This window comes from Microbacterium sp. AG790, from assembly GCF_003634765.1.
Lineage (GTDB): Bacteria > Actinomycetota > Actinomycetes > Actinomycetales > Microbacteriaceae > Microbacterium.
Map to the genome: position 1 here is coordinate 1 of NZ_RBWZ01000009.1, position 56094 is coordinate 56094.

General features: G+C 70.0%; 56 protein-coding genes (1 of these 56 only partly in view). 12 read left to right on the forward strand and 44 right to left on the reverse strand.

The window, feature by feature from the left end; translation table 11 throughout:
- Positions 1–228: 228 nt before the first annotated feature.
- Positions 229–1497, forward strand: coding sequence for a CoA transferase (locus tag DEU37_RS09580; RefSeq protein ID WP_121190500.1), 1269 nt, complete (start codon positions 229–231; stop codon positions 1495–1497).
- 55 nt (positions 1498–1552) lie between these two features.
- Here DEU37_RS09580 and DEU37_RS09585 read toward each other — a convergent pair whose 3' ends face one another.
- The 6 genes from DEU37_RS09585 to tyrS all read right to left on the reverse strand — a co-directional run bounded on the left by DEU37_RS09585 (position 1553) and on the right by tyrS (position 8973).
- Positions 1553–2674, reverse strand: coding sequence for a sugar-binding protein (locus DEU37_RS09585; protein ID WP_005048981.1), 1122 nt, complete (start codon positions 2672–2674; stop codon positions 1553–1555).
- Between the two features lie 47 nt (positions 2675–2721).
- Entirely contained in the window at positions 2722–4065 is a 1344-nt protein-coding gene (gene mmsB / locus DEU37_RS09590) for a multiple monosaccharide ABC transporter permease (protein WP_005048979.1), read from the reverse strand.
- Positions 4062–5609 (reverse strand): multiple monosaccharide ABC transporter ATP-binding protein, encoded by a 1548-nt coding sequence (mmsA, locus tag DEU37_RS09595; protein ID WP_005048976.1) that lies wholly within the window; start codon positions 5607–5609, stop codon positions 4062–4064. The genes mmsB and mmsA overlap by 4 nt, the downstream gene beginning before the upstream one ends.
- A 141-nt stretch (positions 5610–5750) precedes the next feature.
- A complete protein-coding gene (locus DEU37_RS09600; RefSeq protein WP_121190501.1) occupies positions 5751–6818 on the reverse strand; it encodes a LacI family DNA-binding transcriptional regulator in 1068 nt (355 codons plus the stop codon).
- Between the two features lie 24 nt (positions 6819–6842).
- Positions 6843–7613, reverse strand: coding sequence for a DUF4184 family protein (locus DEU37_RS09605; protein WP_121190502.1), 771 nt, complete (start codon positions 7611–7613; stop codon positions 6843–6845).
- A gap of 28 nt (positions 7614–7641) precedes the next feature.
- Positions 7642–8973, reverse strand: coding sequence for a tyrosine--tRNA ligase (gene tyrS, locus DEU37_RS09610; RefSeq protein WP_121190503.1), 1332 nt, complete (start codon positions 8971–8973; stop codon positions 7642–7644).
- 103 nt (positions 8974–9076) lie between these two features.
- On the opposite strand from tyrS, the gene DEU37_RS09615 reads away from it, so the two are divergent.
- Positions 9077–9670 carry a hypothetical protein gene (locus DEU37_RS09615; protein ID WP_036287126.1) on the forward strand — a complete coding sequence of 198 codons (594 nt, stop codon included), beginning with the start codon at positions 9077–9079 and terminating at the stop codon, positions 9668–9670.
- A gap of 14 nt (positions 9671–9684) precedes the next feature.
- Here the strand turns inward: DEU37_RS09615 and DEU37_RS09620 are convergent, their stop codons facing one another.
- Positions 9685–10332, reverse strand: coding sequence for a SatD family protein (locus tag DEU37_RS09620; protein ID WP_121190725.1), 648 nt, complete (start codon positions 10330–10332; stop codon positions 9685–9687).
- Positions 10333–10379: 47 nt separating this feature from the next.
- On the reverse strand, positions 10380–11816 hold the full coding sequence (gene argH, locus DEU37_RS09625) for an argininosuccinate lyase (protein WP_121190504.1): 1437 nt from the start codon (positions 11814–11816) through the stop codon (positions 10380–10382).
- Positions 11817–12049: 233 nt separating this feature from the next.
- On the opposite strand from argH, the gene DEU37_RS09630 reads away from it, so the two are divergent.
- Positions 12050–13114, forward strand: coding sequence for a hypothetical protein (locus DEU37_RS09630; RefSeq protein WP_259457239.1), 1065 nt, complete (start codon positions 12050–12052; stop codon positions 13112–13114).
- A 5-nt stretch (positions 13115–13119) separates the two neighbouring features.
- On the opposite strand, the gene DEU37_RS09635 is transcribed toward DEU37_RS09630, so the two are convergent.
- From DEU37_RS09635 to DEU37_RS09675, 9 genes are all read right to left on the reverse strand, one after another.
- On the reverse strand, positions 13120–14208 hold the full coding sequence (locus tag DEU37_RS09635) for a DUF418 domain-containing protein (protein WP_121190506.1): 1089 nt from the start codon (positions 14206–14208) through the stop codon (positions 13120–13122).
- A gap of 25 nt (positions 14209–14233) precedes the next feature.
- Positions 14234–15157 carry an ornithine carbamoyltransferase gene (gene argF / locus DEU37_RS09640; protein ID WP_121190507.1) on the reverse strand — a complete coding sequence of 308 codons (924 nt, stop codon included), beginning with the start codon at positions 15155–15157 and terminating at the stop codon, positions 14234–14236.
- Complete coding sequence (locus DEU37_RS09645) at positions 15154–16413, reverse strand: acetylornithine transaminase (protein WP_121190726.1); 1260 nt, start codon at positions 16411–16413, stop codon at positions 15154–15156. The genes argF and DEU37_RS09645 overlap by 4 nt, the downstream gene beginning before the upstream one ends.
- A 35-nt stretch (positions 16414–16448) precedes the next feature.
- Entirely contained in the window at positions 16449–17351 is a 903-nt protein-coding gene (gene argB, locus DEU37_RS09650; protein ID WP_005048948.1) for an acetylglutamate kinase, read from the reverse strand.
- Positions 17348–18505 (reverse strand): bifunctional glutamate N-acetyltransferase/amino-acid acetyltransferase ArgJ, encoded by a 1158-nt coding sequence (argJ, locus tag DEU37_RS09655; RefSeq protein WP_121190508.1) that lies wholly within the window; start codon positions 18503–18505, stop codon positions 17348–17350. Before argJ ends, argB begins: the two co-directional genes overlap by 4 nt.
- A complete protein-coding gene (argC, locus tag DEU37_RS09660) occupies positions 18502–19551 on the reverse strand; it encodes an N-acetyl-gamma-glutamyl-phosphate reductase (RefSeq protein WP_121190509.1) in 1050 nt (349 codons plus the stop codon). Before argC ends, argJ begins: the two co-directional genes overlap by 4 nt.
- A 220-nt stretch (positions 19552–19771) precedes the next feature.
- The gene (locus DEU37_RS09665) at positions 19772–20752 is read right to left on the reverse strand and encodes an NAD-dependent epimerase/dehydratase family protein (RefSeq protein ID WP_121190510.1); all 981 of its coding nucleotides are present in this window, start codon (positions 20750–20752) and stop codon (positions 19772–19774) included.
- Positions 20749–22329 (reverse strand): hypothetical protein, encoded by a 1581-nt coding sequence (locus tag DEU37_RS09670; RefSeq protein ID WP_121190511.1) that lies wholly within the window; start codon positions 22327–22329, stop codon positions 20749–20751. The genes DEU37_RS09665 and DEU37_RS09670 overlap by 4 nt, the downstream gene beginning before the upstream one ends.
- Positions 22311–23081, reverse strand: coding sequence for an ABC transporter ATP-binding protein (locus DEU37_RS09675; RefSeq protein WP_121190512.1), 771 nt, complete (start codon positions 23079–23081; stop codon positions 22311–22313). Before DEU37_RS09675 ends, DEU37_RS09670 begins: the two co-directional genes overlap by 19 nt.
- A gap of 97 nt (positions 23082–23178) precedes the next feature.
- Between DEU37_RS09675 and DEU37_RS09680 the strand changes: the two genes are divergently transcribed.
- Entirely contained in the window at positions 23179–24309 is a 1131-nt protein-coding gene (locus DEU37_RS09680) for an AAA family ATPase (RefSeq protein WP_121190513.1), read from the forward strand.
- 18 nt (positions 24310–24327) lie between these two features.
- Here the strand turns inward: DEU37_RS09680 and pheT are convergent, their stop codons facing one another.
- From pheT to infC, 10 genes are all read right to left on the reverse strand, one after another.
- Positions 24328–26853, reverse strand: coding sequence for a phenylalanine--tRNA ligase subunit beta (gene pheT / locus DEU37_RS09685; protein ID WP_121190514.1), 2526 nt, complete (start codon positions 26851–26853; stop codon positions 24328–24330).
- Complete coding sequence (gene pheS / locus DEU37_RS09690) at positions 26853–27893, reverse strand: phenylalanine--tRNA ligase subunit alpha (RefSeq protein WP_121190515.1); 1041 nt, start codon at positions 27891–27893, stop codon at positions 26853–26855. Before pheS ends, pheT begins: the two co-directional genes overlap by 1 nt.
- 57 nt (positions 27894–27950) lie before the next feature.
- A complete protein-coding gene (locus tag DEU37_RS09695) occupies positions 27951–28901 on the reverse strand; it encodes an amino acid ABC transporter permease (RefSeq protein ID WP_259457240.1) in 951 nt (316 codons plus the stop codon).
- Positions 28898–29545, reverse strand: coding sequence for an amino acid ABC transporter permease (locus tag DEU37_RS09700; protein WP_121190517.1), 648 nt, complete (start codon positions 29543–29545; stop codon positions 28898–28900). Before DEU37_RS09700 ends, DEU37_RS09695 begins: the two co-directional genes overlap by 4 nt.
- Positions 29546–29629: 84 nt before the next feature.
- Positions 29630–30544, reverse strand: coding sequence for a glutamate ABC transporter substrate-binding protein (locus tag DEU37_RS09705; protein WP_121190727.1), 915 nt, complete (start codon positions 30542–30544; stop codon positions 29630–29632).
- A gap of 64 nt (positions 30545–30608) precedes the next feature.
- A complete protein-coding gene (locus DEU37_RS09710) occupies positions 30609–31337 on the reverse strand; it encodes an amino acid ABC transporter ATP-binding protein (protein WP_183043660.1) in 729 nt (242 codons plus the stop codon).
- Between the two features lie 148 nt (positions 31338–31485).
- Positions 31486–32286, reverse strand: coding sequence for an RNA methyltransferase (locus DEU37_RS09715; protein WP_061682103.1), 801 nt, complete (start codon positions 32284–32286; stop codon positions 31486–31488).
- 75 nt (positions 32287–32361) lie between these two features.
- Positions 32362–32742, reverse strand: coding sequence for a 50S ribosomal protein L20 (gene rplT / locus DEU37_RS09720; protein WP_005048911.1), 381 nt, complete (start codon positions 32740–32742; stop codon positions 32362–32364).
- A gap of 30 nt (positions 32743–32772) precedes the next feature.
- A complete protein-coding gene (gene rpmI / locus DEU37_RS09725) occupies positions 32773–32967 on the reverse strand; it encodes a 50S ribosomal protein L35 (protein ID WP_005048908.1) in 195 nt (64 codons plus the stop codon).
- Between the two features lie 75 nt (positions 32968–33042).
- Positions 33043–33711 (reverse strand): translation initiation factor IF-3, encoded by a 669-nt coding sequence (gene infC / locus DEU37_RS09730; protein WP_005048905.1) that lies wholly within the window; start codon positions 33709–33711, stop codon positions 33043–33045.
- A gap of 234 nt (positions 33712–33945) precedes the next feature.
- On the opposite strand from infC, the gene DEU37_RS09735 reads away from it, so the two are divergent.
- On the forward strand, positions 33946–34344 hold the full coding sequence (locus tag DEU37_RS09735; RefSeq protein WP_061682104.1) for a DUF1844 domain-containing protein: 399 nt from the start codon (positions 33946–33948) through the stop codon (positions 34342–34344).
- 15 nt (positions 34345–34359) lie between these two features.
- Here the strand turns inward: DEU37_RS09735 and DEU37_RS09740 are convergent, their stop codons facing one another.
- From DEU37_RS09740 to DEU37_RS09765, 6 genes are all read right to left on the reverse strand, one after another.
- Positions 34360–35154, reverse strand: a complete 795-nt coding sequence (locus DEU37_RS09740) for an SseB family protein (protein WP_121190518.1) — start codon at positions 35152–35154, stop codon at positions 34360–34362.
- Positions 35138–35884: a bifunctional 1-(5-phosphoribosyl)-5-((5-phosphoribosylamino)methylideneamino)imidazole-4-carboxamide isomerase/phosphoribosylanthranilate isomerase PriA gene (gene priA, locus DEU37_RS09745; protein WP_121190519.1), complete on the reverse strand. Its 747-nt coding sequence runs from the start codon at positions 35882–35884 to the stop codon at positions 35138–35140. The genes DEU37_RS09740 and priA overlap by 17 nt, the downstream gene beginning before the upstream one ends.
- A 63-nt stretch (positions 35885–35947) precedes the next feature.
- Positions 35948–36646 (reverse strand): imidazole glycerol phosphate synthase subunit HisH, encoded by a 699-nt coding sequence (hisH, locus tag DEU37_RS09750; protein WP_121190520.1) that lies wholly within the window; start codon positions 36644–36646, stop codon positions 35948–35950.
- Positions 36643–37254 (reverse strand): imidazoleglycerol-phosphate dehydratase HisB, encoded by a 612-nt coding sequence (hisB, locus tag DEU37_RS09755; RefSeq protein WP_121190521.1) that lies wholly within the window; start codon positions 37252–37254, stop codon positions 36643–36645. The genes hisH and hisB overlap by 4 nt, the downstream gene beginning before the upstream one ends.
- 58 nt (positions 37255–37312) lie before the next feature.
- Positions 37313–38419: a histidinol-phosphate transaminase gene (locus tag DEU37_RS09760; protein WP_121190522.1), complete on the reverse strand. Its 1107-nt coding sequence runs from the start codon at positions 38417–38419 to the stop codon at positions 37313–37315.
- A gap of 34 nt (positions 38420–38453) precedes the next feature.
- On the reverse strand, positions 38454–38834 hold the full coding sequence (locus tag DEU37_RS09765) for a LysM peptidoglycan-binding domain-containing protein (RefSeq protein WP_016463242.1): 381 nt from the start codon (positions 38832–38834) through the stop codon (positions 38454–38456).
- Positions 38835–39144: 310 nt separating this feature from the next.
- Here DEU37_RS09765 and lexA point away from each other — a divergent pair, with 310 nt between their 5' ends.
- Both lexA and DEU37_RS09775 read left to right on the forward strand, forming a co-directional pair.
- Positions 39145–39810: a transcriptional repressor LexA gene (gene lexA, locus DEU37_RS09770; protein WP_005048887.1), complete on the forward strand. Its 666-nt coding sequence runs from the start codon at positions 39145–39147 to the stop codon at positions 39808–39810.
- Positions 39811–39812: 2 nt separating this feature from the next.
- Positions 39813–40820 (forward strand): hypothetical protein, encoded by a 1008-nt coding sequence (locus tag DEU37_RS09775; protein WP_121190523.1) that lies wholly within the window; start codon positions 39813–39815, stop codon positions 40818–40820.
- A gap of 10 nt (positions 40821–40830) precedes the next feature.
- Here the strand turns inward: DEU37_RS09775 and DEU37_RS09780 are convergent, their stop codons facing one another.
- On the reverse strand, positions 40831–41805 hold the full coding sequence (locus tag DEU37_RS09780) for a methylenetetrahydrofolate reductase (RefSeq protein WP_259457241.1): 975 nt from the start codon (positions 41803–41805) through the stop codon (positions 40831–40833).
- 149 nt (positions 41806–41954) lie between these two features.
- Between DEU37_RS09780 and DEU37_RS09785 the strand changes: the two genes are divergently transcribed.
- Complete coding sequence (locus tag DEU37_RS09785; protein WP_121190524.1) at positions 41955–43871, forward strand: prolyl oligopeptidase family serine peptidase; 1917 nt, start codon at positions 41955–41957, stop codon at positions 43869–43871.
- A 7-nt stretch (positions 43872–43878) separates the two neighbouring features.
- On the opposite strand, the gene hflX is transcribed toward DEU37_RS09785, so the two are convergent.
- Complete coding sequence (hflX, locus tag DEU37_RS09790; RefSeq protein ID WP_121190525.1) at positions 43879–45402, reverse strand: GTPase HflX; 1524 nt, start codon at positions 45400–45402, stop codon at positions 43879–43881.
- A gap of 69 nt (positions 45403–45471) precedes the next feature.
- Here hflX and DEU37_RS09795 point away from each other — a divergent pair, with 69 nt between their 5' ends.
- Entirely contained in the window at positions 45472–46113 is a 642-nt protein-coding gene (locus DEU37_RS09795; RefSeq protein ID WP_005048876.1) for a class I SAM-dependent methyltransferase, read from the forward strand.
- A 22-nt stretch (positions 46114–46135) separates the two neighbouring features.
- Here DEU37_RS09795 and dapF read toward each other — a convergent pair whose 3' ends face one another.
- The 4 genes from dapF to miaB are packed head-to-tail and all read right to left on the reverse strand — an operon-like array spanning position 46136 to position 49951.
- Positions 46136–46999, reverse strand: coding sequence for a diaminopimelate epimerase (gene dapF / locus DEU37_RS09800; protein ID WP_121190526.1), 864 nt, complete (start codon positions 46997–46999; stop codon positions 46136–46138).
- 56 nt (positions 47000–47055) lie between these two features.
- Positions 47056–47481, reverse strand: coding sequence for a GNAT family acetyltransferase (locus DEU37_RS09805; RefSeq protein ID WP_183043646.1), 426 nt, complete (start codon positions 47479–47481; stop codon positions 47056–47058).
- Positions 47478–48392 (reverse strand): tRNA (adenosine(37)-N6)-dimethylallyltransferase MiaA, encoded by a 915-nt coding sequence (miaA, locus tag DEU37_RS09810; protein WP_121190527.1) that lies wholly within the window; start codon positions 48390–48392, stop codon positions 47478–47480. The genes DEU37_RS09805 and miaA overlap by 4 nt, the downstream gene beginning before the upstream one ends.
- An 8-nt stretch (positions 48393–48400) precedes the next feature.
- The gene (gene miaB / locus DEU37_RS09815; protein ID WP_121190528.1) at positions 48401–49951 is read right to left on the reverse strand and encodes a tRNA (N6-isopentenyl adenosine(37)-C2)-methylthiotransferase MiaB; all 1551 of its coding nucleotides are present in this window, start codon (positions 49949–49951) and stop codon (positions 48401–48403) included.
- 154 nt (positions 49952–50105) lie between these two features.
- Between miaB and DEU37_RS09820 the strand changes: the two genes are divergently transcribed.
- The 3 genes from DEU37_RS09820 to DEU37_RS09830 are packed head-to-tail and all read left to right on the forward strand — an operon-like array spanning position 50106 to position 52989.
- The gene (locus DEU37_RS09820) at positions 50106–51170 is read left to right on the forward strand and encodes an ABC transporter substrate-binding protein (RefSeq protein WP_121190529.1); all 1065 of its coding nucleotides are present in this window, start codon (positions 50106–50108) and stop codon (positions 51168–51170) included.
- Positions 51167–52213 (forward strand): iron ABC transporter permease, encoded by a 1047-nt coding sequence (locus DEU37_RS09825; protein ID WP_121190530.1) that lies wholly within the window; start codon positions 51167–51169, stop codon positions 52211–52213. The genes DEU37_RS09820 and DEU37_RS09825 overlap by 4 nt, the downstream gene beginning before the upstream one ends.
- Positions 52210–52989 carry an ABC transporter ATP-binding protein gene (locus tag DEU37_RS09830; RefSeq protein WP_121190531.1) on the forward strand — a complete coding sequence of 260 codons (780 nt, stop codon included), beginning with the start codon at positions 52210–52212 and terminating at the stop codon, positions 52987–52989. Before DEU37_RS09825 ends, DEU37_RS09830 begins: the two co-directional genes overlap by 4 nt.
- Before the next feature lie 5 nt (positions 52990–52994).
- Here the strand turns inward: DEU37_RS09830 and DEU37_RS09835 are convergent, their stop codons facing one another.
- The 5 genes from DEU37_RS09835 to DEU37_RS09855 all read right to left on the reverse strand — a co-directional run.
- A complete protein-coding gene (locus DEU37_RS09835; protein ID WP_121190532.1) occupies positions 52995–53711 on the reverse strand; it encodes a regulatory protein RecX in 717 nt (238 codons plus the stop codon).
- A complete protein-coding gene (gene recA / locus DEU37_RS09840; RefSeq protein ID WP_005048860.1) occupies positions 53711–54766 on the reverse strand; it encodes a recombinase RecA in 1056 nt (351 codons plus the stop codon). Before recA ends, DEU37_RS09835 begins: the two co-directional genes overlap by 1 nt.
- Before the next feature lie 264 nt (positions 54767–55030).
- The gene (locus DEU37_RS09845; protein WP_036282560.1) at positions 55031–55255 is read right to left on the reverse strand and encodes a DUF3046 domain-containing protein; all 225 of its coding nucleotides are present in this window, start codon (positions 55253–55255) and stop codon (positions 55031–55033) included.
- 1 nt (position 55256) lies between these two features.
- Entirely contained in the window at positions 55257–55577 is a 321-nt protein-coding gene (locus tag DEU37_RS09850) for a helix-turn-helix domain-containing protein (RefSeq protein ID WP_005048854.1), read from the reverse strand.
- 168 nt (positions 55578–55745) lie between these two features.
- Positions 55746–56094, reverse strand: the 3' portion of a protein-coding gene (locus DEU37_RS09855) for a CinA family protein (RefSeq protein ID WP_121190533.1). It continues 221 nt past the right edge of the window; only the last 349 of its 570 coding nucleotides appear in the window; its start codon lies off the right edge, out of view; it ends in the stop codon at positions 55746–55748.

Below are 56094 nucleotides of genomic sequence, written 5' to 3' on the forward strand. Positions count from 1 at the left end.
GCGACAACAGCTACGAGAGAATACCCATCCTAGACCAGAAGTCCTCTTCTCTCTACCGAGAGGTTCGGGACGGGATTTCGTTCTCCACTTGAGGGCGGCAGACCTTCCGGCCCTTCGCTCTTCCCTGTGGGGCGAACAAGTAATAACTTACGCGCCACGACACCATCGAGCAAATCACACCCGCGTCCCGGGCGTGTCGCACGCTACACCCCGCCGTAGGCTCCCTCCATGAGTCCTCGTTCACTACTCGCGCGGCTTCCCGTCGGCACGCTGGCGACGGGCGCCGTCGCCAGCGTCGGCGCGGAGGCGGCCGCCCTCGCTGGTGTGTCTCCCACGGCGGTGGACGTCGAGGCGGTCGCCGTCGCGTACACGAGCGAGCGGTGGTTCCGACGGGATGGGGAGCCGGGCATCGGCTTCGCCCCGCTCTCGGGCTTCTTCCGCACACGGGACGGCTGGGTGCGCACACATGCCAACTACCCGCACCACGAGCGTGCCCTGCGCGACGGGCTCGGCCTGGTCGATGCGCCGCAGGATGGCGATGGCCTCGATCGCGTGCGAGCGCGGCTGCGCGCACTGTCCACCGGAGAAGCCGTCGGGATGATCACGCGGAAAGGAGGTCTGTGCGTCGAGGTGCGACGGGAGGATCCCGCGACGGACGAGCGGCTCCGGGCATCACCGCTGACCACCGTGCGCCGCGTGGCGGACAGCCCGATCGCAACGATGGACGCTGATGCCTCGGCTCCCCTTCACGGCGTGCGCATCCTCGATCTCACCCGCGTCATCGCCGGGCCGGTGGCGACGCGGACGCTCGCTCTTCTCGGCGCCGACGTGCTCCGCGTCGATTCCCCCCGGATGCCGGAGATCGCCGTCCAGCATCTGGATACCGGTCACGGCAAGCGCAGCACCCTGATCGATCTCGATGCCGACGCCGATCGCCGACTCTTCGACGGCCTTCTCGCCACCGCGGACATCGTGGTCCTCGGCTATCGACCCGATGCCCTCTCGCGACGGGGCCTGGAACCCCGTGCGCTGTGCGCGCGGCATCCCGGCATGATCGTGGCCCGACTCAGTGCGTGGGGTGCCGCGGGCGGACGCGGCTTCGACAGCCTCGTGCAGGCGGCGTCCGGCATCGCCTGGATCGAGTCCGCCGACGGCCGCACCCCGGGCGCGCTCCCCGCCCAGGCGCTGGATCACACGGCAGGCTATGCGCTGGCCGCCGCAGTGATCACGGCACTGCGCCGTCGCGGCGAGGTCGGAGGAAGCTGGCTCGTCGAGACGTCCCTCCGACGCGTCGCGGCGGAACTCCTCTGCATCCGCCGGGGTGAGGCGGGCGATCTCGCCGCACCGGCGGATCCCGCGCGCTACCTTCAGCGCTTCACCGTCGGCGGCCACGATGTCGTTACCGCCGGGCCGGCCGTCACCTACACGGGGGCACCGACGCGCTTCTCGCCGCCGGAGCCGTGGGGCGCCGGCGACCCCGTCTGGCTCCCCCGCTGAGACGACGACGGCCCCCGCTCCGAAGAACGGGGGCCGTCGTGGGCGTGCGGGTCGCTTACTGGGCGGCCTTCACGATGTCCAGGAGCTTGGGGCTGTTGGCGTAGGCCTCGGCCGCGTTCTCCTTGGTGACGATGACCGGCGGCAGCAGGTAGGCCGGGACGACCTTGACACCGTTGTTGTACTGCGTGGTGTCGTTGACCTCGGGCGTCTCACCCTTCTGGAGCGACTGGATCATCTTGATCGTCTGGGCGACGAGGAGCGAGGTGTCCTTGTTGATGGTGGAGTACTGCTCCCCCGCCATGATCGACTTGACCGACTCGGCCTCGGAGTCCTGACCGGTGACGGTGAACTGCGAGATGTTCTTGCCGGCCTGCTTCACCGAGGTGATGATGGCGCGAGCCAGCGTGTCGTTCGGCGAGAGCACGCCGTCGATGGTCGCCGAGGTGTAGTTGGCCGTGAGCAGCGAGTCCATCCGGCTCTGCGCGTTCTCGGCCTTCCAGCCCTGCGTCGCCGTCTGCTGGATGGCGGTCTGGCCCGACACGACCTTCAGCGTGCCGTCGTCGATCTTCGGCTGCAGCACCTTCATGGCGCCGTTGAAGAAGACCGCCGAGTTGGCGTCGTCGGGCGAGCCGGAGAACAGCTCGATGTTCCACGGCGCGCCGTGGCCCGAACGCTTCTGCAGACCGTCGAGGAGGGCCTGACCCTGCAGCTCGCCGACCTTGAAGTTGTCGAACGCGACGTAGTAGTTCACGTTCGGCGTGTTCTCGATGAGGCGGTCGTACGCGATCACCGTGACACCGGCATCCGCCGCCTGCTGCAGCTGCGTGCCGAGCTGCTTGCCGTCCTTGGCACCGATGACGATGACCTTGGCGCCGTTGGTGATCATCGAGGAGATCTGGTTCTGCTGCTCGGCGACCGTGTTGGATGCCGGCGCGTACTGCACGTCGGCCTTGAACCCGGCCTGCTCGAGGCCGTTCTTGAACAGGTCACCGGCGAGCACCCAGTTCTCCGACGTCTTGTCGGGAAGTGCAATGCCGATCGAGGCGTCCGCGGCGAAGCCGGCGGCGGCCCCCGCCGATGCGGTCGCGTCGCCGCCGCGCCCGGAGCTCGAGCAGCCCGTGAGCGCGAGTGCCGTGACGGCGGCCAGTGAGGCTGCCGCAAGAGCGATTCTCTTCATTGATTCATCACTTTCTCTGGTGAGGGTGAGGCGAGTCGTTCCCGGACCTACACCTTGGGGAGGTCGGCCGGCTGGCTCGACTCGTTCGTGCCCGACGTCGGGATGACGGCGGGGACGTCTGTGATCACGGCTGCACTCTTGTCGCGACGGCGCAGGAGCAGACCGATGATGGAAGGACCGCCGCGACGCTTGCTGATCACGTCGATGGCGACGGCGAACAGGAGCACGAGGCCCTTGGTGATCTGGATCGCGTCGGCCTGGGCGCCGATCAACTGCAGACCGTTGTTGAGGAAGGCCATGACGAGCCCGCCGATGATCGAGCCGATGACCGTGCCGATGCCGCCGGAGACCGCGGCGCCACCGATGAACACGGCCGCGATCGCGTCGAGCTCCCAGCCGTTGCCGTCCTGCGGGCCGGATGCCGTGGCACGCCCGACGTAGATCATTCCGGCGACGGCGGCGAGCACCGACATGTTCATCATGACGAAGAAGTCGACGCGGCGGTCCTTAATGCCCGACAGCGCCGCCGCGAGGCGGTTGCCGCCGACCGCGTAGATGTGGCGGCCGAACACCGTGCGGTTGGTGACGAACGAGTAGATCACGACGAGCACCAGCAGGATCACGCCGGAGATCGGGAAGCTCGTGCCCGGGCGTCCCGTGGCGAACAGCCACGCCGCCCAGAGGATCGCGGCCGAGAGGATGACGACCTTCACGCCCGACACCCAGACCGGAGCGGAGTCCGCACCGATCTTGGCCTGCTGACGCCGCAGACGCCACTCGTTGTAGACGATCCACGCCACGCCGACGAGGCCGAGGAGCATCGTGAGCACGTTGAAGTCGACGGCGATCGGAAGTTCGGGCAGGTAGCCCGAGCCGATGTAGCTGTACTCCGGCGGCACCGGCGTGGTGGTCGACTGCCCGATCCACTGGTTGCCACCGCGGAAGATCAGCATTCCCGCGAGCGTCACGATGAACGCCGGCACTCCGACATACGCGACCCAGAACCCCTGCCACGCGCCCACGAGCGCGCCGACGACGAGCCCGATGAGGATCGCCACGGGCCAGGGCATGTTCCACTCGCTCATCGACTGCGCCACGATGATGCCGACGAAGGCGGCGACCGACCCGACGGACAGGTCGATGTGTCCCATGATGATGACCATCACCATGCCGATCGCGAGGATCAGGATGTAGGACTGCTGGCTGACGACGTTGATGAGGTTCTGGGGAGAGAGCGTCGTGCCCCCGGTCCAGATCTGGAAGATCAGGATGATGGCGATCAGCGACGCCAGGATGCCGAACTGGCGGAGGGACGAGGTGCCCCCGCCGAACATCTTCTTCAGGTCGGAGATGCCGCCTGAACGCTTGGTGGGTACCGTTTCGGTGCTCATCGTTGTGCCTTCTGTCGTGCGGAGGTCATGCTGCGCATGAGGTTCTCGGGGGTTGCGTCGGCGACGGGCAGGTCATCGGTGATCTGCCCCTCGAAGATCGTGTAGATGCGGTCGGAGATGCCGAGCAGTTCCGGCAGCTCGCTCGAGATGAGGATCACGCCCTTGCCCTGCGCCGCCAGCTGCTGGATGATCGCGTAGATCTCGTACTTCGCGCCGACGTCGATCCCGCGCGTCGGCTCGTCGAGGATCAGCAGTTCGGGGTCGGTGAACATCCACTTCGCCAACACGACCTTCTGCTGGTTGCCGCCGGAGAGCTTCGAGACGCCGACGTCGACGCTGGGCGTCTTGATGCGCAGCTTCTTGCGGTAGTCGTCCGCGATGTCGTTCTCGGCGTAGGGGTCGATGACGCCGTTGCGCGCGATCTTCTTCAGCTTGGCGGCCACGATCGAGCGCTTGATCGTGTCGAGCAGGTTGAGCCCGAGCACCTTGCGGTCCTCACTCACGTAGGCCATGCCGTGATCGATCGCGGACTGGACGTCCTTGATCGAGACTTCCTTGCCGTCGATGAGGATCTGTCCCGACTCGTACGTGCCGTAGGAGCGGCCGAACAGGCTCATCGCCAGCTCGGTGCGCCCCGCACCCATGAGTCCGGCGATACCGACGATCTCACCCCGACGGACGTAGAGGTTGGAATGCTTGGCGACGAGGCGCTCGGGGATCTGGGGGTGGCGCACCGTCCAGTCGCGCACCTCGAAGAAGACCTCGCCGATGTGAGGCGTCCGGTCGGGGAAGCGGCTCTCCAGAGAGCGACCCACCATGCCGCGGATGATGCGGTCCTCGTCCACCGCGCCCGTCGCGACATTGAGCGTCTCGACCGTGCGGCCGTCGCGGATGATCGTGATGGAATCGGCGATCTGCTCGATCTCGTTGAGCTTGTGACTGATGATGATCGAGGAGATTCCCTTGCCCTTGAGGGACAGGATCAGATCGAGCAGGTGCTGCGAGTCGTCCTCGTTCAGCGCTGCGGTGGGCTCGTCGAGGATGAGGAGCTTGACGTCCTTCGCGAGAGCCTTCGCGATCTCGACGAGCTGCTGCTTGCCGACGCCGAGATGCTTGACCTGCGTGTCGGGGTCGTCGCGCAGCCCCACCCGCGCCAGCAGGTCGACGGCGCGCAGACGTGCGGTGCTCCAGTCGATGACGCCGCCGCGCTGGATCTCGTTGCCGAGGAAGAGGTTCTCCGTGATCGAGAGCTCGGGGATCAGCGCGAGCTCCTGGTGGATGATCGCGATGCCGGCGTTCTCGCTCGCGCGGATGTCCTTGAACTGGACGACCTCGCCGCGGTACCAGATGTCGCCGCTGTAGGTGCCGTACGGGTAGACCCCGGAGAGCACCTTCATGAGCGTGGACTTCCCGGCACCGTTCTCGCCGCAGATGGCGTGGACTTCGCCCGCGGCGACGGTGATCGACACGTCGCTGAGCGCTTTCACACCCGGGAACTCCTTGGTGATGGAGCGCATCTCCAGGATCGGCACTGCATCCGGCATGGTGCGCGACCTCCTCGTCGTCAGCTTGTCTTCGTTGAGCGGGCTTCGCTCCGAAGCCCAATGTGACCGTTCACATCGCTTGAACATCGTGCACCCTCCGACCGGGGTTGTCAATCGCGGAAGGGCGCCGTTATCGAAGCGTCATCTTTTCGCCGTGAGGGCGACGGCACACGACTCCCGCACCACGAGCGAGGGCTCCAGATTCATGCCGCTCGCGGCATCCGTGGGGACCTCCGGCTCTCCGATGGCACGCAACAGCGCCGCCATCGCACGCTCGCCCAGCCCGGCGAACTGCTGATGGACGGTCGTCAGGGGCGGCCACGCATGCGCGGCGAGGGGGATGTCGTCGAAGCCGACGACGCTCACCTGGCGCGGGACATCGATGCCCAGATCACGGAAACCGTGGATCATCCCGAGCGCCATGGCGTCATTGGCGGCGAACACCGCGGTGAAGTCCAGACGGCGCGACAGCTCCACGGCGGCGCGGTAGCCGAAGTCGGCGGTCCAATCACCGAGGATCGGGGGGCGGGTCGGCAGATCAGCGTCCGACAGAGCCCGCAGGTAGCCCTGCATGCGGCTCTCCGCCTCGATCCAATCCTGCGGACCCGCCACGTGCACGATCTCGGTGTGTCCCAGCGAGATCAGATGCTCGGTGGCGAGCATGCCGCCGCGCACCTGATCCTCCGCGAGTTCCGCGATCCCCCGCTCGGCGCTGTGGAGCCCGAGGTAGGGGATGTCGACATCGAGTTCGGCGAGCACGTCGAACACCCGCACCTGCGGAGCGTGCACGATGATGCCCTCGACCGACTGCCGACGCAGATGCTCGACGGCGGCGGCGATCGTCTCGGGGCGCGTATCGCGCAGATAGGCGGAGTTCACCCAGTAGCCACGTTCGCGCGCGGCATCCTCGAGAGCCGCGAGGCTGGATGACGGACCGTACTCGCCCCGCGAGCCCAGCACGACCCCGAGAGTCTGCGACCTGCTGGTCACGAGGGCACGCGCCGCCTGGTTCGGCCGATATCGCAGGTCGGCCATGGCGTCGAGCACCCGCTGCTTGGTCTCGGGCCGGATCGACGGGTGGCCGTTCAGCACGCGCGAGACGGTCTGATACGAGACGTCGGCGGCGCGCGCGACGTCGCGGATGCTCGCGCTGCGCGCCTTCTCCTCGCCAGCCGACACGGTGCCCTCGCCTTCGATGTGCACGTTCACATTACCGCGGTGACACGCAACGCGTCACGCCGCGCGACGGCGGCGAACCGTGATGACGGCGCAGAGAACGAGGGTGGCCGCGCCCCAGAGGGCGCAGGCGGGCGGAAGCACACGGTACGCCAGGTGGCGCACCGTCCATTCGGGCGTGAAGGGACCATAGACGGCGAGGCCGAGGACCCACGCCGCCAGCAGCACGAGCGGCAGCGAGAGCCACCACAGATACCGAACGATCGGCGGGATGCCGGTCGTCGCCGGCTCCGTACGGCGTCGACGCAGCCACAGCGCGGCGGCGAGAGCGAGCACGATCAACCCGAACGCGGTGGAGCCGTACTGCAGCCACTTGAGCCCCAGGAGCGGCCCCCACTGCTCGTCGAGCGCGGGGAACAGCTGGGTGCCCCACCGCCCCTCGTGCGTGAACGCGTCCCACGCGATGTGGGACGCGACACCCAGCAGCAGGGACAGCGCTGCCAGAAGAACGGAGACCGCGGGCGCTCGGCGGCCCCACCAGGGCGGCACGCCGACGCGATCCCACTCCACCGGCAACCGCGCCGCGAGCCACGACGGCGACAGCGCGCGCACCGCGGGACGCAGCAGCAGGTACCACAGCGCCGTCAGAGCGGCGGCGATCAGGGTCGAGACCACGAGGTTCGTATGGGTGAGCTGGTACGACACCGGCGTGCCACGCACGAAGAGCGGCAGGTCGGGCGTCATCGCGCCGATCGCAATCGCCGCCGGAAGCAGCGGCGACCGCACGAACGGCAGCGCCACCACGGCGTGCGAGACAGTGAACGGCATGCGACCTCCGGCGCGGTGTCGGGCCCGGTCAGGCCGCAGGAGCGACGAAGAGCCCCGCGAGGGTCTTCTTGCCGCGGCGGAGCACAGCCACGCCGCCGGGCAGCGCACCCGCGATCGCGGTGGACTCGTCATCGACCTTGACCCCGTCGAGGCTGACCCCGCCCTGCGCGATCGAGCGGCGCGCCTCGCCGAGACTCGCGCACAGTCCCGTCTCCACCAGGGCTTGGGACACCGTGGTGCCGGCCGGGATCGTCGCGTGCGGCAGCTCCTCCAACGCGGTGCGCAGCGTGGCGGCATCCAGCGCCTCGAGTTCGCCCGCGCCGAACAGGGCCTCGGATGCCGCGATCACGGCGGCCGTGGCCTGCGGCCCGTGCACGGTCGTGGTCACTTCGAGCGCGAGACGCTTCTGCGCGGCACGGCGGAACGGCTCCGCGGCCACCAGCTGCTCGTACTGCTCGATCTCCTCCCGGGACAGGAACGTGAAGATCTTCAGTCGCTCGATGATGTCGGCGTCGTCGGTGTTCAACCAGAACTGGTACATCCGGTACGGGCTGCACATCTCGGCATCCAGCCAGATGGCATTGCCCTCGCTCTTACCGAACTTCGTGCCGTCGCTGTTGGTGATCAGGGGCGTGCCGATCGCGTGCACCGAGACACCTTCGACGCGGTGGATGAGGTCGGTGCCACTGGTGAGGTTTCCCCACTGGTCGGACCCGCCGGTCTGCAGCACGCAGCCGTACTGGCGATGCAGCTCGAGGTAGTCCATCCCCTGCAGGATCTGGTAGCTGAACTCGGTGTAGCTGATGCCCGCTTCGGAGTTCAGCCGCGCGGCGACGGCATCCTTCTTCAGCATCGTGCCGACGCGGTAGTACTTGCCGATCTCGCGGAGGAAGTCGATGGCGCTCATCGGCGCCGTCCAGTCGAGGTTGTTGACCATGCGCGCGGCGTTGTCGCCGTCGAAGCTCAGGTAGCGCTCGACCTGGGCACGCAGGTTGCCCACCCACTCGGCGACCGTGTCCTTCGTGTTGAGCGTGCGCTCCGCCGTGGGCCGGGGATCGCCGATGAGTCCGGTCGATCCGCCGACGAGACCGAGCGGGCGGTGACCGGCCAGCTGCAGACGGCGCATCAGCAGCAGCTGTACGAGGTTTCCCAGGTGCAGGCTCGGTGCCGTCGGGTCGAAGCCGCAGTAATACGTGATGGGCTCGCCGCCCAGCAGATCGCGCAGAGCGGTCTGGTCGGTGGACACGTGGACCAGGCCCCGCCAGACGATCTCGTCCCAGACGTTCTCGAACGAGGGGTCGTTGGCAGGGGCCAGCGCACGCGCAGGCGCGGAAGCACTCACGGAGACGGTTTCAGACACGCGCCCCAGGTTATCAGCGGCGGATGCCGCGCCCCGATCGCACCGATGGGGCTCGCGTCCGCGCCGCCGCGGCGACGTCAGGGCCCCGTGCGAGACTGACGGCATGGATCCCGACACCCCGGCGATCGTCACGCTGATCGGCGTGATCGTGCTGTTCATCGCGCTGTGCGCGGCCCTGATCCTCGTCGTGATCTCGCTTCGGCGTCCGCGAGGCCCGGTGCTGATCGCCGCGGCGGCGATCGTCGTGCTCGCACTCGTCACGCTCAGCATCCTGCCCGCGCACCTGCCCGTCCTGGCCGCCGCTGCGCTGGCGATCCTCGGCACCGCGCTGGCGATCGTCGGCGGCAACCCGTTCACGCGCTGGGTGCTGTCGGTCGCCGACGGCGGCCGGACGACAGAGGGCCCGCGCGGCGGCATCCTCGTCGAGATGATGTCCGGCCGCGATACCGATGCCGTCCACGAGGAGGAGATCCTGCGCGGCGGCACGACGATCGGCTACCTCGAGCGGGCGTGCGCGGCCCTCGGCATCCTCGCCGGCTTTCCCGGAGCGGTCGCCATCGTCGTGGCGCTCAAGGGCGTCGGACGATTCACGGAGCTGGCCACACCGGCCGCACGCGAGAGATTCATCGTCGGCACGATGGCGAGTCTGCTGTGGGCGTGCGCCGTCGCGGGAGTCGTCTGGCTCGCGGTCTGGTGACGTGAGCCGGGGGCTCACACCTCGGATGACGGTGTCGGGTCGGCGCGTAGTTGCCTGTACCCCTCGACGAGGGCGGCGACCCCCGCCACCCCGAGGGCTTGAGAAACCGCCGACTGGGTGATGCCCTCCGCGGCCGCGAGCTCCGCCTGCGTCGCCCCGAGGATCCGCCCATAGGCAAGCCGGCGGGTGCGCGGCGCCATGGAGGTCACCAGCTGGTCCCGCGCGAGGAGGTAGGCGTTGGCCACCCGGACGTCGACGGCGGTTCGGGCATCGGCGACGACCCAGGTGCGCGCGCCCGGGATCGTGCGCGCCTGCGCGGCGTGGATGGCATCGATCGCTTCCCGCGCAGCCCACCACCCCGGCCCCTCGGCGAGCGTCCCTACGCGGGAGGGGACGTCGCTGTGCGCTCCGATCCCGATGCCGAAACGACAGTCGAGATCGTCGGGCAGCGCGAGCCGAATCAGCAGCAGGGCCGCCATGGCGGCATCCAGAGAGGGGTAGACACCCTGCAGCTCGTCACCCACCGTCGCGGTGAGCTGTCGCTCCGCCAGGGGCACGTCCCGCTCGACGCGGGCGATCGCCTCTTCGAGAGCACGCTGGGCGGCAGCCCGATCGGGAAGACCACGCGATCCGACGATGTCGGCGATCACAGCGACACTCATGAAAAGAAGCATATCGCTGATATCCAGAAAATATCAGTATATGACTGCTATTCGAGATCGATCAGTGCGCGTGCGGCGCTCTGCGAGCGGGCGATGAGCTCGGCGCGCTGCTCCGCCACGCGGACACCCGCCGTGCCTCCGGCGCCGGTGCGGCTCGCGACCGACCCCTCGATCGTCAGCACCTCGCGGACGTTCGGGGTCAGATGCGTCGACACCTCCGCGAGCAGAGCGTCATCGGCATCCTCGAGTCCGATTCCGCGCTCCTCGCACGCGCGCACGAGCGACCCGGAGATCTCGTGTGCGTCACGGAACGGCACGCCCTGCTTCACGAGCCACTCGGCCACGTCGGTGGCCAGCGAGAATCCGGCCGGGGCGAGGGCGGCCATGCGCGCCGTGTCGAAACGCATCGTCGCCACCATGCCGGCGAATGCGGGCAGCACGGTCTCGAGCGTGAGGACCGAGTCGAAGACCGGCTCCTTGTCCTCCTGCAGATCGCGGTTGTAGGCCAGCGGCAGCGCCTTCAGCGTCGCTAGAAGACCCGACAGGTTGCCGATCAGGCGTCCCGCCTTGCCGCGAGCGAGCTCGGCGATGTCGGGGTTCTTCTTCTGCGGCATGATGCTGGAGCCCGTGGAGTAGCCGTCGTCGAGCGTGACGAAGCCGAACTCGCGGGTGTTCCAGATGATGATGTCTTCCGCGAAACGCGAGAGATCCACACCGATCATGGCCGCGATGAAGGCGAACTCGGCGACCACGTCACGCGAACTCGTGCCGTCGAGGGAGTTCTCCGCCGGACGGGCGAGTCCGAGCCGGTCGGCGACCAGCTGGGGGTCGAGGCCGAGGGTCGCACCGGCGAGCGCTCCCCCGCCGTAGGGCGAGACCGACGCCCGCGCCGCCCAGTCGCGGAGCCGCTCGAGATCACGAACGAGGGGCCAGCCGTGGGCCTGCAGGTGGTGGGCCAGCAGGATCGGCTGCGCGTGCTGCAGGTGGGTGCGCCCCGGCATGATCGCTTCGGCGTGCGCCTCGGCCTGCGACACGATGGCATCGACGACACGCAGGAGATCGCGGGCGATCACGCGGGCGTGGTCGAGCAGGTACAGCCGCACGAGGGTGGCGATCTGATCGTTGCGGCTCCGACCCGCGCGGAGCTTGCCGCCGAGCGCCGGACCGATCTCGGCGATGAGGGCGGCTTCCAGCGCGCCGTGCACGTCCTCATCCGTCGGCTGGGCGACCAGTGAACCGTCGGCGACCGCCGCCGCCAGGGCATCAAGCCCCGCGTGCATCCGCGCCTCTTCGTCGGCGGTGAGGTACCCGGCGGCGGCGAGCGCCGCGGCGTGCGCGTGCGAACCGGCGATGTCGTAGGGCGCGAGCACCCAATCGAAGTGCGTGGAACGGCTGAGGGTCGCAAGTTCCGGTGAGGGCCCCGACGCGAAGCGTGCCCCCCAGAGTGCGCCGTCGTTCGTGCCGTGCGGTGTCGTTTCGCTCACCGCACCAGCCTAGCGAGCACCGCGCCGACGCTCCGCCCGGTGCGCTCCGCGCGGCGCAGAGCCCGCCGCAGCGCGTTCATCCGTCCCGACGCGTCGCATCGCGGCATCCGATGCGACCAGACGAGACGGATGAGCGAGCCGCGGACCCCTCCCCACACCGCCCCGCTGCTCACGTATGCACAGATACCGCCGCCCGACCCGTCGCGCGGGAGGAGGCGCGCCACGCTGCGATGATGAGTCGTCGCCCGTCGCCGCTGCCCGACAGCCTTCCGGAGTCGTTCTCCGTCGCGCAGGCGCAGGATGCCGGGGTATCGCCGCGCCGGCTCCGCGCGCGCGATCTGGCCTCGCCGTTCCGGGGCGTGCGATCGCGGCCTCCAGCGGAGTCCGCGGCTGCGGTGGACGATGACGCGTCGCCCGCTGCGAACGAGAATGCGCGGCTGCGGCTGACGATCCAGCGGGCGGCGCGCGCGTATGCGACCCGAGCGGTCCCCGGCATCCTGTACACCCACGTCACGGCGGCGGTGATCTGGGATCTGCCGCTTCCGCTGCGGGTGCTGCTGCGCGGCGCCGAAGCGATCGACGTCGCCGTGCTCGGCGAGCGGCGAGCACCGAAGGGCGTGGGGGTGCGGGGCCATCAGCTGCGCGCCGAGCTCACGAGGACCGGCGTGCGGCGCGGGTTGCGCGTGGCCGCGCCGGCATCGGTGTGGGTGCAGCTGGCTCCGCTGCTGTCGGTGGGCGAGCTCGTCGAGGTGGGTGACGCGATCGTGCACATCCCGCGGCGACGGGGGATGCATCGCGGCACGCCCGCTGACGCCTTGGCGACGCGTGACGACCTGCTGGAGGCGATGGAGGCCGGCCGCCGCGTCGGTGCTGCGCGACTGCGCGCGGCACTGGGGCTGATCCGGGTCGGGGCGGCCTCACCACCGGAGACGCGGATACGTCTCGCGTGCGCGCGCCGGCAGCTACCCGAGCCCCTCCTCGACGTCGACGTGTTCGGCGTGGACGGCAGACCCATCGGCTTCACCGAACTGGCTTTCCCGGACCACGGCGTCCTCGTGGAGTACGAGGGCGATCACCACCGCCGATCGCCGAAGCAATGGCAGCGCGACATCGAGAAGCACGCGGCCTGCGTGGCCGCGGGCTGGGAGGTCGTGCGCCTGACGGCCGTAGACCTGCATCGGGACGCTGCTCCCGCCGCCGCGAAGATCGCCGCAGCGTTGGCTCGCGGCGATCTTCGCCGTTCATCCGTCCCGTGGGGTCGTGTCGCCGCTGCAGATGCGGCGGGAGGGGACGGATGAACGGCTCAACCGGGGATGACCGCGCGGGTGGCGTATGCCAGGGCGCGTTCCAGGGGGCCGCGGCCGAGGACGAGGGCCCACGCGGTGCAGAACACGAGCGTCACGCCGACGAACGGCCAGAACGGCTGCAGGTCGCGAAAGCCCGACAAGTCGCCGACGTCGCCCAGGGCAAGGGATGCCCACACGGCCCACGCGACGATCTGCCCGACGTACGCGCTGAGCGGCATCGATCCCACGGCGCGAACGGGCAGCAGCACGGTGCGCGCAGGCGTGCGGCAGATCAGCAGACACAGGCCGATGACGGCGAGAGCGAAGCCGCCCGATCCGACCGCCTCGAGCACACCGCCGGAGTGCGCGCCGTCGGCCAGCACCCGTCCGAGGTACGAGTCCTCGGGCAGGTCGATGACCGTGGATGCCGCGGCGGCCGCCATCGCGCACGCCGCGCCACCGACGACCAGCGCGACGAGGGTGCGCGCCGATCGCAGGTCGGAGCGCGCGGCGGCCAGACCCGCGATCAGGAAGGCCGCCCACACGAGGAAGGGATAGTGCCAGCCCAGCAGCAGAACGAGGTCGCCGCCGATCGCCCCGGCGTCCACGAGCGCCCGATCCGCCAGTGGCAGCACCCAGGGGGCGCCGACGCCGACGACCGCGGCGAGGACCCAAAGGGTGGATGCCGACAGGCGCAGCAGCGGCGCCGCGAGGAGGAACAGGATGCCGTAGGCCGGCAGGATCACGTAGACCGGCACACCCGTGGCATTCAGCAGCATCCCGATGCCCCAGATGATCGCCGCCCGCACGACCAGGCGTCGCCGCGCGACGACGAGCGTGCGACCCGTCGCGGGCCTGCTGCCCGCGCTCGCCCGCGCACCGGTCATGAGAGCGATCGAGACCCCCGCGAGCGTCGCGAACAAGATCGAGGACCGCCCGTTGACGAGATCGACCCACGTCTCGGGTTGCGCAGCATCGAAATGGGCGATCACCAGCAGGTGCGCGGCGAACATCCCGAACACCGCGAGACCCCGCGCGAGATCGACGCCGGCGAGCCTGCCGTCGCCATCCAACGTGCGCGCGCGGAGCGGACGGGGGGCCGTCATCGTCGTCCCACCGTCCGCATCCCGATCACTGCTGGCGCAACAGCCAGACCAGCAGGGCCTTCTGGGCGTGCAGCCGGTTCTCCGCCTCATCCCAGACCACGCTCTGCGGTCCGTCGATGACCTCGGCATCCACCTCGTACCCGCGGTCGGCGGGGAGGCAGTGGATGAAGATCGCGTCGGGATCGGCGAGGTCCATCGTCTCCTGCGTGACCTTGTATCCGCCGAGGTCGTGGACGCGCTGGATCTTCTCCTCCTCCTTGCCCATCGACACCCAGGTGTCGGTGACGATGACGTCGGAGCCGGCGGCCGCCTCGGCCGGATCGGTGAAGAGCGTGACCGAGCCGCCGGTCGTCGCCGCGATGCGATAAGCATCGGCGATGACGTCGGCGCGGGGGGCATATGCGGCGGGCGAGGCGACGCGCACGTGCATGCCGGCGGTGACGCCGGCCAGCACATAGGAGTGCCCCATGTTGGAGGTGCCGTCGCCGAAGAACGTGAGGGTCAGACCCTTCAGCTCGCCCTTGTGCTCGCGGATGGTGAGCAGGTCGGCGAGCAGCTGGCACGGGTGGAAGTCATCGCTGAGGGCGTTGATCACCGGAACGGTCGTGCCGCGCGCCATCTCCTCCAGGCCCGCCTGCGCGTAGGTGCGCCACACGATGGCCGCGACCTGGCGCTCCAGCACCCGCGCGGTGTCGGACGGCGTCTCCTTGCCCCCGAGCTGGCTGTTGGCGGTCGAGATGATCAGCGGCGATCCGCCGAGATCGGCGATGCCCACCGCGAACGACACGCGCGTGCGCGTCGAGCTCTTGTCGAAGATGACCGCCACGGTCTGGGGGCCTTCGAGGGGCTTGAGCTTCCAGCGATCCTTCTTCAGGGCGACGGCCAGATCGAGGATCTCGGCCTGCTCGGCCGGGGTGAGATCGTCATCGCGGAGCAGGTGGCGGGTCATGCGGAGGCCTCCGGGGTCGAGGGGTCGGACGCGTCGAGCACGAGGGCGTCGGCGACGGTCGCGAGGGAGCGGGTGAACAGGTCGATGAACTCGTCGATCTCGACGTCGCCGATGGTCAGCGCGGGCGCGATGCGGATCGTGCTGTCGTTGGCGGCGTTGACGATGAGCCCGTGCTGCTGCGCGGCGGCGACGAGCGCACCGGCCACGGGATGCCGCAGCGCGACGCCCAGCAGCAGACCGCGTCCGCGGCATCCTTCGATCAGTGCGGAGTCGATCTGAGCGATCGCGGCGCGCAGCTGCTCGCCGCGGACGGCGGCGTTGGCGACGAGTCCCGCGCGATCGATCTCGCCGAGCACGGCCAGGGAGGTCGCCGTCGCGAGCGGATTGCCGCCGAAGGTCGAGCCGTGCGTGCCCGGGTAGAAGAGGTCGCTGGCGGCGCCGAACGTGATGAGCGCACCGATCGGGAAGCCGCCGCCGATGCCCTTGGCGACGGTGATCGCGTCGGGCACGATGCCCTCGTGCTGGAAGGCGAACCAGGCGCCGGTGCGACCCGCGCCCGTCTGGATCTCATCGACGATCAGCAGCGCACCGTGACGCGCGGTGATCTCGCGTGCCGCGGCGAGGTATCCCTCCGGCAGCGGAACGACACCCGCCTCACCCTTGATGGGCTCGACGAACAGGGCCGCCACGTCGTCGCCCATGGCCGCCTCGAGGGCTTCCACCGTCGAGTCGAGGAACTCGACCCCGGGGACCATCGGCAGGAACGGTGCCTGCATGTACGGCTTTCCGGTGAGGGCGAGCGTTCCCATCGTGCGGCCGTGGAACGCATCCTTCAGCGCCAGGATGCGGGGGCGCGCGGCGCGCGCGTCCGTCGCCGCGCCGTGCAGGCGGGCGAGCTTGAAGGCGGCCTCGTTCGATTCGGCGCCCGAGTTCGCGAAGTACACGCGTCCGGTGTCTCCGGCACCCGACAGGCGCTTCAGCTCGGCGGCCAGCGCCAGCTGCGGCGGTGTCGCGAAGAAGTTCGACACGTGCGACAGCGTGGCGGCCTGGCGTGACACGGCCTCCACGAAGACGGGGTGTGCGTGACCGAGCGAGGTGACGGCGATGCCCCCGAGGAAGTCGAGGTAGCGGCGCCCGTCAGCGTCCCACAGCGACGAGCCCTCGCCGCGGACGAACAGGGCCATCCGGTCGCCGGCGTTGCGCACGAGGTCGCGCCCGGCATCCTCCTGCCACACCGCGCTCGTCGCCTCGAGCAGATCCGACTCCTGCACGCTCACGTTCTGTACGCCGCTCACTGCGCCACCACCTCTGTTCCGATTCCCTGCTCCGTGAAGACCTCGACCAGCACCGAATGGGGCTGGCGTCCGTCGATGATCGCCGCGGTGTCGACGCCGCCGTCGACGGCGTCGAGGCACGCCTGCATCTTCGGGATCATGCCCGACTCCAGCCGCGGCAGCATCGCGCGCAGCTCATCGGCGGTCAGATGCGAGACCAGCGAGTCGCGATTCGGCCAGTCGGCGTAGAGGCCCGCGACATCCGTGAGCACGACGAGCTTCGCCGCGCCCAGCGCGACGGCCAGAGCGGCTGCCGCGGCATCCGCGTTGACGTTCAGCGAGTGCCCGGGGTTGTCGAGGTCGGGTGCGATCGAGGAGACCACCGGGATACGACCGGCGGCGAGCTGGTCGAGCACCGGCTGCGGGTCGACGCGGACGACGTCGCCGACGGCGCCGAGGTCGTGCTCGGTGCCGTCGATCACCACGCCGCGCCGCCGCCCCTGGAAGAGCCCTGCGTCCTCCCCCGACACGCCGACGGCGAAGGGGCCGAACGCGTTGATGCGCCCGACCAGCTGCGGGTTCACCTGACCGGTGAGCACCATCCGCACGACGCTGATCGCCTCGGTCGAGGTCACCCGGTAGCCGCCCTTGAACTCGCTGGGGATGGCGAGCCGATCGAGCATCTGCGAGATCTGCGGGCCTCCCCCGTGCACGACGACCGGCTTGACACCGACGAACCGGAGGTACGCGATGTCCTGCGCGAACGCGTCCTGCAGCTCTTCGGAGACCATGGCGTTGCCGCCGTACTTGATCACGATGATCTGCTCGCGGAAGCGCTGCAGCCACGGCAGCGACTCGATGAGGACGGCGGCCTTCTCGGCGGCTTCCTCGGGCGTGGTCTGCTGGATCTTGCCGGTCATGAGCTGTACGCGCTGTTCTCGTGCACGTAGTCGTGCGTCAGATCGTTGGTGAAGATCGTCGCCGCCTCCTCGCCCTCCTTGAGGTCGATGAGCACGTCGGTCGCGCGCGGCGTGAGGTCGACCTCCTCGCGGGGGCGGTCCGGTGCGCCCGCGCTGCACAGTCGCACCCCGTTGAAGCTCACATCCACGGCGTAGGGGTCGAAGGCCGCCTGCGTCGTGCCGATCGCGGCCAGCACGCGGCCCCAGTTGGGGTCGTTTCCGAAGATCGCGGCCTTGAAGAGGTTGTTACGCGCGACCGAGCGCCCCACCTCGACGGCGTCGTCCTCGGATGCCGCGCCCACGACCCGGATGGTGATGTCGTGGCTCGCACCCTCGGCATCCGCCTGGAGCTGTCGGGCAAGAGAGGTGCACACCTGGATCAGTGCCGCACGGAACGCCTCCGCATCCGGCGCGAGGCCGCTGGCTCCGCTGACCATGAGGGTGACCTGATCGTTGGTCGACATGCAGCCGTCGGAGTCGAGCCGGTCGAAGCTCACCCGGGTGGCGGCACGCAGGTGCGAATCGGCCTCCGCGGCAGACAGCACCGCGTCGGTGGTGATGACCACGAGCATCGTGGCAAGGCCGGGAGCGAGCATCCCCGCACCCTTCGCCATCGCTCCGATGGTCCACCCCTCAGCGGTGACCACCGCCATCTTCGGCACGGTGTCGGTCGTCATGATCGCGCGCGCCGCGCCGTCTCCGCCATCGTCCGACAGCGCGGCGATCGCGCGCTCGGTGCCGTCGAGCACCTTCGCGCGGAAGACCTCGTCGCCCGTGCCGATGAGCCCGGTCGAGCACACGAGCACATCGCCGGGGCTGACGCCGAGCAGCTCGGCGGCCTTCTCGGCCGTCTGATGCGTCGTCTGGAAGCCGAACGCGCCGGTGAAGCAGTTCGCGCCACCCGAGTTGAGCACGATCGCCTCGACGGCGCCGTCCTGGATGGCCTGCTGCGACCACAGGATCGGGTTCGCCTTGGCGCGGTTGCTGGTGAAGACCGCGGCGCCGACGTTCAGCGGGCCACGGTTGACGACGACGGCGACATCGGGCTTGCCGGTCGACTTGAGGCCGGCCACGACACCGGCGGCGGCGAATCCTGCAGGGGCGGTGACGCTCACGGTGCCACTCCGTTCACGGTCAGACCCGTGGCCTCGGGAAGGCCCAGGGCGATGTTCATCGACTGGATGGCGGCACCGGCGGTGCCCTTGACGAGGTTGTCGACGGCGGTCACGACGACGACGCGGTTCGCGGCGCGATCGATCGCGAGGCCGATGAGGGCGGTGTTGGCGCCCAGCACGTCCGCCGTGCGGGGGAACTGGCCCTCGGGGAGCAGCTGCACGAACGTCTCCCGGTCGTACGCGCTCTCCCAGGCCGAGCGGATCTCGGCATCCGTCACGCCGTCCACGATCGGCGCCGTGGAGGTGGCAAGGATGCCGCGGGCCATCGGCACCAGCACCGGCGTGAACGAGACGCGGGCATCGGGAGCACCGGCGGCCGCGAGCGCCTGCTGGATCTCGGGGATGTGGCGGTGCGTGCCGCCGACGGCATACGGGTTCGCGGTGCCGAGGATCTCGGAGGCGAGCAGGTTCGTCTTCAGGCTCTTTCCCGCCCCCGACGGCCCCACGGCCAGCACGCTGACGATGTCGCGCGCATCGATCACCCCGGCAGCGACGCCGGGAACGAGGCTCAGCGCCACCGTGGAGGCGTTGCAGCCCGGGGCCGCGATGCGGGAGGCGCCGACGAGACGCTCCCGCTGCTTCTGTCCGCCGGCACCGACGATCAGCTCCGGCACGCCATACGTCCACGGCTCGTGGAAGGCGCCGCCGTAGAACGCGTCCCACGCCGCAGAGGAGGTCAGGCGGTGATCGGCACCGGCGTCGATGACCAGCGGCGTCTCGGCGAGCGCATCGGTGTACTGACCGGACTGGCCGTGCGGGAGGGCGAGGAAGACGACATCGTGGCCGGCGAGCACCTCGGGCGTCGTCGGCTGCAGGGTGAGACCGGCCAGCGAACGCAGGTGCGGCTGATGCTGGATGAGCGCATCGCCCGCGTTGCTGTGCGCGGTGACGGTGCGGATGTGGACGTCGGGATGGGCGGCGAGGAGGCGCAGGATCTCGCCGCCGGCATAGCCGGAAGCGCCGGAGACGGCGACCGAAAGGGTCATTGTTCAACCTTATTGTGACGTGAGTCGGCAAACGGTGGGCTCGAAGCGGCGACACCGGCGACTCGACCCGTCACGGCGACAGGGAGCTCGCGGGGTCGCCTAGAGTCGGCGGCCGGCCTGACGTCGGCGCGCACGCAGCACCGTGGGGACGGTGACAGGAGCGGCCGCGTGCATGCGGAGACGCTATCGCGCGGCGCGGCGTCGTCGCAAATCGACGCCGTCACTCCGCGAGGGCGTCGAGAAGCTCCCGCTCGTCGGCGCGGGTGAGGCCGGCGGAACGGGAACGGTCCAGACCCCGTTCGCGCTCGTCGGCGAGCACGCGCCGCAACACCTCCTCGAGCGGCCTCAGCCGGCCGCCGAGCAGGCGGTAAGCCGCGTTGGAGCGGGTGGCGAAGCCGGGCATGTCCTCGGGCAGCCACAGCGGAAGCGATCTCTCCCCCGCCCAGTACCCGACTCCTCGGGAGGCGAGCCACGGCGCGGATGCCGGGACGAGCGCACCGGTGTGGCCGGCGATGCTGCGTGCGGCGGCGAGCACCGCCTCCAGCGGAAGGCTGTCGCCGACGGCGTTGACTGCACCGGTGAACCGCGCCCGGCCGGCTTCGACCACGAAGTCGGCCAGGTCGTCGACGTCGATCGCCTGCACGCGCGCACCGGGCACGTCGGGGATCAGCACCGGCTCATCCGCGGCGGCGGCGAAGCGGGCGACCCAGTAGCCGAAGCGGTCGGTGGGATCGCCCGGGCCGGCGATCAGGCCCGGGCGCACCACGGCCGCGCGGTGGCCGAGCGTCGCCCGCACGGCCTGCTCGGCGGCGGCCTTCTCGCGTCGGTAGTCGTACGGGTCGCCCGGCTGGGCGGCCGCCGCGAGGGGGGCGGCCTCGTCGGCGCCCGCGGTGTCGTCGGTGGCGTAGGCGGAGACGCTCGACACGTACGTCCAGTGCCGCGTCCGCTCCGCGAGCGCGGCGGTCGCGCCGCGCACGTGGGCGGCTGACGAGGAGATGTCGACGACCTCGTCCCACTCCCGGTCCGCGACGGCGGCGTAGGCATCGTCGCGCCCGCGATCGGCGCGTACCAGCCGGGTGCCGCGGGGCGCGTCGCGGGCGCCGCGGGCGAGGACGGTCACGGCGGCACCGGCATCCTGCCAGCGCCGGGCGATCCGGCCCGAAAGCCAGCCGGTGCCGCCGAGGATCAGAACATCGGTCATGTCGTCGGGAAGGCCTTGATGCGCTGGAGCAGGTCGGGACCGGTGCGATCCAGCGTCCGGCCGCCGAGCCACACCCCCAGGACCGCGGCGCCTCCGCCGACGACGATGCCGACGACGAGCGCCACCCACCCCCAGACGGCCGCGCCGGTGATGAACCCGGCGACGGCGAACGCGATGGCCGGCGCTCCGATGACGAGGCAGGCGCCCATCACGACGAACACGAGCAGACCGGTCAGGAACGTCTGGCCCGGCACGCTCTTGAACGGGCTGTCGCCGGGGGCGGCGACGGGGGTCACGAGAAGGGCGGACGACACCGCCGAGACGCCGTAGCCGCCGAGCACGAGACCGAGCGAGGCCCCGAGGATGCCGGGCAGGTGCGCGAGGTGCCCGCCCACCGCCGTGGTCACCACGGCCAGCAGCACGATGAGCGGGATGCCGATGCTCGCCGCCCCCAGCATGCGGCCGAGACGGTCGTCGCGTCCGCGGATGCCGGTCGCGAGCACCGACGCGAAGGCCGTGCCGTCGTAGGAGACGTCGGTGTACCCGGCGAGGCACAGCACGAGCGCCACGAGCACCGCGGAACTGGAGAACATGAAGCCGTCGATACCGCCGGTGAACGCGAACAGCAGCGGGAACAGCGGCACGATGAGCAGCTGCCGCAGGTACCGCGGGTCGCGCAGCCAGGCCGTCAGCGACCGCGCCCACGTCGCTCCCACTCCCCCGGTGGGCATACGCCCGAACAGGCCGAGCGCTCCCGAACGCGCGACCTTGGCGGTGCGCTGCCGGGGCGCGGTGACGGCACCGCGCAGAGCGCGGGCCCACAGCAGCCACAGCACGCCGAGGGTCGCCACGGCGATGAGCAGCCGCGCCGCCGCAGCTGCCCACTGTCCGGCCGCGACGTCGGCGGGAACGGCCCATGCGGCGCCGATCGGCGTCCAGCCGAGCACGCCCGCGACCTCGGGGATCCGCTCGCGGACGCCGGCCGTCGACGTGAGTGCGAGGGTGCCGGTCACGATGGGCCCGGCCATGATCAGCAGGACGAGCACGATCGTGCCGATGAACTCTCGCCCGCGTCGGTTCGCCCCCATGCCGCCCGAGAGCGCGGACACGAGCCGGGACGCCACGACGCACGTCAACACCGCCAGGGCGACGCACACGAGAGCGCTGGCCGCGGCGAGCGGCCAGCGGACCCAGAGGGCGATCGTCGCGAGTGCCGCGATCGCGGTGGCGATGCCGGGGATGCCGGTGAGACCGGTGGCGGTGAGGGCCAGCATGATCTGCCGCGTGCTGAGCGGGAACGGGGCGAGCTTGTCGGCATCCACCGTCGTGTCCATGCCCGTGACGAGCACGGGGCCCAGGACCCAGCCCAGCAGGAGGGCGGATCCGCCGATGATCGCGACGGCGCGCGCACCGTCCAGACTCTGGAACACCGCGACGGCGACGAGCCCTGCGATCACGGAGGTGAGGATGCCGATCGCCCACAGGATGCCGAAGCAGAAGCCGACCAGCTGCCAGGGACGACGCGCGAGGGTGTTGCCGAGGATGCGGTATCTCAGCCTCAGGACTGTCGCAACCACTGCGGTCCCTCCGAGGTGTGGCGGCCTCCCACGAGGGAGAGGAACCGGTCCTGCAGACTCTCGCCCGCGCGCACCTCATCGACGGTGCCGGCGGCCAGGACACGACCGGCCGCGATGACGGCGACGTGGTCGCACATGCGCTGCACGAGGTCCATCGAGTGGCTGGAGATGATGATCGTGCCGCCCGATGACGTGTAGGAGCGCAGGACGTCCTCGATGTTGGCGGCGGAGACGGGGTCGACCGATTCGAACGGCTCGTCGAGCACGAGCAGACGGGGAGCGTGCACCAGGGCGCAGGCCAGCGCCACCTTCTTGGTCATGCCGGCGGAGTAGTCGGCGACGATCGTCCCGGCCGCCTCACCCAGGTCCATCAGTGCGATGAGATCGGCCACACGGGGGGCGATCTCATCGCGCGGCACCGAGAACATCATCGCCGTGTAGGTGATGAGCTGCTCGCCCGTGAGACGGTCGAACAGGCGAACGCCGTCGGCGAGGTTTCCGATGATGGCCTTGGCGCGCACCGGATCGGCCCACACGTCGACACCGTGCACCCAGGCGCCGCCGGCGTCGGGACGCAGGAGGCCGGTGGCCATCGACAGCGTCGTGGTCTTTCCGGCTCCGTTCGGCCCGACCAGTCCGTAGAACGATCCGGCGGGAACGACCAGGTCGACGCCGCCCACCGCGGTCTTGTCGCCGAAGCGCTTCACGAGGCCTGCAAGCTGCAGGGCGGGCACCATCTGCGTATCAGTCATCCCCACCGAGCCTAGCCCGACCCCTGTGGCCGGTAACACCCCCGTGGACGGACCGCCGGACGCCCGCGGTGTCGGACGGGTCTGCCACCATGACCGCATGCTGCAGACCCTCGCCGTCGCCGGTTACCGCTCCCTCCGGGATGTCGTGGTGCCTCTGGGTGGGCTCACCGTCATCACCGGCCCCAACGGGTCGGGCAAGTCCAACCTCTACCGCGCACTGCGGCTTCTCGCCGCCGCAGCGCGTGGCGAGGTGATCGGTGCCGTGGCGCGCGAGGGAGGACTGCCGTCCGTCTTGTGGGCGGGTCCGGAGAACGGCGGCACTCAGGGCACGGTGCGCCGTGGCCCGATCGCCCTCAGGCTGGGGTTCTCCTCCGACGAGCTCGGCTACCTCATCGACCTCGGCATCCCGCAGTCCGACCCTTCCGTCGCCAACCCGTTCGCCCGCGACCCGGAGATCAAGCGCGAGCAGGTCTTCGCCGGTCCGGTGGCCAAACCCGCCGCACTGCTGATCGATCGGCGGCGACAGAGCACACGTGTGCGCGAGGGCGGATGGACCGAGCTCGACCAGCGTCTCGCGCCCTACGAGAGCATCGTGACCGACCTGGCCGACGACGATACCGCGCCCGAGCTGCTGTCGCTGCGGCGCACGATGGGCGGGTGGCGCTTCTACGACCATTTCCGCGTGGATGCCGAGGCTCCCGCGCGCCGGCCGCAGGTCGGGACGCGCACCCAGACGCTGTCGCACGACGGGGCGACGCTGGCGGCCACGTGGGCGACGATCGTGGATGCCGGCCACGGCGACGCCCTGGACCGGGCCGTCCGCGACGCCTTCCCGGGGTCGCGCGTGGAGGTCCAGGCGAACGAGGGCCTGTTCCGTCTGGTCCTGCACCAGAGCGGCCTGCTCCGCCCGCTGGAGGCGGCGGAACTGTCGGACGGAACGCTGCGCTATCTCCTGTTGTGCGCGGCCCTCCTGCCGGCGCGACCCGCGCCGCTGCTGGTGCTCAACGAGCCGGAGGCGAGCCTGCATGTGTCGCTGCTCGCACCCCTCGCCCGGCTGATCCAGCATGCCGCCCAGCACACGCAGGTGCTCGTCGTCTCGCACGCGCGGGAGCTGGTCGAGGCACTCCCGGCGACGGCTCGCGTCGAGTTGCGCAAGGATCAGAACGGCACGGCCGTCGTCGGCCAAGGGTTCATGGACGTTCCCGCCTGGCATTGGGGGTCGCGGTGAACGGACCCCGAGGCCGCACTACTCCCGGATGCTCGCCCCGAAACGCTCGGCGGCCACCGCCACGCCGGCCAGCTTGGCCTCCGTGGCTTCTGCAGCGGTGAGCGTGCGGTCCGGTGCCCGGAACCGCAGCGCGAACGTGAGGCTCTTGGTGCCCTCGACGAGCCCGCTGCCCCGGTAGTCGTCGACGAGGCGAACGGCCTCCAGCAAGGCGCCCGCGCCCTCGCGCAGTGCCGACTCGACATCTCCCGCGACGACGTCGTCTGCGACCACGAGCGAGACGTCCTGCGTCGCGGCCGGGTATCCCGACAGCGAGGGCGCCACGTCGGGTGCGCCGGCGAGGCGCAGGACGCGGTCGAGATCGAGTTCGGCGACGTAGACCGCGCCCAGTAGGTCGGCATCGGCGGCCACCTGCGGCAGCACCTGACCGACGTAGCCCACCTCCTCGCCGTCGACCGTCAGGATGCCGGCACGGCCCGGGTGCAGCGCCGCACGCTGCCCCTGCGCGACCTCGATGCGCACTCCCGCCCCCGCGGCGATGGTCTGGACGGCGCCGAGCACATCCGACAGGTCCACCGGGATCGGGGTCTGGCCGGGCTGCTTGGCAACGATGTCGCCCGTGAGCAGAACCGCGACGTGGCGCGGCTGCGGCGGCAGCGCGGCGTTCAGCGCGGCGAGCGTGTCGTCGTCGGGACGAATCGCCAGCGGCGGCACGGTGTCGGTGCCGTACGTGACGCCCTCTTCCGGCGTGAACACGAGGCCCGTCTCGAACAGGGCGAGATCACCGAAGCCGCGGGCCTGGTTGCGGTGCGCGACCTGCAGCAGGCCCGGGATCAGTGAACGGCGCAGGTACGGCGCCTGAGCGTCGAGCGGGTTCGCGAGCTTGACCGATGCCACGGGCTCCCCCGAGGCCGACCCGTGCAGAGCGTTCGCCTCGGCGCTGGAGAACGGGAACGAGGGCGTCTCCACGAACCCGGCGGCGGCGAGCGCGTTGGCCACGCGCCGGCGACCCTTCTGCACCGGCGTCAGGCCGCGCCCGGACGGGGGCGTCGGCAGCACCGACGGGATGCGCTCGAGTCCGTGGATGCGCGCCACCTCCTCGGCCAGCGTCCACTTGTCGGTGAGGTCGGGGCGCCACGTCGGCGCAATGACGTGCCAGCCGTCGGCCCCGCCGTCGAGCTCCTCGCCGGACAGCACCTCGCAGCCGACCATCTCCAGGGCGCTCGTGATCTCGGCATCCGTGTAGTCGACGCCGATCAGCTGGGGGACGAACGCACGCGGCAGCTCGATGCCGGCGACGAAGACCTCGCCGAACAGCGCGCCACCGAGCTCGGTGTCGAGGGTGCCGCCGGCGAGGTCGACCATGAGGTCGGCGACGCGGCGGGCGGCCACGAACGGCAGCAGCGGGTCGACGCCGCGCTCGAAACGGCGCGACGCCTCCGAGGGCAGCTTGTGACGGCGGGCCGTACGGGCGATCGTGACCGTGTCGAAGATCGCGGCTTCGACGAGCACGTTGCGCGTGGCATCCGTCATCTCCGTCGTCCCGCCACCCATCACACCCGCGAGGCCGATGGGGCCGGAATCGTCGGTGATGAGAAGATCCTCGGCGCTGAGCGTGCGCTCTTTGCCGTCGAGGGTCGTGAGCTTCTCGCCCTCCTCGGCGCGGCGGACGGTGATGCCGCCCTGGAGCTTGTCGAGGTCGTACCCGTGGATGGGGTTGCCGAGCTCGAGCATGACGTAGTTGGTGATGTCGATGAGGATGCCGAGGGAGCGGATGCCGGCGAGGGTCAACCGGGCCACCATCCACGGCGGCGTCGGCCGAGTCGGGTCGACCCCGCGAATCACGCGGGCGACGAACTCGCTGGCACCGACGCGGCCGCGCAGCGGCGCGCGGTCGTCGACGACGATCGCGAACCCGGAGCCGGGCTGCACGTCGTCCCACGCGTGGGCTGCGGGGTCGGAGAAGGCGGCACCGGTCGCGTGCGAGTACTCGCGGGCGATGCCGCGGATCGACAGGGCGTAGCCACGGTCCGGAGTGACGTTGACGTCGACGGCGACGTCATCGAGGCCCAGCAGGGCGATCGCGTCGGTGCCGACCTCGGGATCGAGGCCCAGCTCGACGAGCCGCAGGATGCCGTTGTGCTCGTCACCCAGCCCGAGCTCGCGCGCTGAGGCGATCATGCCGTCCGAGACGTGCCCGTAGGTCTTGCGTGCGGAGATCGGGAACGGCCCCGGAAGGACCGCGCCGGGCAGCGACACGACGACCTTGTCGCCTTCGACGAAGTTGGACGCGCCGCAGACGATGCCGCGGACGCCGCCGTTCGCCGCGCCGACATCCACCTGGCACCAGCGGATCGTCTTGCCGTTGGACTGCGGCTCGGCCTCGAACGAGAGCACCTGGCCGACCACGACCGGTCCGCTGATCTCGAAGCCGATCGCCTCTTCCTCCTCGAAGCCCACCGACACGAGCGCCGCGAAGACGTCGTCGGTTGTGGCGTCCTGGGGAAGCTCGACGTACTCACGCAGCCACGACAGAGGGACGCGCATCAGACCACCATTCCGAACTGCTCACTGAAACGGACATCGCCTTCGGCCATGTCGCGCATGTCCTGCACGTCCGAGCGGAACATGAGCGTGCGCTCGATGCCCATTCCGAACGCGAATCCCGAGTACACCTCGGGGTCGATCCCCGCCGCGCGCAGCACGTTCGGGTTGACCATTCCGCAGCCGCCCCACTCGATCCAGCGCGGCCCGCCCTTGAACGTGGGGTGCCAGAGGTCGAGCTCGGCCGACGGCTCGGTGAACGGGAAGTAGTTGGTGCGAAAGCGCGTCTTCGCCTCGGCGCCGAAGAGCACCTTCGCCGCGTGATCCAGCGTGCCCTTGAGGTTCGCCATCGTGATGCCCTTGTCGACGACGAGGCCCTCGAACTGATGGAAGGCCGGCAGGTGCGTCGCGTCGAACTCGTCGGTGCGATACACCCGCCCGGGCGAGAGCACGTAGATGGGCAGGTCGCGTTCGAGCATCGATCGCATCTGCACCGGGCTCGTCTGGGTGCGCAGCACCAGGTGCCGCGCGATCGGGTCGACGAAGAACGTGTCCTGCAGCTGGCGCGCCGGGTGATCGATGTCGAAGTTCAGGCCGTCGAAGTTGTACCACTCGTGCTCGAGCTCGGGCCCTTCGGCGATCTCCCATCCCATGCCGACGAACAGGTCGGCGATCTCCTCCTGCAGAAGAGACACGGGATGCCGAGCCCCGACACGCGCTCGCGGTGAGACCGCGGTGATGTCGACGCGCTCGGATTCGAGCTGGGCAGCGGACTCCGCGGCCACGAGCTCCTCCTCGCGGGCGGCGAGTGCCTGCGTGAGACGACCGCGGGCCTGGCCGACCAGCTTGCCGAACGCCGCCTTCTGATCGTTCGGCACGTGGCGCAGCTGCGCGTTCAGTCGCGCCAGGGGCGAGCCTTCGGCGGCATGGGCGGCGCGAGCGGCCTTCAGCTCGACCGTGGAGCCTGCCGCGGCGATGGCGGAAAGCGCGTCCGCCACAGCGGCATCGACGTTCTCTGGAGTGATCTCGGGTGCGTCAGACACAAGAGAGGAGTCTACCGGGGGGCGGGCAGCCATCCCCGCCGCGCTGATCCCCGCCGATCAGTGCGGTCGGCGCGGCAGACGGCCGGGCCCGCCGCCCTCGTTGCCCGTGGCACGATCGGTCGACTGCTGCAGACCGATCAACTGGGTGTCGGTCGTCGCGCCCACCGGGTGGTGCAGCGCGCCCCCTTCTGCAGCCTGCTGCTGTTGGCGTCGCTTCGTGCGCTGCTCGATGCGATACGCGACGTAGCTCAACGCCAGGCACATGGCGACGTAGATCGTGCCACCGACGATGGCCGTCTGTATGAGAGGCGAGCTGTACACCGCGTTCGAGCCGAGCAGTTTGATGACGTACAGCAGCTCCGGGTAGGTGATGATGAAGCCGAGTGCCGTGTCCTTGAGGGTGACGACCAGCTGTGCGACGATCACGGGCATCATGGCCCGGATCGCCTGGGGCAGCAGGATGAGGCGCAGCACCCCGGCCTTGCGCAGACCGATCGCATAACCCGCCTCGCTCTGGCCGCGCGGCAGCGACTCGACGCCGGCGCGGATGACCTCGGCGAGCACGGAGCCGTTGTAGGCGACAAGGGCGATCACGACCGCCCAGTAGGGCTCCATGCGGATGCCGACGACGGGGAGGCCGTAATAGAGGAGCATCATGAACACGAGCACCGGGATGGCGCGCAGAACCTCGGTCACCCAGCCGACGGGGACGCGTATCCAGGCACGATCCGACAGACGCCCGATCGCGAGGACCAACCCCAGCGCGAGCGCACCCGCCGCCGCGGCCGCGAAGGCGGCGAGCGTCGCGAGGGCGCCGTCGAGCAGACGCTGCCAGATCGTCCCGTAGGTGAAGATCTCCCACTTGTCGGCGGCGAACTGACCGGTGGCGGCGAAGCGCCAGAGCACCCATCCCGCCACCGCCGCGATCACGACGATCGTCACCGCACCGAGCACCCGGTTGCGGGCGATCGCCTTCGGCCCGGGGACGTCGTAGAGGACGGAACTCATCGGGCGACCTTCCATCTGCGCTCCATCGCCCGTTGCAGCCACGCGAGCAGCAGCACGAGGGCGACGAAGATGACCATGACCCACAGAAGTGTCACGAGCTGGTTCTCGCCGCGCTCGCTGAGGTTGCTGCGCACGGAGCCGAGGTTGAGCACCGAGAAGCCGGCGGCGACCGTCGTGTTCTTCAGCAGGGCGATGAACACGCTCATCATGGGCGGGATGACCGAGCGCGTCGCCTGCGGCAGGACGACGAGCGTCATCACCTGACCGAAAGTGAGCCCGAGAGCGCGCGCGGCCTCAGCCTGCCCCACCGGGACCGTATTGATCCCCGAACGCAGCGTCTCGGCGACGTAGGTCGCCGTGTAGACGCCGAGGGCGAGCGTCGCCAGCAGGATCGCATCGATGCGCTCACGCAGCAGGATCGGCAGGCAGAACGCGAAGAAGAACATGACGAGGGTCAGCGGCGTGTTGCGGATCCAGTTGACGTAGACCGTGCCCACCGCCCGCGCCGCGGGGATCGGCGAGACGCGCATGGCACCGACGATGAAGCCGAGCACCAGCGCGAGAATGCCACCGCCGATGAACAGCACCATCGTTCCTCTGAGCGCCTCACCCCACAGATCGAGGTTGTTGGTGATGATCTCCACCGCCCCGCCTTCCGTCGTTCTCGTTGTCGTCGTCTCGGTGCCGGATGCCGGCGGCAGCGCGGTCGTCGCTGCCGCCGGCCCCGCTCAGCTCGCGGCGTCGACCGGGGGCTGCGTCGCCTTCACACCGGAGGCGCCGAGGTTCTTGTCGAAGATCGCCTGCCAGGTCGACCCGCCGTCGGTGAACATCGTGTTGATGAACGTCTGCAGCGCGGTGTCGCCCTTGGCGATGCCGACGCCGTAGCGCTCCTCGCTGAACGGTTCGCCGACGACCTTGAGCTTGTCGGGAGCCTGGGCCGCGTACCCGATGAGGATCGCTTCATCGGTCGTGACCGCGTCGACCTGACCGTTCTTGAGGTCTTCGACGCACGCCGAGTAGGTGTCGTACTCCTTGGTCTTGGCGGGAGTCTGATCCTTGATCCGCTGGATCGAGGTCGAGCCGGTAGCCGAGCAGACGGTGTCGTCCGCGGTCAGAGAGTCTTTGCCCGTGATCTTGTCGTTTTCGGCCGCGACCAGCAGGCCCTGTCCGGTGATGAAGTACGGACCGGCGAAGGAGATCTGCTGCTTGCGCTTGTCGGTGATCGAGTAGGTGCCGACGTAGTAGTCGATGTCACCGTTCACGAGGGCCTGTTCCCGGTTGGCCGAGGCGATCGGCTGGAACTGGATCTTGTCCTCGGCGACGCCGAGCGAGGCGGCGATCCAGCGCGCGATGTCGACGTCGAAGCCGCTGCGCGTGTTGGTCACCGGGTCCAGGTAACCCAGGCCCGGCTGGTCCTCCTTGACGCCGACGGTGACGGTGCCGGAGCTCTTGATCTTGTCGAAGGTGGGGCTGCCCTCGATCGTCACGTCGGTGGCGACCGTCCAGGGATTCTCGGCGGCACCCGAGGCACCGCCGGTGGAGCCCGGCTCCGCGCCGGGCGTACCGCTGTTGCACGCGGTGAGGGCGAGCGCGGCGAGGGCGATCCCCGCGATGCTGCCGGCGATTCTGTTCTTCTTCAGCATGTGATCCTCCTGTTTCGTATCCATCTCTCGTTGACCGCGCCGGTGCGAGGCGCGGACGTCTCGGTCAGTGCGTGATCAGCTTGGAGAGGAAGTCCTTCGCCCGGTCGCTCGTGGGGGCCGTGAAGAACTGGTCGGGGCGTGCCTGCTCGACGATCTGGCCGTCGGCCATGAAGACCACCCGATCGGCCGCTTTACGCGCGAACCCCATCTCGTGCGTGACGACGATCATCGTCATGCCGTCCTGGGCGAGACCGACCATGACGTCGAGCACCTCGTTGATCATCTCCGGGTCGAGCGCACTGGTGGGCTCGTCGAACAGCATGACCTTGGGCTTCATCGCCAGCGCCCGGGCGATCGCGACACGCTGCTGCTGACCGCCGGAAAGCTGTCCCGGCAGCTTGGACGCCTGATGCCCGACGCCCACGCGCTCCAGCAGCACCTTGGCTTCGGCTTCGGCATCCGCCTTCTTCATCTTCTTGACCTTGATGGGGCCGAGCGTGACGTTCTCGAGGATCGTGAGGTGGGAGAAGAGGTTGAAGGACTGGAAAACCATGCCCACGTCGGCACGCAGAGCCGCGAGCGCCTTTCCCTCTTTCGGTAGTTCCTTGCCGTCGATCGTGATGGTGCCGCTGGTGATCGTCTCCAGACGGTTGATGGTGCGACACAGCGTGGATTTGCCCGAGCCGGATGGGCCGATGACGACGACGACCTCGCCGCGGTTGACGGTCAGATCGATGCTCTTCAGCGCATGGAAATCGCCGTAGTGCTTCTCGACACCGGTGACGACGACCAGGGGATCCCCCCGCCGGACCGTGATGTTCGACGTCGCGGGAGCCGGGCTGGAATGAGACATGCGGGCCAGCCTAGGCAGACCCTGTGGAAGGCGACCAACTTATACACAGGATCTTGACCGAGTCGTAACCGACCCGGAACAATTCGCGTCAGCGATCGCCGCGTTGCGCGAACGCCGTCTCGTACAGGCAGACGCTCGCCGCGGTGGCGAGATTCAGAGACTCGGCGCGACCGTAGATCGGCAGTCGCAGGGAAAGGTCGGCGAGCGCCAGCGCATCGTCGTCCAGACCCCGCGCCTCGTTGCCGAACAGCCAGGCCGTGGGTGCGGCGAGCACGTCTCGGCGGGCGAGGAAGTCCTCTCCCCCGACGTCCGCGGCGACGATGCGCAGGCCTGCGGCATGTGCCCGTTCGACGGTGGCCGCCAGCTCCGCGGCGACGGCGACGGGAACGTGGAACAGCGAGCCGGTCGTGGCGCGCACGACCTTGGGGTTGTAGGGATCGACCGTACGTCCGGTCAGCACGACGGCATCGGCACCGGCGGCGTCGGCGGCGCGGATGATGGTGCCGAGGTTGCCGGGGTCGCGTACCTCTTCGCAGATCGCGATGAGACTCGGCGACGCGGCGAAGATGTCTTTGAGCGACGTCGGCGACTGTCGCGCCACGGCGACGATCCCCTGCGGGGTCACCGTGTCGGCCATCGCGTCCAGCACCGCCTCGGTCGTGAACACGATGTCCAGGCCCGCGTCCCCGGCCGCATCCCGGATGTCCTGATGACGCTCCATCGCCGTGGGCGTGGCGAAGAGCTCGACGAGGGTGTCGGGGCGGAAAGCGAGAGCCTCGCGGGCCGCCTGGGGTCCCTCCAGCAGGAACAGCCCGGTCTCCTGTCGGGCGCTGCGCTTGGTCAGCTTGGCGACGGCGCGCACACGGGGAGAACGAGGATTTTCGAGCACGATCTCATCCTAGGGAATGAAGAAGGGGCGTCCCCCGTTCGGAGGACACCCCGTCTCGTGCTGTGTGGGCAGTGATTACGCCTTGGGCGCGTTCACGTCCGCCGGCAGCGCCTTCTTCGCGGTCTCGACGAGCGAGGCGAAGGTGGCCGGCTCGTTGACGGCCAGTTCGGCCAGCATGCGACGGTCGACCTGCACGCCCGCGAGGCCGAGGCCCTGGATGAAGCGGTTGTAGGTGATGCCGTTCTGACGGGCCGCGGCGTTGATGCGCTGTATCCACAGGCGGCGGAAGTCGCCCTTGCGCTTGCGGCGGTCACGGTACGCGTAGACCAGCGAGTGGGTGACCTGCTCCTTGGCCTTGCGGTACAGGCGCGAACGCTGACCGCGGTAACCGGATGCGCGCTCGAGGATGACGCGACGCTTCTTGTGGGCGTTGACGGCCCGCTTGACTCTAGCCATTTTCTTCTACTTTCTCGTCTGCGTCAGCGCTCAGATGCCGAGGAGCTTCTTGGCGACCTTCGCGTCGCCGGGAGCCAGGATCTTGTCGGCCGACAGGCGGCGCGTGCGCTTGGTGGGCTTGCCTTCGAAGTTGTGGCGGAGGTTCGCCTGCTGCTTCTTGATCTTCCCGCTACCGGTGACCTTGAAGCGCTTCTTGGCACCCGAGTGGGTCTTCTGCTTCGGCATGTCTCTATCCTTCGTTGTGGTTCCCGCGGGGCGGGAGCTCTGGGGGCCGAGAGGCTGCGCCTCCGGCCGGCGGCCTTACTCCGCGGGAGCGGGCTCGGCGGCGGGGGCGGCCTCGGGCTCGGCGCCCGTGGTGCCGCGCGCCTGGCGCGCCGCCTCCTTGTTCGCAGCACGCTGGGCGTTCTGCTCGGTCTTCACCTCGGACTTGTTCTTGTGCGGGGCGATGACCATGACCATGTTGCGTCCGTCGATCGTGGGGTTCGACTCGACGGTTCCGTACTCGGCGACGTCCTCGGCGAACTTGCGCAGCAGCCGCACACCCTGCTCCGGACGCGACTGCTCGCGGCCTCGGAAGAGGATCATGGCCTTGACCTTGTCACCGGCCTGCAGAAAGCCTTCGGCACGCTTGAGCTTGGTCGTGTAGTCGTGCGCTTCGATCTTCAGTCGGAAACGGACCTCTTTGAGAACCGTGTTCGCCTGATTGCGACGCGCTTCCTTCGCCTTCTGCGCCGCCTCGTACTTGAACTTGCCGTAGTCCATGATCTTGACCACGGGCGGCTTCGAGTTGGGGGCGACCTCGACGAGGTCGAGATCTGCTTCCTGAGCGAGGCGCAGAGCGACCTCGATGCGGACGACGCCGACCTGCTCACCCGCGGGTCCGACGAGGCGGACCTCGGGAACGCGAATGCGGTCATTGGTGCGGGGATCGCTGATGCGGAACTCCTTAGTCGTACGGGTGGGTGCCACCGGACACAGGGATGTGTCTCGGGCGGAAGATCGTCACGTCCACCCCGCACGACGCGCACGTCGGCTTCGTTCCTGCACCCTCACCCGCACCGATTGTTCGGTGCGACAACCTCGACGGACGAGGCGGAGCGCGTGACCCGGTAGCCTGGAGCGGCAAGCGCGGGTGGGATGTGATCCTCTTTCGTTCCGGAGCAGAACACTCCGGCGCCCGCACAGTCTAGCAGAGAGCAGCACGTGGACACGATTCCTTCCTCCCCCGACCGTCACGAGGCCGAACGGCTCGCCCGATGGGAGGAACAGGAGCGTGCCTCCGCCGCCGCCACCCGCGACATCGCCGACGTGCCGGCGGTGGAGGTCATCACGACGGCCGCAGTGCATCTCATGAGCGCAGCCGCCGTCAAGACCGGTCTCGCGGACGATCCCGAGACGCAGCTGGATCTCGACGAGGCACGCAAGCTGATCAACGCCCTGGCGGGGCTGATCACGGCCGGAGCGCCGGAGATCAGCGACATGCACGCGCGGTCACTGCGCGATGGACTGCGCTCGCTGCAGCTCGCGTTCCGCGAGGCCTCGGTCATCCCCGACCCGATCGGCAAGGGCCCGGGCGAGAAGTGGACCGGACCCGTCACGTGAGACCCGGCGCGGCGCTCAGCCGCGGACGAGCTTGACCGTGAGCGAGTCGACCAGCACCGCAATGCGATCATCGGCGGCCCACCGCGCCGCCAGCCGCTGCAGGGTGGCGTCGAGCTGAGACTGGTCGAGCCCATCCACGAGCTGCAGACGGACGATCAGTTCCGGGCCGCGCAGACGCGCCTGCGGATCCCCCGGCGCCACCGACAGGTCGAGCACGCCCAGCTCGGAGCCGATCGAATCCTGCAGCCCGGCATAGACCTCCGGCGAGGTGTGAGCGGGTTCCCAGGCGAGCCCCTGACCGAGGGCCCACACCGCGGGGCGACGCAGAACGAACTCGGTCTCGGATGCCGGGTCGATCACGATCAGGTCCGTATCGTCGGCAGCGGCGGCCAAGGCGGTACGGATGCCGTCGGCCGGCACCGGTCGCGCTTTCGGATCCCACGCCGCCATCGTGCGCACCGACGTGAACACGGGCAGCACACGCCGCCCGTCGGGCGCAGCGACCGTCACGATGGACAGCTCCTGCGTCTTGTCGACGGTGTGGCCGGACGGGGCGACGCCCACATCGCCGGCCTCGGCGACCAGCGGGATCAACAGGCGTGCCGTGCGGTAGGCGTCGACGACCGCACGAGCATCACCCTCGCCCCGGCGGAAGCTCAGCAGTGCCGACAGCAGCGCAGGGTCTGCAGAGCCGTCGTCGCCGGCGTGCGGATTGGGCTCGAAGGAGCGCCCCTCCCAGGGCACGCCTGCGGAATCCGCGGCGCAGGCGTGGGCTGCGGCGTCGTCGGGACTCTCAGCCTGCGGCGACATCCAGCGCCTCGGCGAGGGTGAAGGCCCCCGCATAGAGTGCCTTACCCACGATGGCCCCTTCGACGCCGAGCGGAACGAGCTCTCGCAGGGCCGCGATGTCGTCGAGGTTCGAGATGCCCCCCGAGGCGACAACCGGCTTGACGGTGCGGGTGGTGACCTCGCGCAGCAGCTCGAGGTTCGGGCCCTTCAGCGTGCCGTCCTTGGTGACGTCGGTGACGACGTAACGGCTGCACCCGGCGTCTTCGAGGCGCTGGAGCACCTGCCAGAGGTCGCCGCCGTCGCGCGTCCACCCGCGCGCAGCGAGCGTGGTTCCACGCACGTCGAGTCCGACCGCGATCGCGTCGCCGTAGCGGCCGATCACATCCGCCGCCCACTCGGGATTCTCCAGCGCCGCGGTGCCGAGGTTGATGCGGCTCGCCCCCGACTCGAGGGCGGCCTCCAAGGTCGCATCGTCGCGGATTCCTCCGGACAGCTCCACCTGCACGCCCTTGAGCTGCTTGATGACTTTGCGCAGCACGGCGGCGTTGTTGCCGCGTCCGAAGGCGGCATCCAGATCCACGAGGTGGATCCACTGGGCGCCGTCGCGCGCCCAGGCCAACGCCGCGTCGACGGGATCGCCGTAGCTGGTCTCGGTGCCGGCCTCACCCTGCGTCAGACGTACCGCCTTGCCGTCGGCGACGTCGACGGCGGGCAGGAGGATCAGTTCGGGGGTCGACGCGAAATCGTTCATGGCTCCAGGAAGGGTTCAGTGCCCGCCATGCGCGGACACGAGGACACACAAGCAGAGAGACTACTACCGGGTGCGGGTGAGGTCCTGCGGAAGCGAGGAGATCCAGTTCGCGAGAAGCCGGATGCCGGCCTCGCCGCTCTTCTCGGGATGGAACTGCGTCGCCGACAGCGGCCCGTTCTCGACGGCGGCGAGGAACGGCGTGCCGTAGTCGCACCAGGTGAGGGCGGGTTGACGGAACGGCCGCGTGACCTCGAGCGACCAGTGCTGGGCGGCGTAGGAGTGCACGAAGTAGAACCGTTCGTCCTCCAGGCCGCGAAAAAGAGTCGAGCCTTCGCCCACCCGCACCGTGTTCCAGCCCATGTGCGGGAGCACCGGCGCGTCGAGTTCGGTGACCGCGCCGGGCCACTCGCCGAGCCCCTCGGTGTCGTCACCGCGTTCCACACCGCGCTCGAACATCACCTGCATGCCGACACAGATGCCCAGCACCGGCAGACCTCCGGCGAGACGACGTTCGATGATCTCGTCGCCGCGCGTGGCGCGCAGGGACTCCATCACGGCCCGGAAGGCTCCGACGCCGGGTACGACCAGACCTGCGGCGTCGTGGATCAGGCCACGATCGGCCGTGAGCCGCGCATCGGCTCCCGCGGCGACGAGGGCCTTCACCGCGGAGTGGACATTGCCCGACCCGTAGTCGAGCACAGCCACGAGAGGCCGCTCCTCGATGCGGGTACCGGCCTCGAGCCCTGCGGTGGCGTCGGTCATAGGGCGCCCTTCGTACTGGGGATGCCGTGGACCAGGGGGTCGAGCGTCTTCGCCTGCCGGAAGGCCCGCGCGAACGCTTTGTACTCGGCTTCGGCGATGTGGTGCGGGTCCCGTCCGCCGAGCACCGTGACGTGCATCGTCAGACCGGCATTGAAAGCGAGCGCTTCGAACGTGTGACGCACGAGCGAACCGGTGAAGTGGCCGCCGATGAGGTGGTGCTCGAACCCGACCGGCTCCCCGGTGTGGACCAGATAGGGGCGTCCGCTGATGTCGACGACGGCCTGGGCCAGCGCCTCGTCCAGGGGAACGAGCGCATCCCCGTAGCGCGAAATGCCGCTCTTGTCGCCGAGCGCCTGGCGGATCGCCTGGCCCAGGACGATCGCGGTGTCTTCGACGGTGTGGTGCGCATCGATGTCGGTGTCTCCCGAGGCGCGCACCGTGAGATCGGTGAGCGAGTGCTTCGCGAAGGCCGTGAGCAGGTGGTCGAAGAACGGCACCGTGGTGTCGATGCTGCTGTGCCCGGTGCCGTCGAGGTCGAGATCGAGTTCGACCGTGGACTCGCTGGTCGCGCGTCGCAGGGATGCCGTACGGGGGGCCGGGGTGCTCATGAGCCGAGTCTACCGAGAGCCCGCGCGCCGGCCCGGCGTGTTACCCCGGCGTTCACCGTCAGTGCGCGCCGGAACCGCCCGGGCCCAGTGAGGCGAGCGCGTCGAGGAACGCCGTCGACTCCTCCGCGGTGCCCGCGGTGACACGCAGACTGTGGGCGATGCCGACATCGCGGATCAGAACGCCGCGGTCGTAGAGCCCCTGCCACGTCGCCGCAGGATCTTCCACACCGGAGAAGAGCACGAAGTTCGTCCAGCTCTCGAAGGGGCGGTAGCCCAGCGCGTCGAGTGTCGCGGAGATACGGTCGCGCTGAGCGACGATCTCGTCGACCATCGCGAGCATCGCCGGCGCGTGACGCAGCGCGGCCGATGCCGCCGCCTGCGTCAGCGCACTGAGGTGGTAGGGAAGCCGCACCAGACGCAGAGCATCGATGACGGCGGGGTCGGCCGCGAGGTAGCCGACGCGAGCGCCGGCGAACGCGAAGGCCTTGCTCATCGTGCGAGACACGACCAGCCGCGGCCGATCGGGCAGCAGCGTCAGTGCCGACCGAGAATCGCGGGGCGCGAACTCCTGGTAGGCCTCGTCGACGATCACGATGCCGGGTGCGGCGTCATAGACGGCCTCGATCACGTCGAGTCCCAGTGGCGTTCCGGTCGGGTTGTTCGGCGCGCACAGGAAGACGACATCCGGCTGCGCCCGGTCGACCTGAGCGGACGCGTCTTCGGGGGCGAGTGTGTAGTCGACTCCGCGCGTCCCGCTCACGTACGTCGCGCCAGTGGCACGAGTGAGCAGCGGGTACATCGAGTAGGTCGGCGCGAATCCGAAGGCCGTCCGACCGGGGCCGGCGAACGCTTGCAGAAGGTGCTGCAAAACCTCATTGGATCCGTTCGCCGCCCAGATCTGCGCGGCCGACAGGCCATGACCCAGGTAGTCCGCGAAGCCCTCCCGCACGGCGGTGAACTCACGATCCGGATAGCGGTTCACCTCCCGGAGCGCACGGGCGATGCTGTCGAGGATGTCGTCCGCGACCGCTTCGGGCACCGGATGCGTGTTTTCGTTGACGTTCAGCGCGACGGGCAGCGGAGCCTGGGGAGCGCCGTAGGGCGTCAGGCCGCGCAGGTCGTCTCTGAGGGGAAGGTCATCGAGTCGAACGCTCACCCTCACCATCGTAGAGGTCGCCGTGATGAGCGGACGAGGCTGATCAGTGGCCGGCGGAGTACTCGGCCGGGATCGCGATGCTCTGTCCGGCGTCGAGGCTGCCCGAGTCCAAGGCGTTGAGTCGAACGATCGCGTCGACGGCGTCGCGCGGGTCGACGTCAGGTGCGACCGCGCGTGCGATCGACCAGAGCGTGTCGCCCGGCTGAACCGTGACGTGGGTGAACGTGACTCCCGAGGATCCCTCATTGGACGCCAGCGCGCCGCCGCCGGACACGATGCCGATACCGAGCGCGACGATGACGGGGATGGAGGCGAGGAAGGCGAGCACCCGGCGACCACGAACCGTCAGGCGCAGACGGGTGGCGGGGGCCGCCGCGATGACACGGCCGCGGGGCGAGGCGCCGAGGATGTCGATCGTGGTCATGGGTTCCTCCTTGAGACGTGTCCCGCGCCGCGGCGTCGGGGGTGAGAGCGTCACCTCGAAGATTCGAGTCGAGATTCGCATCCGCCTCTCGGCCGGGAGAGCCGGATGCGAATCTCTGTTCCGAATCTATCTTCGATAGTGTTCGAGTGTCAAGCGATACGGTTCTCGCAGATGAATCGAATCCGACACGCGCACGCGTGCCGTCCGACCGTGCGAAAACCGGATACGGTTTCGACAAGACGACCCCATCACCAACCTCCGACATTCGAAGGCTCTGCCTTCCGGGGACGCGATCGAAGGAGCGCGCGACATGGCCGAGAAGCCTCAGACACGCAGGCGGAAGAGCCTCAGCGACAAGCAGCTGAAGATCCTCGAGGTGATCCAGACCTCCATCGCGCGCCACGGCTACCCGCCGAGCATGCGCGAGATCGGCGATGCCGTGGGCCTGAAGTCGCTGTCCAGCGTCACCCACCAGCTCAACCAGCTGGAGCTGAGCGGCTACCTCCGCCGCGACGCCGGCAAGACGCGCGCGATGGAGGTCCTCATCGATCTGCCGGGTGCCGCCGCCGAGAATCCCGCCGACCTCGCTCCGGCCGTGGGCGATGCGGCACTGGTCCCCTTGGTCGGGCGCATCGCGGCGGGCGTGCCGATCACGGCAGACCAGCAGGTCGAGGAGATCTTCCCCCTCCCCCGCCAGCTCGTCGGCAAGGGCGACCTGTTCATGCTCAAGGTCAGCGGCGAGTCGATGATCGACGCCGCCATCTGCGACGGCGACTGGGTCGTCGTGAGATCGCAGCCGACCGCGGACAACGGCGACATCGTCGCGGCGATGCTCGACGGCGAAGCGACGGTGAAGACCTTCCGGCAGCGGGACGGCCACACGTGGCTGCTCCCCCGCAACTCCTCCTTCGAGCCCATCCTCGGCGACGACGCGGTGGTCCTCGGTCGCGTCGTGGCCGTCCTGCGCGCGATCTGATCATGTCGCGGGCGCGCGCCCTCGCATCGGCCGTCGCAATCGTCCTGGCCGTCGTCTGCCTCCCGTTGTCCATCCTGAGCGTCTGGGCGCGGGTGCAGCTGGTCGACGAAGACGCGTTCACCGCGACGCTTGCGCCGCTGGCCCGTTCGACCGCCGTCCAGGACACGCTGATCGCGGCATCCACCGACGCGGTCGACGCGAGGCTCGACGCCGAGGTCCTCACCGGCTCGATCGTCGACGGCATCATCGGGCTGGGCGTCGGCGACCGGGCGGCAGACGCATTGCGGCGGCTGCAAGCGCCCGCCGCCGCCGCCGTGCAGGGTCTCGTGCACGACACGATCGCCGGTGCGATCCGCTCCGACAGCTTCGGGGCACTGTGGGACCAGCTTCTTCGGCAGTCTCACCGCGCGCTGACACTCGCCGCGACCTCCGATGGCGCCGGCGTCGTGGTGCAGACCGAGGCCGGACTCGGCATCCAGGTCGGCGCCGTGGTGGCGGGCGTGAAGGAACATCTGAGCGCGCAGGGCGTGGCGTGGGCGACGCTCATCCCCTCCGTCGATCACGTCGTGATCATCGGCTCCGGAGACACCCTCGCCGCCGTTCGATCCGGGTATGCGCTCGGCCTGACGGCGGGATGGTGGATGCCGGTCGCCACCGCGATCCTGTTCCTCACCGGGATCGCGCTCGCTCGGCGACGCCTCGACGCCCTTCGGCGGGCCGCGCTCGCGGCGGCGGCGGGCCTCGGAGCGCTGCTGATCGCGGCCGCGGCGGGCCGGGCGGCCGTATCGTCCGCCGCAACCGGGACGGCGCTCACGCCGGCCGCGGCGGCCGCCGTCTACGACCAGCTGGTGTCGGCGGCGGTCGGCGCGGCCGGGGCAGCTCTGGCGATCGCTCTCGCCGTCGCCGCCGGAGCGTGGCTCGCCGGTCAGTCCGCGCGGGCGGCGGCTCTTCGCCGCGCGTGGAGTCGTTGGGGTCTTCGCCGCGCGGCGGCGGACGAGTCCTCCGACTGAGCGGACGGCGTCACGGGCTCGCTTCGGGGATCAGCTCTGCGGCGCGCAGCACGCCCAGAACGGTGTCGTGGTTGTTGAAGGCGTAGAGGTGGATGCCGTCGGCGCCGCCGGCGACAACGGACCGCGCGAGGTCGGCGGCATGGGCGAGGCCGACGGCGCGCTGCGCGGCGGCATCCGGAGCCGACTCGAGCGCCGCGGCGAGAGCGTCGGGGCGCGCATCCCCGGTGAGCTCGAGCACTCGGCGCAGTCGCCCCGGAGAGGTGATGGGCATGATCCCGGGCACGATCGGGATGACGACCCCGGCGGCGCGGGCGCGCTCGACGAAGTCGAGGTACTCGTCGGCGTGGAAGAAGAGCTGTGTCAGGGCGGACGTCGCCCCGGCGGCCTGTTTGGCCAGAAGTGCGTCGATGTCCTCGTAGCGGTGACGCGAACGCGGGTGACCGTTCGGGAACGCCGCGACGGCGATCTGGACGCGGTCGCCGTCGGTGACCTGCACGGCTCCCGGAAGCCCCGGGATCTCACGCTCGCGATACGGCGAGCGCTCCGCCTGCACCCGGCCGATCAGCTGCACGAGCTGAGCGGCCGACTCCAGATCGCCGAACACGATGTCGTCCTCGCCGACACCGACGGGCGGGTCGCCCCGCAGCGCCAGGAAGCGGGTGATGCCGGCATCGAGGAACTCGCGGATGACCGTCGTGGCTTCGGCGTAGCTGCTGCCGACACAGGTCACGTGCGCGACGGGCGGAACGGTCGTCTCGCGGAGGATGTGCGTCAGCACGGTGAGCGAGCGGTCGGTCGTCGAGCCCCCCGCGCCGAACGTCACGGAGATGAAACGCGGACCGGCGGCGGCGAGCACGCGAATGGTCTCGTAGAGAGCAGGCAGCTGCTCGGGGGTGCGCGGAGGGTAGATCTCGAACGAGAACGGTACCCGCCGCGAGGCCGCGCGGGCGACCGCCGGAGCGTCGACGCGGGGTTCGTGGGACATCATCGCTCGGTTCCCTCTCGGGTCGGGGTCCTGCAGCCGGTCGGCCGCGGCCTCGATGCCCCACTGTAGAGCCAGCGCCGTTCCCTCACCCGCGTGTGACGGCACGTGTCTGCCGACGTGGCAGGTCGCACACGCGTAGCGTGGCAGCCATGGTCGATGTGCACCCCTATGGATCCTGGCCCTCCCCGTTCACCGCAGCCTGGGCTTCTTCGGCTTCTCCCCGGATCGACGGCGCCGCGCTCGTGGGCGACGAGGTGTGGTGGGCGCAGTCGGTGGCCGAAGAGGCCGGCCGCACGGCCGTGTTCCGGCGCGATGCGACCGGCACGGTGCACCTCGTCCTGCCGGCGCCGTGGAACGCCCGATCCGGCGTCCACGAGTACGGCGGCGGGTCGTGGGCGGTCGACGATGCCGGTCGGCTGTTCTTCGTCGAACGCCGCGATCAGCAGGTGTGGGTGCGGGAGCCCGGCTCTGACCCTCGCCCCCTGACGGACGATGCGGATGTCCGCTACGGCGGACTTCGCGCGACCGGCGGGATGCTGCTCGGCATCCGCGAGCGCGCCGGCCGCGAGCGGGCGATCGTGCGCATCGACCTCGACGGTGCGGGAGCGAGCGACCTGGTCGCGGGCAGCGATTTCGTGGCTCAACCCGCACTGTCCCCGCGCGGGGACCGGCTCGCGTGGGTGGCCTGGAATCACCCCGACATGCCGTGGGACCGCACGACGCTGCGTATCGGTCGCCTCGAGGACGGCGCCGTGGTCGAGTGGGCCGACGTGACCGACGGCAGCACGGCAGCGCTCCAGCCCGAATGGACCGACGAGGACGCCCTGCTCTACCTGGACGACGCGACCGGTCGGTGGAACATCTGGAGCCTGCGCCTGGATGCCGACCTGCCGCGGGCGCCTCTCGCCCCGGCCGATGCGGACACGGGGGGCCCGCTGTGGTCACTCGGCAGCCGCTGGTTCGGTGCGACGTCCGACGGCGGGGTGATCGCTGTCCGCACGAACGGCGCGGACGAGCTCGTCTGGCGGGATGCCGCGGGCACCGAGACCGTGATCGACATCCCCGCCACCGCATCCCTCGCCGTCGAGGCGGTCGTCGGCCACCGGGCGCTGATCTCCGGCGTGGCACCGGGCCTGAGCGGCATCTGGCTGGTGGAGTTCGATGCGGCGGGGGCGACGGTGCACGTCGATCTCATCGTCGGACACCGTGCAGAGATCGCGGGTGAGGATCTCGATGCGTGGCTTCCCGCGACGCGCCCGTTCTCTGTGGAGGGTCCGACGGGGACGGTGCACGCGTTCGTGCACCCCCCTCACCATCCGCGTGTCGCGGCATCCGACGCAGAACGTCCGCCCTATCTCGTGCTGGTGCACGGCGGTCCGACAGGCCACGAGGGCGGCGTCGCCGATGCGAAGACGCTGTTCTTCACGAGTCGCGGCATCGGAGTACTGGAGGTGAACTACGGCGGCTCGACCGGGTACGGCCGCGCGTACCGGGAGCGCCTGCGCGGACAGTGGGGCGTCGGCGACGTGGCGGACGTCGCGGCGGCCGCTTCCGGCCTTGCCGCCACCGGCGCCGCCGATGGCGCCCGCCTGGCGATCAAGGGCGGATCGGCAGGCGGCTGGACGGTGCTCGCGGCGCTCGCGCGCACCGACGTGTTCCGCGCGGGCATCTCCCGCTACGGCGTCGGCGACGCCCGCACTCTGGCCGCCGATACGCACGATTTCGAGTCACGGTATCTCGACGGACTCATCGGGCCCCTGCCGGATGCCGAGGAGCTCTACATCGAGCGCTCCCCGTTGACGCATATCGACGGGTTCCGCGTGCCCGTGCTGCTGCTGCAGGGCGCGGATGACGCGGTCGTGCCTCCGTCGCAGGCCGAAGCGATCCGCGACGCTCTCGCCGCGCGCGGCATCCCGCACGCCTACGTGCTCTACGAGGGCGAGGGACACGGGTTCCGCGGCGCTGAGGCGGTCGTGCACGCGCTGGAGAGCGAGCTCGCTTTCCTCGGCCAGGTGTTCGGCTTTCCGACGCCCGGCGTGCCGGCGATAGAGCTGACGGCAGGCTAGGCGTGCGTCAGAGCGCGTAGGGTGCGAGCTCCGCCGCGAGTCGCTCCGAGACGTGCGCGTGCACGGCGGTACCACCCTCCTCGTGGGCCGTCGAGACGATGTGCCCCGACTCGTGCACCGCGTTGATGAGGTCTCCACGCTCATACGGCACGAGTGCGCGCACCTCGACCGCCGGCAGCGGCAGGGCGTCCTCGATGACGGTGCGCAGCTGATCGATGCCCTCGCCCGTGCGCGAGGACACGAACAGCGCGCTCGGCTCGAGACCGCGCAGCACCAGTCGGGTGTCGTCGTCGACGAGGTCCGCCTTGTTGAAGACGACGATCTCGCGCGTCGAGCGCGCACCCACGTCGCCCATCACATCGCGTACGGTCGCGAGCTGCGCCGCGGGGTCGGGATGGGAGCCGTCCACGACGTGTACCAGCACGTCGGCGTCGCCCACCTCTTCCAGCGTCGAGCGGAACGCCTCGACGAGCTGGTGCGGCAGGTTCCGCACGAAGCCGACCGTGTCGGTCAGGGTGTAGACGCGCCCGTCGACCGCTTGGGCACGGCGCACCGTCGCGTCCAGCGTCGCGAACAGCGCGTTCTCCACGAGCACGCCGGCGCTCGTGAGCCGGTTGAGCAGGCTCGACTTGCCGGCGTTGGTGTAGCCGGCGATCGCGACGGACGGGATCGTGTTGCGCTTGCGTTCGCTGCGCTTGGCCTCGCGAGCGGGGGCGAAGTCGCGCAGCTGCCTGCGCAGCTGCGCCATCTTCGTGCGGATGCGCCGGCGGTCGAGCTCGATCTTGGTCTCACCCGGTCCGCGTGAGCCCATGCCGGCGCCTCCGGCACCGACCTGGCCACCGGCCTGACGGCTCATCGACTCACCCCAGCCGCGCAGACGCGGCAGGAGGTACTCGAGCTGGGCGAGCTCGACCTGCGCCTTACCCTCGCGGCTCTTGGCGTGCTGGCTGAAGATGTCGAGGATGACGGTGGTGCGGTCGATGACCTTGACCTTGACGACGTCCTCCAGCGCGCGACGCTGGCTCGGAGCGAGCTCCGTGTCGGCGATGACGGTGTCGGCGCCGACCGCGGCGACGAGGTCGCGCAACTCCGCCGCCTTGCCGCGGCCGATGTAGGTCGCCGGGTCGGGGTGCGGACGTCGCTGCAGCACCCCGTCGAGAACGACCGCACCGGCGGTCTCGGCGAGCGCGGCGAGCTCGCGCAGGGAGTTCTCCGCGTCTTCCTGCGAGCCCTGGGGGTACACCCCGACGAGCACGACGTTCTCCAGCCGCAGCTGGCGGTACTCGACCTCCGTGACGTCTTCGAGTTCCGTGGACAGACCCGGCACGCGGCGCAGCGCCGCGCGCTCCTCACGGTCCCACTGATCGCCGTCGGTGTCGCCATAGGCGACGGTCGCGGCGTCCTGCAGCGCCTGGGCGGCACCGAAGACGCTCGCGCTGGAGCGGCCCTCGGCACGTGCCAGCACGCGATCCACCGGATCGAGCGGCTTGTCCTCGCCGTGCGCGTCGGTGGTCTCGGTGGTGTGGGTCATGGATTCCTTCCAGGTCAGCCTTGCAGTCTAGCCTCCCGCACAGGCCGGTGGCTCCGGTACGCTCGCAGGATGGGGAGTGACCACTACTTCAGCGCCTCCCCGTCCAGCGCCGAGAACCTCCGTCGCATCCGTGTGTCCCTCGGCGGACGCACCGGCGAGGTCACGACCGCGGGCGGGGTGTTCAGCCCCGACCACGTCGACGGCGGGACGGCGGTGCTACTCGCGAATACTCCGCCGCCCCCTCCGGGCGGCCACCTGCTCGACCTCGGCTGCGGCTGGGGGCCGATCGCGCTCAGCCTCGCCGTGCAGTCGCCGCACGCCACGGTGTGGGCGGTGGACGTGAACGACCGCGCTCTCGACCTGGTGCGACGAAACGCGCAGGAGTGGGGTCTCACCAACATCAACGCGGTGCGTCCCGAGGATGTTCCGGGCGACGTCCGCTTCCGCGGCATCCGGTCCAATCCCCCCATCCGCGTCGGCAAGAACGAGCTCCACGGTCTGCTGGAGACGTGGCTGCCGCGCTTGGACGAACGCAGCGACGCATGGCTGGTCGTGCAGCGCAACCTCGGGTCCGACTCCCTGCAGCGGTGGCTGGCGGCGACATTCGACGACGGATACTCGGTGACGCGTGCGGCGACCGGACGCGGCTTCCGGGTGCTGAAGGTGCGCCGGCACGGCGCGGTGCCGACCGGCGCGATCGAACTTCCCTGATTCGCCCGCGATCGACCGCACGTCAGGCCAGGCGTACCTCGCCCGAGTAGACGAGGGTCGCCGGACCCGACAGCAGCACGTGGTCGCCGTCGGCGTCGGCGACGATGCGGACGCCGAGGATGCCGCCGGGCACCTCGACACTCCAGCGATCGGGCGCCGCGGGTCCGGCCCAATGGCGGACGGCGAGCGCCGCTGCTGCGACACCCGTGCCGCAGGAGAGCGTCTCACCCACCCCGCGCTCGAAGACCCGCATACGGATGCTGCCGACGCCGTTCTTGACGAGCGGATCGGCTGGCACCACGAACTCCACGTTCGCCCCGGCGATCGGCTCCGGATGCAGCAACGGCTGCACCGTGAGGTCGAGCTCCTCGAGCTCACCCGCGCTGGAGAGCGCCACGACGACGTGCGGGTTGCCGACATCGACGCCTTGACCGGGGCGGGCGACGTCGAGTCCCCGCGCCTTGACGACGGTCTCGCCGTCGATGGCGAAGACGCCGAGGTCGACCTCGAACCCGAGGTCGCTGCGGGTGAGGGTCTTGATGCCGGCGCGCGTGCCGATGCGCAGCGGTGCGGCGTCGATGTCGGCGCGACCGGTGTCGACGAGGTACTTCGCGAAGACACGCGTGCCGTTGCCGCACATCTCGGCGGCGGAGCCGTCGGCGTTGCGGTAGTCCATGAACCACTCGGCATCCGTCATCGCCTCGCCCTCACGGATGCGGGCGCTGCGGACGACCCGCAGGATGCCGTCGCCGCCGATGCCGAAGCGGCGGTCGCAGAGCGCGGCGATCTGGTCGGCCGACAGGTCGAGGACGCCCTCGTCGTCCGGGACGATCACGAAGTCGTTGCCCGTGCCGTGTCCCTTGGTGAATGCGATCGGCTCTGCCACCCGGTCAGTCTACGGGCCGCACGCTGTGCACCGGCGGGGTGGACGGCGGGCACGCGTCAGTCGGCGATCAGTCGCTTGCCGGTCATCCAGACATCGAACGGCTCGTACCCGAGGCGAGCGTAGAAACCGTGGACCGCGGTGTTCTCCGGACGCACCATCAGCTCCACCTTCGGGCATCCGAGGGCGCGCAGGCCCTCCTCCGCCGTCTCCACGAGGCGGCGCGCGATCCCCTCGCCGCGACGCTCCGCAGCCGTCGCCAGGTAGTACAACCACCCGCGATGACCGTCGTAGCCGGCCATGACGGTGCCCACGAGGTCGCCCCGATCGTCGGCGACGAGGAACAGCTCGGGCTGCACGGTGAGCTTGCGGGCAATGTCCCGGTACGGGTCGTTCCAGGGCCGCGTCAGCCCCGCCTCTCGCCAGAGCGCGACGACGGCGTCCGTATCGGCGGTGGCGAAGGGGCGGATCTCTACGGCGCTCACGCCATCGAGTCTGCCAGCGCGGCGGCGTCGGTGTCGGGCGCGACCCAGTGGATGCCGGGATACCGACGGAACCACGACACCTGGCGCCGCGCGTAGCGCCGTGTCAGCGCCTGGGTCTGTGCGATCGCGTCCGCCTGGTCGATGCGTCCGGTGAGCTGGTCGACGGCCTGGGCGTACCCGATGGCACGGCTCGCCGTGACCCCGCGCTCGAGGCCCCGCGCGCGGAGCGCCTCGACCTCGGCGAGGAGGCCCTCGCGCCACATGCGCTCCACGCGCTCGTCGAGGCGTGCGACCAGCTGCGTGCGCTCGAGCTCGACGCCGACGAGCGTCGTGGGCTCATGCCACAACACCGGCTCCTCGGGCAGTGCCGCGCCGTGTCCGCGGTCGCCCTGCAGAGCGATCTCGAGCGCACGGACGATCCGACGCCCGTTGCGGGCGTCGATGCGCTCGGCCGTCGTCGGATCAAGGAGGCGGAGGCGTTCGAGCAGGGCGCCGGGGCCGTCCTGCGCGAGGTCTTGTTCGAGCCGCTCGCGCACCGCGTCGTCGTGCGGCGGGAAGCGGAAGTCGTAGACGACACTCGACACGTACAGCCCCGAGCCGCCGACGAGGATGGCATCGCCACCACGGTCGAAGATGTCGCCGATCGCGGTGCGCGCGGCATCCTGATATGCCGCGACGGCGGCCTCGTCGGTGACCTCGAGCACGTCGAAGAGGTGATGAGGGATGCCGCGGCGCTCGGCGACCGGCAGCTTCGCGGTGCCGATGTCCATCCCGCGGTAGAGCTGCATCGCGTCGGCGTTGACGATCTCCGCCGACCGCCCGCGGGCGATCAGGGCCTCGGCGAGGCGCAGCGACAGGTCGGTCTTGCCGGTACCCGTCGCTCCGACGACGGCCCAGAGACGGGAGGCCACGCGGCGGATCAGCCCAGACGCAGCGTCGGAAGGCCCAGCGACACCGCGCGCGGCGCGCCGCCCTCCGCGCCCGCGGGAGCGGGAACGGCGCAGGACTCGGCCTGCGCGCGGTCCCACGCATCCCCGGCGCGGGTGCGGCGGATGCGCAACGGGGCGCCGTCGGGGCTATCGGCGAGCAGGTGGAACGGAGCGGCGTGCGTCACGGTCACCGTCACGACGTCTCCGGGGCGCGGAACGGCCGAGCCCCGAGGCAGCTCGAAGTGGACGAGCCGATTGTCTTCGGCGCGGCCGGTCAGGCGGTGGGTCCCGGCATCCTTCTTTCCCTCGCCGGTCGAGACCAGCACCTGCAGCTCGCGGCCGATCTGGGCCTGGTTCTCTTCGAGGCTGATGCGCTCCTGCAGGGCGATGAGCCGCTCGTACCGCTCTTGCACCACGGCCTTCGGCACCTGGTCGGGCATCGTCGCGGCGGGGGTGCCCTCACGGATCGAGTACTGGAAGGTGAAGGCGCTGGCGAACCGTGCCTGGGCGACGACACGCATCGTGTCCTCGAAATCCTCATCGGTCTCACCGGGGAAGCCGACGATGATGTCGGTGGAGATCGCCGCGTGCGGGATGCGGTCGCGGACCCGCTCGAGGATGCCGAGGAAGCGGTCACTGCGGTAGGAGCGCCGCATCGCCCGTAGGACGCGATCGGATCCGGACTGCAGCGGCATGTGCAGCTGCGGCATGACCTGAGGAGTCTCGGCCATGGCATCGATGACGTCATCGGTGAAGGCGGCCGGGTGCGGACTGGTGAAGCGGATGCGCTCGAGCCCCGGGATCTGCCCGGCGGCACGCAGCAGCTTGCCGAACGCCTGACGGTCACCGAACTCGACCCCGTAGCTGTTGACGTTCTGACCCAGGAGGGTGACCTCGACGGCGCCGTCCTCGACGAGGAGCCGGATCTCGTTGAGGATGTCGCCGGGGCGGCGATCCTTCTCCTTGCCGCGCAGGCTCGGCACGATGCAGAAGGTGCAGGTGTTGTTGCATCCGACGGAGATCGAGACCCAGCCGCTGTGCACGGCGTCGCGCTTGGTCGGCAGGGTCGAGGGGAAGACCTCGAGCGCCTCGAGGATCTCCAGTTCTGCATCGCCGTTGTGGCGCGCCCGCTCGAGGAGGCTGGGCAGCGAGCCCATGTTGTGGGTGCCGAAGACGACGTCGACCCACGGCGCCTTCTCGAGCACGGCCTCTTTGTCCATCTGAGCCATACAGCCGCCGACGGCGATCTGCATGCCCTCGTGACGATCCTTGCGACTCTTCAGATGCCCGAGGGTGCCGTACAGCTTGCCGGCGGCGTTGTCGCGCACCGCACACGTGTTGATCACGACGACATCGGCCTCGGAGCCCGCCTCCGCTCGCACGTATCCGGCGCTCTCCAACGAGCCGGAAAGTCGCTCGGAATCGTGCACGTTCATCTGGCAGCCGAAGGTGCGCACCTCGTAGGTGCGGGCGCGACCGTCGGCGGTGACGGCGGCGACCGAAGGCGCGATCAGCGTGGGCGTGGCGGACGGAGAAGTCATGATGCGTTCATTCTACGATCCGCCGCGGGAACGGGGCCGGGGACGGGCGCGCGGAGCCCCGCACGGGATCTCGCACGGGATCCCGTACCGAGTTAGGGTAGCCTTTCCTGCGTCACCCCGGCATCCACGGGGCTCGGAGAACCGAAGGAGTCCCATGGCAGCCCACCTCCCGCGCGCCCTGCGCACGATCGCCCTCACCGCCGCGGCGGTCACCGCCCTCGCCGCCCTCACCGGTTGCGGCGCGTCGGAGCCGGTGCCGGCCACGTCGACGGGGGCGGTGGGTGAGGGCCGCACCGCGTACCCGCTGACGATCGAGAACTGCGGCGTCGCGGTCACCTTCGCCGCCGCGCCCGAGCGCACCGTCTCGCTCGATCAGGACTCGACGGAGATCCTGCTCTCCCTGGGACTGGAAGAGCGCATGGTGGGTACGGCGTCGTGGACCGATCCCGTGCTGCCCGCCCTCGCGGAGGCGAACGCGCGCGTGCCGCGCCTCGCGGACAACGCGCCGACGTACGAAGTCCTGATGGGCGCCGAACCCGACTTCGTGACCGCCTCGTTCGGGCGCCACTTCAAGGACGGTGGCGTCGTCACCCGCGATCGCCTGAGTTCGAGCGGCATCCCCTCCTACCTCTCGCCCACCGACTGCGACAACGGCAAGAGCATCAACGGCGGCACAGGACAACGCACGACGGCGCTGGCCGTCGACACGCTCTACCAGGAGATCCGAGAGCTCGCGGAGATCTTCGACGTGCCCAGCCGCGGCGAGGCCCTGATCGCAAGCCTCCAACGCCGCGCCGCCGCCGCCACCGCAGGGATGGACCTGTCCGGCCGCACCGTCGCGTTCTGGTTCGCCGACACGAAGACGCCCTACGTCGGCGGCGGCCGCGGATCGGCCCAGCTGCTCGCGTCGATGACCGGCATGACCAACGTCTACGCGGACCGCGTCGAGGACTGGCCGGCCGTCAGCTGGGAGTCGCTCGTCGATGCTCAGCCCGACGTGTTGGTGGTGGGTGACCTGCAGCGCGACCGGTTCCCCGGCGACCGACTGGACGACAAGATGGCCTTCCTCACCGGCGACCCTCTCGCCCGCACCATTCCGGCGGTTTCGGCGAACGCGATCATCGCGCTGCACGGCGCGGAGCTCAACCCCTCGATCCGCTTCGTCGACGGGCTCGAGAAGATCCGCGCCTGGTGGGACGCGCAGCAGGGCCGCGGATGACCGCGGGCATGACGCCCCGGCGCATCGTTCGGCTGCCGGCCGCGCTGGTGATCGCGCTCGGCGTCGTCGCCCTCGTCGCATCGATCGCCGCGGCCATGACGCTCGGAGCGGCCGACGTCTCCCTCGTGACCGTGCGCGACGTCATCCTGAACAACCTCGCTCTGGCGAACATCCCGGTGCGACCGGCGGCGAACGCGATCGTCTGGGAGGACCGGCTGCCCCGGGCGCTCGTCGCCGCCGCCTGCGGGGCCGGGCTGGGCCTGTGCGGCGTCGTGATGCAGGCGCTGCTGCGCAACCCGCTCGCCGACCCGTTCATCCTCGGCGTCTCCTCCGGCGCGTCCACCGGAGCGGTTCTGGTCGCAGTGCTCGGCCTCGGCTCCGGTGCGCTGGGGCTGTCGGCGGGCGCATTCATCGGCGCCCTCGTCGCGTTCGCGCTCGTGCTGGTGCTCGCGCGCGCCGCAGCGGCGGGAACGTCGGGCGTGATCCTCGCGGGCGTGGCCGGTACGCACTTCTTCTCTGCCTTGACCTCGCTGATCGTGTTCGCCTTCGCCGACTCCGATGCCACGCGCGGCGTGATGTTCTGGCTCCTCGGCTCCCTCGAGGGGATGAGATGGAACCACGTGCTGCTCGCCATCGTCGTCGTCACGGTCGGAGCCCTGGCGGTCGCCGCCTCCGCGCAGACACTGGACGCGTTCGCGTTCGGTGACGATGTCGCGGCGTCTCTCGGCATCCACGTGTCGCGCGTGCGGACCCTACTGTTCATCCTCACCGCGCTGATGACTGCGACGCTGGTGAGCATCGCCGGCGCGATCGGTTTCGTCGGCCTCGTCCTTCCCCACGCCGCGCGGCTGCTCGTCGGCCCCCGGCATGCGCGTGTGGTCCCCACGACGATCGTCCTGGGAGCCCTGTTCATGGTGTGGGTGGATGCCGCATCGCGCACGGTGTTCGCACCGTCTCCTCTGCCCGTCGGTGTCGGGACGGCGCTGGTGGGCGTCCCGGTGTTCGTGGCCCTGCTCGTGCGACGGAAGAAGGTGCGCGCATGACGCTGTCTGCCGACCGGGTGTCGTGGCACCGCGGCGGCGCGCTCGTCGTGGACGGGGTCTCGCTGCACCCGCGGCCCGGATCGACCGTCGGCCTTCTCGGCCCGAACGGCTCGGGAAAGTCCTCGCTCCTGCGCCTGCTGCAGGGCGTGGCGCGTCCCGACGACGGGCGCGTGCGCCTCGACGAGGAGGATCTGACCGGACTGCGTCGGCGGGATATCGCCCGGGCCGTGGCCGCGGTGTCGCAGCACGCCGATACCGACGTCGACCTGACCGTCCGCGATGTCGTCCGGCTCGGTCGCACGCCGCACCGGTCGGTGTGGGGCGGCGACACCGCCGCCGACGCGGAGGCGGTGGAGTCCGCACTCGCTCAGGTGCTGCTGACCGAGAAAGCCGAGCACGGCTGGCACACGCTGTCGGGCGGGGAGCGTCAGCGGGCGCAGATCGCTCGTGCGCTCGCCCAGCAGCCGCGGGAGCTGCTGCTCGACGAGCCGACCAACCATCTCGACATCCGCCACCAGCTGGAGCTTCTGGCGCTCGTCAGCGCCCTCCCGGTCACGACGGTGGTGGCCCTGCATGATCTCAATCTCGCCGCGACGTTCTGCGACGAGGTGGTCGTGCTGCGCCGCGGCGCGGTGGTCGCCGCAGGAACCCCCATCGAGGTGTTGACGACCGCGCTCATCGCCGACGTGTACGAGGTCGACGCGCGCGCCGAGGTCGACCCCGTGACCGGCCGACTCGCCATCACCTACGTCTGGGAACGGCCCCCATCGTCCTGAGCACGTCACCCACGCGGAAACGCCCCGGTCGTGGGCTCCTCCTCGAAGCGAACGGTCCCGGCCGGTGCGCGGCGCACCGGCCGTCCGAGCTCATCGAGCGCTTGACGCGCGGCGGACAGCGCCGTGGACCCGTAGCCGCGCCGCGCCAGTTGTCCGGATAGGCGCCGAAGCGCCGTATCGCGGTCGAGATCTCGCATCGTCCGAGCCTTCTGCCGAGCGAACTCCAGGGCGCGATCGGCCTCGTCGTCGGGGAGCTCGTCGAGCGCGGCGTCGATCACGTCGCGCGGGATCCCCCGCTTGGCCAGCGATTGCGCGAGCAGCGCCCGACCCTGTCCCTTGCGCTCGACCCCGCTGTGGACGAGTTGCTCCGCCAGCGCGGCATCGTCGAGGTAGCCGAGACCGCGCAGGCGGTCGAGCACCTCCTCGATCGCTCCGTCGACGAGCTCTCTCTCCCGCAGAAACGTCGATGCCTCGCGTTCGGACAGCGAGCGCGTGCGCAGCCGCTTCATCAACGCGGCCTCTGCGTCGGCGAGCACGGCGGCGGTCTCGTCGTCCCAGGTCGTCGCGGCACGGTCATCGGTCCAGGTCGGATGCCACGCCGCGGCGATGTCGGCGTCTACCTCGCTCGCCGCGGGTGCGGTGGCAGCGGCATCCGCCTCCCCGAACAACGGGATCACGGGAGCGAGGCGCTCGGACTCGCCCCCGTGTCGCGAGGTTGTCATCAGGCCGGGCGGCGTGCAGCCAGGTCGTCGGCGGGGGCCGTCTCAGCCGCGACGCGAGGCTGGCCGATGCCCAGCTTCTGCTTGATCTTGGTCTCGATCTCGGCCGCGATGTCGGGGTTCTTCAGCAGGAAGTTACGGGCGTTCTCCTTGCCCTGACCGAGCTGCTCACCGTCGTAGGTGTACCAGGCGCCGGACTTCTTCACCAAGGCGTGCTCCACGCCGAAGTCGATGAGCGAGCCCTCGCGGGAGATGCCGGTGCCGTAGAGGATGTCGAACTCGGCCTGCTTGAACGGCGGCGCCATCTTGTTCTTGACGACCTTGACGCGCGTACGGTTGCCGACCGCGTCGGTGCCGTCCTTCAGCGTCTCGATGCGACGGATGTCCAGACGCACCGAGGCGTAGAACTTGAGCGCCTTCCCGCCGGCGGTGGTTTCGGGAGAGCCGAAGAACACGCCGATCTTCTCGCGCAGCTGGTTGATGAAGATCATCGTCGTGTTGGTCTGGTTGAGGCCACCGGTCAGCTTGCGCAGCGCCTGGGACATGAGGCGAGCCTGCAGGCCGACGTGGGAGTCACCCATCTCGCCTTCGATCTCGGCCTTGGGTACGAGCGCGGCGACCGAGTCGATGACGACGAGGTCGATGGCTCCCGAACGCACCAGCATGTCGGCGATCTCCAGCGCCTGCTCACCCGTGTCGGGCTGCGACACGAGCAGCTGGTCGATGTCGACACCGAGCTTCTGCGCATAGTCGGGGTCGAGCGCGTGCTCGGCGTCGATAAAGGCGGCGATGCCGCCCGCGCGCTGCACATTGGCGATCGCATGGAGCGTGAGCGTCGTCTTACCCGAGGACTCGGGACCGTAGATCTCGATGATGCGCCCGCGGGGAAGACCACCCACGCCGAGAGCGACATCGAGGGCGATCGAACCGGTGGGGATGACCTCGACGGGGGCGCGGTCGTCACTGCCCAGTCGCATGACCGAGCCCTTTCCGAACTGCCGGTCGATCTGGGCGAGGGCCGACTCGAGGGCCTTCTCGCGGTCAGCGGGTGAGGGCATGACGTGCTCCTTGTTCTCTGCCGTGGGCGGCGCTGCCGGCCTCGGGATTCCGTCGCCTGTAGGCTGTCACGCCCCCTCCCGGCGGGAAGGATGCTGCGACAAGGCGGAGGTGTCGTGATGACGATGTCCACGCTAGAGACGGCCTCCGACATCGGTCGGCGACGGGCCTCGAATGTGGACAAACGTCCCGGGTCACCTCATGTGTAGGAGCCTATGCCCCTCGAACAGAGTTTCGATCACGCGACACGCCGCGCAGGCATCGGTTCAGCGCCGACGCGGCTCCATCAGGCCGACGCCGTGACGGCGCGAGGCGGGCACGTCGGTCTCGTCGCACAGAGCAAACCAGATCTCGCGCGGCTCGACGCCGTCGGCGAGGGCTTCGGCGGCGGTGCGATGGCCGACGCCGGGGAGGGCGAGGTCGGCGACCAGCATCGCTGCGCGATTGCCGAACTCGTCCTCGACGGCTCGCGTGAACTCGCTTCGCCGCACGTCAGCGCAGCGACAGTTCGGGCTGGACGAGGCCGTCCTCGAGCCCGGCGAGGTCGTCGGGAACCACGTCGGGGAAGACCTGCAGGCCCTCCAGCACCGACAGACGGTCTCCGACCTCGCGCATGATGGTCGAGATCGGGACGTCCAGCGCCTCGGCGACCGCGGCGAGGATCTCGCTCGAGGCCTCCTTCTGACCGCGCTCGACCTCGCTGAGATATCCGAGGGCGACACTCGCGCGGCCGGCGACCTGGCGGAGGGTACGCCCCTTCTGCAGGCGGAAGTCGCGAAGCACTTCGCCGATCTCCTGACGAACCAGGATCATGTTCGGGCCCCCTCCTCTACTCGAGATTCCCACCGGGTTTCGGTGCCCGGGTGGACAACAGTACCCCACGTGCTGGCCACGATAGCCCCCTCGTGCTGGGTAATGAATGGGAATCGCTGTCATGTAACGGCGTCGACACGAGCGGTATTCCCCCCGTCATCTGAGGACTCAGAGCGCGTCCAGCACCAGCCGGATGGCGCGGGCTGCCGTCTCGGCGCGGATGGCGGCGCGATCGCCGTCGATCAGCACGGACTCGACCCGCGAGCCCAGCGGCGTGGCGACGGCGATGTGAACCGTGCCGACCGGCTGCCCGTCCGGCGACAGCGGACCGGCGATGCCGGTGGTCGCCACGCCGACATCGACGGGCACGCCGCCGTGTCCGAGCGCACGGCGCACCCCCTCCGCCATCTGGCTGGCGACCCGGGGATGGACCGGTCCGTGCGCGTCGAGCAGATGTTGCTCGACGCCCAGCAGGCTCGCCTTCACGTCCGTCGCGTAGGCGACGATGCCGCCGCGG

What these genes read in the sequence shown, in the direction of transcription:
- pheT (WP_121190514.1), bottom strand. Translation starts at nt 26,853, where the DNA reads ATGCGCGTCCCTCTGTCGTGGCTGCGTGAGTACGTCGAGCTTCCCCAG.
- DEU37_RS09695 (WP_259457240.1), bottom strand. Translation starts at nt 28,901, where the DNA reads ATGAGTTCCGTCCTCTACGACGTCCCCGGGCCGAAGGCGATCGCCCGC.
- DEU37_RS09605 (WP_121190502.1), bottom strand. Translation starts at nt 7,613, where the DNA reads ATGCCGTTCACTGTCTCGCACGCCGTGGTGGCGCTGCCGTTCGTGCGG.
- mmsB (WP_005048979.1), bottom strand. Translation starts at nt 4,065, where the DNA reads ATGAGCACCGAAACGGTACCCACCAAGCGTTCAGGCGGCATCTCCGAC.
- DEU37_RS09740 (WP_121190518.1), bottom strand. Translation starts at nt 35,154, where the DNA reads ATGTCGCCGCAGGCTGAGAGTCCCGACGACGCCGCAGCCCACGCCTGC.
- DEU37_RS09580 (WP_121190500.1), top strand. Translation starts at nt 229, where the DNA reads ATGAGTCCTCGTTCACTACTCGCGCGGCTTCCCGTCGGCACGCTGGCG.
- hisB (WP_121190521.1), bottom strand. Translation starts at nt 37,254, where the DNA reads ATGAGCACCCCGGCCCCCCGTACGGCATCCCTGCGACGCGCGACCAGC.
- argB (WP_005048948.1), bottom strand. Translation starts at nt 17,351, where the DNA reads ATGACCGGCAAGATCCAGCAGACCACGCCCGAGGAAGCCGCCGAGAAG.
- argF (WP_121190507.1), bottom strand. Translation starts at nt 15,157, where the DNA reads ATGACCCGCCACCTGCTCCGCGATGACGATCTCACCCCGGCCGAGCAG.
- DEU37_RS09760 (WP_121190522.1), bottom strand. Translation starts at nt 38,419, where the DNA reads ATGGTGAGGGTGAGCGTTCGACTCGATGACCTTCCCCTCAGAGACGAC.
- DEU37_RS09680 (WP_121190513.1), top strand. Translation starts at nt 23,179, where the DNA reads ATGCTGCAGACCCTCGCCGTCGCCGGTTACCGCTCCCTCCGGGATGTC.
- DEU37_RS09820 (WP_121190529.1), top strand. Translation starts at nt 50,106, where the DNA reads ATGGCAGCCCACCTCCCGCGCGCCCTGCGCACGATCGCCCTCACCGCC.
- recA (WP_005048860.1), bottom strand. Translation starts at nt 54,766, where the DNA reads ATGCCCTCACCCGCTGACCGCGAGAAGGCCCTCGAGTCGGCCCTCGCC.
- DEU37_RS09705 (WP_121190727.1), bottom strand. Translation starts at nt 30,544, where the DNA reads ATGCTGAAGAAGAACAGAATCGCCGGCAGCATCGCGGGGATCGCCCTC.
- DEU37_RS09615 (WP_036287126.1), top strand. Translation starts at nt 9,077, where the DNA reads ATGGATCCCGACACCCCGGCGATCGTCACGCTGATCGGCGTGATCGTG.
- argC (WP_121190509.1), bottom strand. Translation starts at nt 19,551, where the DNA reads ATGACCCTTTCGGTCGCCGTCTCCGGCGCTTCCGGCTATGCCGGCGGC.
- DEU37_RS09630 (WP_259457239.1), top strand. Translation starts at nt 12,050, where the DNA reads ATGAGTCGTCGCCCGTCGCCGCTGCCCGACAGCCTTCCGGAGTCGTTC.
- DEU37_RS09585 (WP_005048981.1), bottom strand. Translation starts at nt 2,674, where the DNA reads ATGAAGAGAATCGCTCTTGCGGCAGCCTCACTGGCCGCCGTCACGGCA.
- hisH (WP_121190520.1), bottom strand. Translation starts at nt 36,646, where the DNA reads ATGACCGACGCCACCGCAGGGCTCGAGGCCGGTACCCGCATCGAGGAG.
- rpmI (WP_005048908.1), bottom strand. Translation starts at nt 32,967, where the DNA reads ATGCCGAAGCAGAAGACCCACTCGGGTGCCAAGAAGCGCTTCAAGGTC.
- DEU37_RS09795 (WP_005048876.1), top strand. Translation starts at nt 45,472, where the DNA reads ATGGGGAGTGACCACTACTTCAGCGCCTCCCCGTCCAGCGCCGAGAAC.
- DEU37_RS09780 (WP_259457241.1), bottom strand. Translation starts at nt 41,805, where the DNA reads ATGTCCCACGAACCCCGCGTCGACGCTCCGGCGGTCGCCCGCGCGGCC.
- miaB (WP_121190528.1), bottom strand. Translation starts at nt 49,951, where the DNA reads ATGACTTCTCCGTCCGCCACGCCCACGCTGATCGCGCCTTCGGTCGCC.
- DEU37_RS09830 (WP_121190531.1), top strand. Translation starts at nt 52,210, where the DNA reads ATGACGCTGTCTGCCGACCGGGTGTCGTGGCACCGCGGCGGCGCGCTC.
- DEU37_RS09825 (WP_121190530.1), top strand. Translation starts at nt 51,167, where the DNA reads ATGACCGCGGGCATGACGCCCCGGCGCATCGTTCGGCTGCCGGCCGCG.
- DEU37_RS09850 (WP_005048854.1), bottom strand. Translation starts at nt 55,577, where the DNA reads ATGATCCTGGTTCGTCAGGAGATCGGCGAAGTGCTTCGCGACTTCCGC.
- DEU37_RS09635 (WP_121190506.1), bottom strand. Translation starts at nt 14,208, where the DNA reads ATGACGGCCCCCCGTCCGCTCCGCGCGCGCACGTTGGATGGCGACGGC.
- DEU37_RS09675 (WP_121190512.1), bottom strand. Translation starts at nt 23,081, where the DNA reads ATGACTGATACGCAGATGGTGCCCGCCCTGCAGCTTGCAGGCCTCGTG.
- priA (WP_121190519.1), bottom strand. Translation starts at nt 35,884, where the DNA reads ATGAACGATTTCGCGTCGACCCCCGAACTGATCCTCCTGCCCGCCGTC.
- DEU37_RS09765 (WP_016463242.1), bottom strand. Translation starts at nt 38,834, where the DNA reads ATGACCACGATCGACATCCTCGGCGCCTCGCCCCGCGGCCGTGTCATC.
- DEU37_RS09785 (WP_121190524.1), top strand. Translation starts at nt 41,955, where the DNA reads ATGGTCGATGTGCACCCCTATGGATCCTGGCCCTCCCCGTTCACCGCA.
- mmsA (WP_005048976.1), bottom strand. Translation starts at nt 5,609, where the DNA reads ATGCCGGATGCAGTGCCGATCCTGGAGATGCGCTCCATCACCAAGGAG.
- rplT (WP_005048911.1), bottom strand. Translation starts at nt 32,742, where the DNA reads ATGGCTAGAGTCAAGCGGGCCGTCAACGCCCACAAGAAGCGTCGCGTC.
- DEU37_RS09835 (WP_121190532.1), bottom strand. Translation starts at nt 53,711, where the DNA reads ATGACAACCTCGCGACACGGGGGCGAGTCCGAGCGCCTCGCTCCCGTG.
- DEU37_RS09665 (WP_121190510.1), bottom strand. Translation starts at nt 20,752, where the DNA reads ATGACCGATGTTCTGATCCTCGGCGGCACCGGCTGGCTTTCGGGCCGG.
- DEU37_RS09620 (WP_121190725.1), bottom strand. Translation starts at nt 10,332, where the DNA reads ATGAGTGTCGCTGTGATCGCCGACATCGTCGGATCGCGTGGTCTTCCC.
- lexA (WP_005048887.1), top strand. Translation starts at nt 39,145, where the DNA reads ATGGCCGAGAAGCCTCAGACACGCAGGCGGAAGAGCCTCAGCGACAAG.
- DEU37_RS09775 (WP_121190523.1), top strand. Translation starts at nt 39,813, where the DNA reads ATGTCGCGGGCGCGCGCCCTCGCATCGGCCGTCGCAATCGTCCTGGCC.
- hflX (WP_121190525.1), bottom strand. Translation starts at nt 45,402, where the DNA reads ATGACCCACACCACCGAGACCACCGACGCGCACGGCGAGGACAAGCCG.